Source organism: Streptomyces sp. NPDC020731 (assembly GCF_044334705.1).
GTDB lineage: Bacteria > Actinomycetota > Actinomycetes > Streptomycetales > Streptomycetaceae > Streptomyces.
Genome location: NZ_JBIRTN010000032.1, coordinates 1 through 47,206 on the forward strand (window position 1 = coordinate 1; position 47,206 = coordinate 47,206).

At 71.7% G+C, this 47,206-nt stretch carries 34 protein-coding genes and 6 pseudogenes; 28 read left to right on the plus strand and 12 right to left on the minus strand.

What is annotated here, in order from left to right:
- Both ACH4VX_RS33905 and ACH4VX_RS33910 read left to right on the plus strand, forming a co-directional pair.
- Nucleotides 1-978, plus strand: a 978-nt coding sequence (locus tag ACH4VX_RS33905; protein WP_398372981.1) for a sensor histidine kinase, incomplete at its 5' end; no start/stop codon positions are given.
- A complete protein-coding gene (locus tag ACH4VX_RS33910; protein WP_398372983.1) occupies nt 975-1,613 on the plus strand; it encodes a LuxR C-terminal-related transcriptional regulator in 639 nt (212 codons plus the stop codon). The genes ACH4VX_RS33905 and ACH4VX_RS33910, both read left to right, overlap by 4 nt.
- Nucleotides 1,614-1,774: 161 nt before the next feature.
- On the opposite strand, the pseudogene ACH4VX_RS33915 reads toward ACH4VX_RS33910, so the two are convergent.
- A pseudogene (locus ACH4VX_RS33915) lies at nt 1,775-1,903 on the minus strand (transposase); the annotation flags it as partial.
- A gap of 95 nt (nt 1,904-1,998) precedes the next feature.
- Entirely contained in the window at nt 1,999-2,967 is a 969-nt protein-coding gene (locus ACH4VX_RS33920; protein WP_398372985.1) for a LysR family transcriptional regulator, read from the minus strand.
- 103 nt (nt 2,968-3,070) lie between these two features.
- Between ACH4VX_RS33920 and ACH4VX_RS33925 the strand changes: the two genes are divergently transcribed.
- The 4 genes from ACH4VX_RS33925 to ACH4VX_RS33940 all read left to right on the plus strand — a co-directional run bounded on the left by ACH4VX_RS33925 (nt 3,071) and on the right by ACH4VX_RS33940 (nt 6,319).
- A complete protein-coding gene (locus ACH4VX_RS33925) occupies nt 3,071-4,009 on the plus strand; it encodes a serine hydrolase (RefSeq protein WP_398372987.1) in 939 nt (312 codons plus the stop codon).
- Nucleotides 4,010-4,092: 83 nt separating this feature from the next.
- Nucleotides 4,093-5,130 carry an MBL fold metallo-hydrolase gene (locus ACH4VX_RS33930; RefSeq protein WP_398372989.1) on the plus strand — a complete coding sequence of 346 codons (1,038 nt, stop codon included), beginning with the start codon at nt 4,093-4,095 and terminating at the stop codon, nt 5,128-5,130.
- 100 nt (nt 5,131-5,230) lie between these two features.
- Nucleotides 5,231-5,452, plus strand: a complete 222-nt coding sequence (locus ACH4VX_RS33935) for a hypothetical protein (protein ID WP_398372991.1) — start codon at nt 5,231-5,233, stop codon at nt 5,450-5,452.
- Between the two features lie 441 nt (nt 5,453-5,893).
- Nucleotides 5,894-6,319, plus strand: a complete 426-nt coding sequence (locus ACH4VX_RS33940) for a hypothetical protein (RefSeq protein ID WP_398372992.1) — start codon at nt 5,894-5,896, stop codon at nt 6,317-6,319.
- On the opposite strand, the pseudogene ACH4VX_RS33945 reads toward ACH4VX_RS33940, so the two are convergent.
- Nucleotides 6,242-6,430: pseudogene (locus ACH4VX_RS33945) on the minus strand (IS6 family transposase); the annotation flags it as partial. The gene ACH4VX_RS33940 and the pseudogene ACH4VX_RS33945 overlap by 78 nt on opposite strands.
- A 335-nt stretch (nt 6,431-6,765) precedes the next feature.
- On the opposite strand from ACH4VX_RS33945, the gene ACH4VX_RS33950 reads away from it, so the two are divergent.
- The 3 genes from ACH4VX_RS33950 to ACH4VX_RS33960 all read left to right on the plus strand — a co-directional run bounded on the left by ACH4VX_RS33950 (nt 6,766) and on the right by ACH4VX_RS33960 (nt 11,202).
- The gene (locus ACH4VX_RS33950; protein ID WP_398372993.1) at nt 6,766-9,522 is read left to right on the plus strand and encodes a hypothetical protein; all 2,757 of its coding nucleotides are present in this window, start codon (nt 6,766-6,768) and stop codon (nt 9,520-9,522) included.
- A gap of 422 nt (nt 9,523-9,944) precedes the next feature.
- A complete protein-coding gene (locus tag ACH4VX_RS33955; RefSeq protein ID WP_398372995.1) occupies nt 9,945-10,286 on the plus strand; it encodes an STAS domain-containing protein in 342 nt (113 codons plus the stop codon).
- Nucleotides 10,287-10,761: 475 nt separating this feature from the next.
- Nucleotides 10,762-11,202, plus strand: coding sequence for a VOC family protein (locus ACH4VX_RS33960; RefSeq protein ID WP_398372996.1), 441 nt, complete (start codon nt 10,762-10,764; stop codon nt 11,200-11,202).
- Between the two features lie 39 nt (nt 11,203-11,241).
- Here the strand turns inward: ACH4VX_RS33960 and ACH4VX_RS33965 are convergent.
- Nucleotides 11,242-11,337: pseudogene (locus tag ACH4VX_RS33965) on the minus strand (transposase); the annotation flags it as partial.
- 692 nt (nt 11,338-12,029) lie between these two features.
- On the minus strand, nt 12,030-12,443 hold the full coding sequence (locus ACH4VX_RS33970; protein WP_398372998.1) for a MerR family transcriptional regulator: 414 nt from the start codon (nt 12,441-12,443) through the stop codon (nt 12,030-12,032).
- 386 nt (nt 12,444-12,829) lie between these two features.
- On the opposite strand from ACH4VX_RS33970, the gene ACH4VX_RS33975 reads away from it, so the two are divergent.
- Entirely contained in the window at nt 12,830-14,332 is a 1,503-nt protein-coding gene (locus ACH4VX_RS33975; RefSeq protein WP_398373000.1) for a SulP family inorganic anion transporter, read from the plus strand.
- A gap of 101 nt (nt 14,333-14,433) precedes the next feature.
- On the opposite strand, the pseudogene ACH4VX_RS33980 reads toward ACH4VX_RS33975, so the two are convergent.
- A pseudogene (locus ACH4VX_RS33980) lies at nt 14,434-14,582 on the minus strand (thioredoxin-disulfide reductase); the annotation flags it as partial.
- Nucleotides 14,579-15,001, minus strand: coding sequence for an arsenate reductase ArsC (locus tag ACH4VX_RS33985; RefSeq protein WP_398373033.1), 423 nt, complete (start codon nt 14,999-15,001; stop codon nt 14,579-14,581). The pseudogene ACH4VX_RS33980 and the gene ACH4VX_RS33985, both read right to left, overlap by 4 nt.
- A gap of 95 nt (nt 15,002-15,096) precedes the next feature.
- On the opposite strand from ACH4VX_RS33985, the gene ACH4VX_RS33990 reads away from it, so the two are divergent.
- The 7 genes from ACH4VX_RS33990 (at nt 15,097) to ACH4VX_RS34020 (ending at nt 18,986) form a co-directional block, all read left to right on the plus strand.
- Nucleotides 15,097-15,405: an ArsR/SmtB family transcription factor gene (locus tag ACH4VX_RS33990; RefSeq protein ID WP_398373002.1), complete on the plus strand. Its 309-nt coding sequence runs from the start codon at nt 15,097-15,099 to the stop codon at nt 15,403-15,405.
- On the plus strand, nt 15,402-16,520 hold the full coding sequence (gene arsB / locus ACH4VX_RS33995; protein WP_398373004.1) for an ACR3 family arsenite efflux transporter: 1,119 nt from the start codon (nt 15,402-15,404) through the stop codon (nt 16,518-16,520). Before ACH4VX_RS33990 ends, arsB begins: the two co-directional genes overlap by 4 nt.
- Nucleotides 16,517-17,578, plus strand: a complete 1,062-nt coding sequence (locus ACH4VX_RS34000; RefSeq protein ID WP_398373005.1) for an ArsO family NAD(P)H-dependent flavin-containing monooxygenase — start codon at nt 16,517-16,519, stop codon at nt 17,576-17,578. The genes arsB and ACH4VX_RS34000 overlap by 4 nt, the downstream gene beginning before the upstream one ends.
- 121 nt (nt 17,579-17,699) lie before the next feature.
- On the plus strand, nt 17,700-18,038 hold the full coding sequence (locus ACH4VX_RS34005; protein WP_398373007.1) for a hypothetical protein: 339 nt from the start codon (nt 17,700-17,702) through the stop codon (nt 18,036-18,038).
- On the plus strand, nt 18,035-18,481 hold the full coding sequence (locus ACH4VX_RS34010) for a MerR family transcriptional regulator (RefSeq protein WP_398373008.1): 447 nt from the start codon (nt 18,035-18,037) through the stop codon (nt 18,479-18,481). Before ACH4VX_RS34005 ends, ACH4VX_RS34010 begins: the two co-directional genes overlap by 4 nt.
- Complete coding sequence (locus ACH4VX_RS34015) at nt 18,462-18,761, plus strand: hypothetical protein (RefSeq protein WP_398373010.1); 300 nt, start codon at nt 18,462-18,464, stop codon at nt 18,759-18,761. The genes ACH4VX_RS34010 and ACH4VX_RS34015 overlap by 20 nt, the downstream gene beginning before the upstream one ends.
- A 57-nt stretch (nt 18,762-18,818) precedes the next feature.
- The gene (locus ACH4VX_RS34020; protein ID WP_398373012.1) at nt 18,819-18,986 is read left to right on the plus strand and encodes a hypothetical protein; all 168 of its coding nucleotides are present in this window, start codon (nt 18,819-18,821) and stop codon (nt 18,984-18,986) included.
- A 5-nt stretch (nt 18,987-18,991) separates the two neighbouring features.
- On the opposite strand, the pseudogene ACH4VX_RS34025 reads toward ACH4VX_RS34020, so the two are convergent.
- The 3 genes and pseudogenes from ACH4VX_RS34025 to ACH4VX_RS34035 form a co-directional block, all read right to left on the minus strand.
- Nucleotides 18,992-19,518: pseudogene (locus tag ACH4VX_RS34025) on the minus strand (GNAT family N-acetyltransferase).
- Complete coding sequence (locus ACH4VX_RS34030) at nt 19,515-19,886, minus strand: ArsR/SmtB family transcription factor (protein WP_398373013.1); 372 nt, start codon at nt 19,884-19,886, stop codon at nt 19,515-19,517. Before ACH4VX_RS34030 ends, ACH4VX_RS34025 begins: the two are co-directional and overlap by 4 nt.
- Nucleotides 19,874-20,965, minus strand: a complete 1,092-nt coding sequence (locus tag ACH4VX_RS34035) for an NAD(P)-binding protein (protein WP_398373015.1) — start codon at nt 20,963-20,965, stop codon at nt 19,874-19,876. The genes ACH4VX_RS34030 and ACH4VX_RS34035 overlap by 13 nt, the downstream gene beginning before the upstream one ends.
- Nucleotides 20,966-21,074: 109 nt before the next feature.
- Here ACH4VX_RS34035 and ACH4VX_RS34040 point away from each other — a divergent pair, with 109 nt between their 5' ends.
- Both ACH4VX_RS34040 and ACH4VX_RS34045 read left to right on the plus strand, forming a co-directional pair.
- Entirely contained in the window at nt 21,075-22,478 is a 1,404-nt protein-coding gene (locus ACH4VX_RS34040; protein WP_398373017.1) for an NAD(P)-binding domain-containing protein, read from the plus strand.
- A 161-nt stretch (nt 22,479-22,639) separates the two neighbouring features.
- Nucleotides 22,640-23,767: an MFS transporter gene (locus ACH4VX_RS34045; protein WP_398373019.1), complete on the plus strand. Its 1,128-nt coding sequence runs from the start codon at nt 22,640-22,642 to the stop codon at nt 23,765-23,767.
- 892 nt (nt 23,768-24,659) lie between these two features.
- On the opposite strand, the gene ACH4VX_RS34050 is transcribed toward ACH4VX_RS34045, so the two are convergent.
- Nucleotides 24,660-25,601 (minus strand): DUF2071 domain-containing protein, encoded by a 942-nt coding sequence (locus ACH4VX_RS34050; protein WP_398373021.1) that lies wholly within the window; start codon nt 25,599-25,601, stop codon nt 24,660-24,662.
- A gap of 102 nt (nt 25,602-25,703) precedes the next feature.
- Here ACH4VX_RS34050 and ACH4VX_RS34055 point away from each other — a divergent pair, with 102 nt between their 5' ends.
- The gene (locus ACH4VX_RS34055) at nt 25,704-26,363 is read left to right on the plus strand and encodes a hypothetical protein (RefSeq protein ID WP_398373022.1); all 660 of its coding nucleotides are present in this window, start codon (nt 25,704-25,706) and stop codon (nt 26,361-26,363) included.
- Nucleotides 26,364-26,903: 540 nt separating this feature from the next.
- Here ACH4VX_RS34055 and ACH4VX_RS34060 read toward each other — a convergent pair.
- On the minus strand, nt 26,904-27,230 hold the full coding sequence (locus ACH4VX_RS34060; protein WP_398373024.1) for a hypothetical protein: 327 nt from the start codon (nt 27,228-27,230) through the stop codon (nt 26,904-26,906).
- 432 nt (nt 27,231-27,662) lie between these two features.
- Here ACH4VX_RS34060 and ACH4VX_RS34065 point away from each other — a divergent pair, with 432 nt between their 5' ends.
- The 8 genes and pseudogenes from ACH4VX_RS34065 to ACH4VX_RS34100 all read left to right on the plus strand — a co-directional run.
- The gene (locus tag ACH4VX_RS34065; RefSeq protein ID WP_398373025.1) at nt 27,663-29,606 is read left to right on the plus strand and encodes a RiPP maturation radical SAM C-methyltransferase; all 1,944 of its coding nucleotides are present in this window, start codon (nt 27,663-27,665) and stop codon (nt 29,604-29,606) included.
- On the plus strand, nt 29,603-30,547 hold the full coding sequence (locus ACH4VX_RS34070; protein ID WP_398373026.1) for a TauD/TfdA family dioxygenase: 945 nt from the start codon (nt 29,603-29,605) through the stop codon (nt 30,545-30,547). Before ACH4VX_RS34065 ends, ACH4VX_RS34070 begins: the two co-directional genes overlap by 4 nt.
- Nucleotides 30,548-30,755: 208 nt before the next feature.
- Nucleotides 30,756-32,081, plus strand: coding sequence for an MFS transporter (locus ACH4VX_RS34075; protein ID WP_398373027.1), 1,326 nt, complete (start codon nt 30,756-30,758; stop codon nt 32,079-32,081).
- The gene (locus ACH4VX_RS34080) at nt 32,059-32,301 is read left to right on the plus strand and encodes an MbtH family protein (protein ID WP_398373029.1); all 243 of its coding nucleotides are present in this window, start codon (nt 32,059-32,061) and stop codon (nt 32,299-32,301) included. Before ACH4VX_RS34075 ends, ACH4VX_RS34080 begins: the two co-directional genes overlap by 23 nt.
- Before the next feature lie 89 nt (nt 32,302-32,390).
- Nucleotides 32,391-35,870: an AMP-binding protein gene (locus tag ACH4VX_RS34085; protein WP_398373030.1), complete on the plus strand. Its 3,480-nt coding sequence runs from the start codon at nt 32,391-32,393 to the stop codon at nt 35,868-35,870.
- Between the two features lie 14 nt (nt 35,871-35,884).
- Nucleotides 35,885-42,832, plus strand: coding sequence for an amino acid adenylation domain-containing protein (locus ACH4VX_RS34090; protein ID WP_398373031.1), 6,948 nt, complete (start codon nt 35,885-35,887; stop codon nt 42,830-42,832).
- Nucleotides 42,829-46,767: an amino acid adenylation domain-containing protein gene (locus ACH4VX_RS34095; protein WP_398373032.1), complete on the plus strand. Its 3,939-nt coding sequence runs from the start codon at nt 42,829-42,831 to the stop codon at nt 46,765-46,767. Before ACH4VX_RS34090 ends, ACH4VX_RS34095 begins: the two co-directional genes overlap by 4 nt.
- A 142-nt stretch (nt 46,768-46,909) precedes the next feature.
- Nucleotides 46,910-47,070 (plus strand): annotated as a pseudogene (locus ACH4VX_RS34100) (IS5/IS1182 family transposase); the annotation flags it as partial.
- Nucleotides 47,071-47,206 lie beyond the last annotated feature (136 nt).

Genomic DNA, 47,206 nt, shown 5'->3' on the forward strand with positions numbered 1-47,206 from the left:
CGGGACGGCGGCGAGGACCTCGCCGCCGTCCCGCCCGCCTACACCGACGCCTACACCGACGCCTACACCGACGCCTACACCGACGCCTACACCGACGCCTACACCGACGCCTACGGCCGTCCGCTGTTCCCGCCGGCTCCCGGCGAAACCGGACGAAGCGTCACCCCGGTGGGCGACACGGAGGACGAGGGTTCCCACTGCGCGGTCCTCGTGCACGATTCCGCCCTCGACGACGAACCCGAACTGCTGGCCGCCGCCGGCGCCGCCGTACGCCTGTCTCTGCGCGCCATGCGGCTGCACGCGGAGATCCGGGCCCGGGAGGAGAGGACCGCCGAGGTCCGCTCCCGGCTGCTGCGGGCCGCCGACGACCAACAACGGGAACTGGAACGGAACCTGCACGATGGGGCACAGACCCGTCTCGTCCTGGCCCTGATGACTCTGCGCCGGGCGGGTTCCCTCCTCGTGCGGGGGGACGGGGGAAACAGGGGGGACGGCAGGGCCGGGGAGGAGGACGCGGCGCTGCGCCGGGCGGTCGCCGAGGCCGAAGAGACCCTGCGCCAGGCCCTGGAGGACCTCCGGGAACTCGCCCAGGGCATCCACCCGGCCCTGCTGACCCGTGAGGGCATCGGCCCCGCCGTCACCGCGGTCGCGGAACGGTCCCCGCTGCCTGCCGAGGTGACCGCCGAGCCCGGCCGGTACCCGCCGTTCATCGAGTCCGCCGCCTACTTCACCGCCTGCGAGGCACTGTCGAACACCGTCAAGCACGCCCATGCCGAACGGGTGCGGATCTCCGTACGGAGGGAGGGAGCACTGCTGGTCGTCGAGGTCACCGACGACGGCACCGGCGGCGCGGACCCCGCTGGAGGCACCGGACTGAGCCTGCTCGCCGACCGGCTGGCCGCGGCGGGAGGGGTGCTACGGGTCTCCGACGGCCCGGACGGCGGCACCCGGGTCCGGGCGGAGCTGCCGTGCGCGTGATCGTGGCAGAGGACTCCGTCCTCCTCAGAGAAGGGCTGGTGAGGCTGCTCACCGAGGCCGGCATCGAGGTCGTCGGTGAGACCGGCGACTGCGCGGGCCTGCTGCAGATGGTCGCAGACCGTGTCCCCGAGGTAGTCCTGCTGGACGTCCGCATGCCCCCGACCCACACCGACGAGGGCATCAGGGCGGCGGCCGGCCTCCGGGAGCGCTTCCCCGCCGTCGGGGCGCTCCTGCTCTCGCAGTACGTGGAGACCGGTGGCCCGCTGCGCACACTCGCTGCCTCCCCTCGCGGATTCGGTTACCTGTTGAAGGAACGCGTCGCCGATTTCGGTGAACTGCACGACGCCCTGGTGCGGGTGGCGGCGGGAGAGTCCGTCATCGACCCCCAGGTGGTCGCCCGGCTGCTCGGCCGCAAACGGTCCGGCAGCGCCGTCGACGAGCTCACCGACCGCGAGCGGGAGGTGCTCGCCGCCATGGCCGAGGGCCGCTCCAACGAGGCCATCACCCGGCGCCTGGCCATCAGTGGCAAAACGCTGGAGACCCACATCCGCAGCATCTTCACCAAACTCGGGCTGGAACTCGACATCCGGTACCACCGGCGGGTCCAGGCCGTGATCACCTACCTCCGGGCCTGACCACCCACCGGCGCCCTGGGACAGCGGTGCCGGAAGCCCCCGCTTCCTCGGTCACTGACCGGTCGCCGAGGCTGGTCTGCCGGACGAACGGTGCAACCAGGGTGGTGGGGTTACTGACGGGCGGCTGGGAGCCGGCTGTCGAAGGTGATGTCGAAGGCGTTCAGCGCGGTCTTCCAGTGCTCGGCCCCCTCGCCGCCGTCCCCGGCCCGCAGCCCGAGGATCTCCCGTCGACCCTCGGTGGCGACGGCCAGGGCCACGTGGATCGGCCGGTTGGCGACCGCTTCGGATCGGGGCGTCGTCCTGCCGGCGAGACCGTTTCGGCAATGCCCGAGCAGGGGTCCCTGCCGGATGCGGAGTACGAGGTGTGCGGCCGGCGTGCGGGTGTTCAGCCGTACACCACCGACCACGGACGCGGGGCGTCGTCGGGCGGGTGGGCAGTGCCCTCGCGTCGTGGGGTGGCGGTGTGGTGGCGGGCCAGGACTTCGGCGGCGAGTTCGGCGAAGCGGCGGGCGGCCGGGTGGGCTCCGCGGCCGGTGGGCCAGGCGCCGCTGATGCGCAGGGTGAGCGGGCGGCCCGCCAGGGGTGACCAGGCGACGCGGGGTTCTTTGCGGGCCGCCGGTCCCTGGCCGAAGGCGACACCGTGTCCTGCCGTCACGAGGGCGAGCAGGAACTCGGGGTTGGAGGCATGGCGGAGGCGGCCGGGGACGAAGCCTTCGGCGCGGCACACGTCGAGGATGCGGTCGTGCCAGCCGGGTGCGTGCGCGCGGGGGAAGAGCACCAGGTCGTGGCCGGAGAGGTCGCTGAGCGTCACTTCCGGCAATCGGGCCAGTGGTGAGGTGCGGGGAAGGACGACACCCAGGTCCAGTGAGACGTCGGGGCCGAGCCGTAGTTCGGTGGCGTCGACGGGGTGGTGCACGAGTCCGACGTCCAGGCCACCGGAGGCCAGCAGCCGCAGTTGCTCCACGGTGGTGACCTCTTGCAGGTCGACGGAGAGCTCCGGAGCGTGTTCCGCGCAGGCGGAGAGCAGCGCGGACAGTACGGCGGCCGTGGTGTCGGGCGGCACGCCCGCGCGCAGGGTGCCGAGGCCGCCGTCCGCGGCGCGACGGGCCAGGGTGCGCAACTTCTTCTCCCGGGCCAGGAGTTCGTGGGTCTCTTCCAGCAGCGCCGCTCCGGCGGCACTGAGCCGGACGCCGCGCTGCGAGCGGTCGAACAGTTCGGCTCCGAGTTCCTTCTCCAACCGGCGGATTGCCTGGCTGAGCGGCGGCTGGGCCATGCCCAGCCGCTCGGCAGCGCGGCTGAAGTGCAGCTCGTCGGCTACGGTGACGAAAAGACGCAGGTGGCGCAAGAGATCCACGATCAAGGATCATATGCGGAAGCCGCCGTGCGGGGGACGGCCCGGTCGATCGGCGGCCGGCCGGCCGGTGACGGGGAACGTCGATGTCCGAGGACGAGCAGTGATGAGCACGCGAACAGCGGCCGAAGACCGGATCCGGCAGATCTTCGCCGAGGCGGGCGCGAGGGGGCGGCTACACGCTGTTCCCGTCCGTGCGGGTACGCCGACCGCCGGGGAGACCGACGGCGAGCGGGGCGCCCGTGAAGTCGCCGTGGGCGCCGACGACGCCGTCGTCATCGCTTCGGTCTTCAAGATACTGCTGGTGCTGGAGTTCGCCCGGCAGGTCGTGGCCGGCCAGCTCGATCCGAGGGAGCGGGTGCGGGTGATCTCGGCCGACCGGCTCGGCGGCTGGGGCACCGCCGGCTGCCTGGACGATGTCGAGCTGTCGTTGCGCGATCTGGCCTACTTCGCGATGTCGGTCAGTGACAACTCGGCTGCCGATCTGCTGCTGGACCGTGTCGGCCTGGACACCGTGAGACTGCTCGCGAAGGAACTCGGCCTGGACCGGACGCGCATCGTGGGTGGTCCGCGGGACCTGCTGGAGTCGATGCTCGCGGAGGTCGGGGCACGGGACGAGAGGGAGTTCGCCGTGCGCTACCCGGCCCTGTCGGACGAGAGGAAGAGACGGCTGGCGGTGCTGGATCCCCGCCACACCACGGCCAGCACGCCCCAAGAGATCACACGGTTGCTCCGACTCGTCTGGACCGATGCCGCCGGGCCGCCGGAAGCCTGTGCGCTCGTGCGCGATCTGATGAGCAAGCAGGTCTTCCGTCACCGGCTGGTGTCGGGTTTCCCGGACGACGTCGCGGTCGCGGCCAAGACCGGCACGCTGCCCGGGCTGCACATGGAGGCGGGTGTCGTCCGTTACCCGGACGGCGAGTGCTACGCGATCGCCGTGTTCGCGCGTACGCACGATCTGACCGCCTCCCGTGCCACGGTGGACGCGGCGATCGGCCGGGCCGCCGGAATCGCGGCAGCTTTCCTCCGCGGCGACTGCCGCTGACCGGGGCACATATGCGTTCGCGTATCGGAAGTGCCGGACTCCGGTCTTGGACAGGGAACTTCGTCCCTTGATCTGCTGACGCCATGACCCAGGACGTACATGCCTCGAACAGACGAGACGTTTCCTCCGGCCGCGGATTCGACCGCCGTACGGTGCTGCGGGGCGCCGCACTCGGCGCGGCGTCCCCGCTGATCCCGGCCACGGCAGCCACGGCAGCCACGGCGTCCGCGACCACCGTCCGCGACCGTGGCGGTGACCGGGCCGCCCGTTCCGTGTCGTTCCGCTGGCTCGGCACCGCGGGTTGGCGCATCGACGTGGGCGGCCGCACCGTGCTCTTCGACCCCTACCTCACCCGTTTCCGCACCGGTCTGTTCGACGGCGGCCTCGACTCGCAGACCGAGCTGGAAACGGATCCCACCATCGTGGACGCGCACATCGGCCGTCCCGAACTGATACTGGTGAGTCACTCCCACTGGGACCACCTCGGTGACGTGCCGTACATCGCCAAAACCACCGGCGCCCGCGTCATCGGCACCGAGACCACGTACCACCTGCTCACCGCCCTCGGAGTCGACTCGAAAAAGATCTCCGTGGTGAAGGGCGGCGAAGTACTGGACCTCGGCACGATCACCGTCGAGGTCGTACCCAGCCTGCACAGCCGTAACAAGAACTGCTCGTACTTCGCCCCGGGCACGCTGAACGCCCCGCCCGCGACGGTCCCCAGCACCATCGCGGACCTGCCCGAGGGTGACACCCTGGCCTTCCAGATCACGGCCGGAGAGCGCGGCCCGTCGGCATTCCTCATGGGAGCCAGCGACTTCACCGAGCGGGCGGTGCGGGGCCTGCGCCCCGACCTCGCGATGGTCGCCGTGCCCACCGCCACTACCACCACCCATCACTACGTGTCCCGGTTGCTGAGCGCCCTGGACACCCCCGGTGTCGTCGTCCCCGTCCACTGGGACAACTTCGAGCTGCCGCTGAGCGGTTCCCCGGTCCGCGACCCGGCGATGGACCTCGACGCCTTCCTCGCCCAGGTCGCGAAGGCGTCTCCGGCCACCCGGATCGTCGTCCCGGACTACCGCACCGTGTACGACGGCGACATGCGGCCCGCAGGCCAGTAGGCGAGGCCCGCCGGGCCGGTTCGGAGCCGTCGGCCCGGCAGGGGCCGTTCTCGTACGAGCCGAGGCTGGTGGACCGGGTGGTGCGCTGGAGTTCGCCGACATGGCCGGACCGGCCGCGAACTCGTCGGGGACCACCGAGTACACCGGCACCGGGATGCCGCCCGCGCGGCTGTGCCGCGCCGGGATCACCAGATCCGACGGTTTCGCGGGCAGTATGCTCCTGGAGCAGGTCCACGGGCCGCGCGGGCCGACCGCATCCTTCCGCACCATCGGTGACCGGACGAGCCGTCTGGACCGGCCGGAACCTTGGCTGACCGGGTGAGGACCCGGCGAAGTGCGGGACACCACCCCCGCGGCGGCGCGGACTTTGAAACCGGCACTGGCGGCGCGAGCGGCAACGGCACCGCCAACGACCCGGTGATTGTCCGGTCACCCGGATCGGACGCGCCGCTCACCCTGTCGGTGTTCACCAACCGCAGCCACGACAACGCCACATACGACGACAAGGTGATCGCATCCACCGCCCCCGCGCCGGCCACGGCCCTCGGCAGACCCTGACCGGCCGTTGGTCCAGCACATGGTCGGTGCGACAGGGATGCACGCGAAAGTCGACCACGGGACAACGCCTGATGCGGTCGGTCAGGCCGTGAGAGCGGTGGGCGGTGCGGGCCGGTCGCATCGTGGCCCCGTCTGCGTACCGCCGGTGGCCCCCGACCCGCCCGTGTCGGGGGCCACCGGTCTGTTACAAGCAAGGAGGACCGCCATGCAGTACGTACGACACGCCAAAGGCGCTCTCACCGTCGCCGCCGCCACTGCGGCTTGCCACGCCCTCATGTCCGCCGGCTACGCGTGGGCCCGCGGCAGCGCAGCCGCGAGCGGGGACACGATGTTCTCCGGCGCTTTCGAGTTCCTCCTCACCACGGCCGCTTCCTGGGCTCTCATGCCCCTCCTGCTGTGGGCCGGCATGCGGGTGACGGGGGAGACCGGCAACGCCGTTCTCGTGCTCGTCGGTGGGCTGGTCTGGGCGGGGGTCTCCGGGTACTTCATCGACGACATCGACCGCGCGGGCGGGCACATGCCGATCCCCGTACTGGCCGCATACGTTCTTCTCGGCGCGGGGCTGGCCGAACTTGGCGGACCAGCGGCGGACGGTCCCACAGGAGACGATGACGCCGCGCTCAAGAAATAGTTCCTCGACCTTGCAAGAGGACAGCGGGAAGCGGAAGTACAGCCATACCGCGTACACGATCACCTCCACCGGGTACCGGTGGCCCTTGTACGACGGCGACGCGGACGACACGAACGAACCCATCCCCGGCACGATCAACTCCGAGATCATCCCAGGCCGGTCAGCGAACGCGTCAACGCCCTGCATCTGCTCTCCGAGGCCGAGCACCGGAGCGAGGAGGTGGGGAGTTCGACTCATGGAAAGCTCTTCCCCGTCCGGTGATCCGCTGGTCCCCGCGGTTGCACTGGCTTGATCGCATCGCTCGCCCGCTGTCGGCTTCTCCTCGACGGACAACCCACAGACACCCCTCCCGGTCCTAAGTGACGCGAGAGGCGCCCTGGACCGACGGGACGTCTGCGCACGGGGTTTTGAGGAGAGGACCATTGATTCGTGCCCGGCGAATATGTGTGACCGCCGTGGCGGTGCTGGCGGCCCTGGCGGGCTCGCCCGGACCGGCACAGGCTGAACAGCCCGACGGCTCGGAGCTGTTGAGGGCGACGGACGACAACCCACTTCCGCCGGGGTGGCGGATCGACGGAGAGCGCGGGGCGCGTGAGCTGGTCTGGCGCGCGTCGAGGGCCGTGCCCATGGGGGACGCACGCGTCGAGTTTCGCACCGGGGACCGGCTGCTCGGAGTACCGAAGCCGGCGAAGGACGGCCGGACCTTCCGGCTCGCCCTCGACAGAGCCGAATCCACCGGACTGACGAATTTGCGAGTCACCGCCGCAGGGCGCCGGTTGGACGCGGAGGCCGATGAGCCGCGCAAGTCCGGCACACAAGGGGTGCGGCTCCCCGCGCAGGCACCGGCGAACGGTGTCGATCCCGGGAAGCCCGGCTCGTACCGCACGGTCACCGGCGAGTACGACCTCGAGCCGGTGCACCTGCCCGGGTTCGACACCCCGGTCGAAATGCGCGCCCAGGTGGTGACACCGAAGGGCGCCACCGGCAGCCGGCCCCTCGTGCTGTTCCTGCACGGCCGCCACGAGACCTGCTACAAGCCGGGCAGCGAGGACGACGTGACCGGCGAGTGGCCCTGCGTGGACGGCTACAAGCCGATCCCCAGCGACAAGGGATATCTGCGCGATCAGCAACTCCTGGCCTCTCAGGGCCATGTGACGGTTTCGATTTCGGCGAACGGCATCAACGCCCAGGACTGGCAGGCCGAGGACGCCGGCGCGCAGGCGCGTTCCTCGCTGGTACGGCAGCACCTCGCCCGCTGGGCCGACTGGACCGCCCATCGCTCCTCCGCCCCGGCCGTCGTACGCGAGGCGGTGAAGGCCGACCTCTCCCATGTCCTGCTCGTCGGCCACTCGCGCGGTGGCGAGGGTGTCAACCGGGCCGCCATGGACAGCCTCTACCCGCCGCCGGCCGCCGAGGACGGTTACCGGGGCCCGGTGCGCTGGAAGGTGCGCTGGAAGGTGCGCGGGACTGTGCTCGTCGGACCGACGATCTTCGGCCGGAATCCGGTCACCGAGGTGCCGTCCGTGACGCTGTTGCCGGGCTGCGACGGAGACGTGTCGGATCTGCAGGGCGAGGACTTCGTCGACGGGACGCGCGGGATCGGCCGGGGCACGGCACTGCACAGCGCGGTCTACATGGTCGGCGCCAACCACAACTACTTCAACAGCGAGTGGACCCCGGGCGAGGCCGTCGCACCGGCCAGGGACGACTTCGGGACCGACCCGGAGCAGCCGGACCCGGTGTGCACGCCGGGTGCCGCGACCCGGCTGACCGCCGCCCAGCAGCACAAGGCGGGCGCTACGTACATCGCCGCCGCGGCCCGGCTCTTCCTCGCCGGGGACGACCGGGTGCGTCCGCTGCTCGACGGTTCCGGCAAGCGGGCCCCGTCCGCGGACCCGGCCCGGGTGCTGACCCACGCGGTCGGCGGCCGCCGCAGCGGTGGTTTCCTGCCGGACGGCGGGGCGAAGGTGACCGGCGCCCGGCTGTGTTCGGCGGTCGACCCGGACCCGGCCGTGGCCTGTCTGGACCCGGAAACCCTCGGATCGTCACCGCACTTCGCATCGTGGGAGACGGAACAGGAGACCGGCCGCAGCGCGGTGGACCTGAAGTGGTCCACGCCGGGCCCGGCCGCGCGTATCGCTCCGGCCAAGCCGCTCTCCCTGAAGGGTTCCCAGAAGCTCGCGCTCCGGGTCTTCGTACCGCCGAACACGACCGGCACGAAGTTCGACGTGTCCGTCACCGACTCCTCGAACCGCCGGGTGACGCTGGGCCGGGCGGAGGTGGCGGGGCTGCCCGGATCCGAGAACACCGCGTCCTACTGGGCTCAGGAACTGCGCGTCCCGCTGACGGCGGCGACCCGGTCCGGCCTCGATCTGCGGCACGTCAAGTCCCTTGAGCTGACGCCCCGTTCGCAGTCCGGGCGGGCCTGGCTGATGGACGCCTGGGGCTGGGCGCCCGGCACTCCCGCGGTCAAGGCGGCCGTGCTGCCCCGCGTCGACGTGGGCCGCACGATCGTCAAGGAAGGTGACTCGGGCACCCGCACCTACCGCGTCCCGGTCGAGATCTCCGGGCACGGCAGCGGACAGGTCCGTGTGTACGTTCTCGCCCCGGACAGCGGCCGGGCCGAGAACAGGCTGGTGACGGTGCGGCCCGGCAGCCACGCGATCGACGTGCCGGTCGAGGTGAAGGGCGACACGGTCTACGGCGACGACGTGGAGCACGACATCGCCGTCAAGGCCGTCCACAACGCCGTCGTCGGCAAGCACCGGGGCGGGGTGACCGTCGAGAACGACGATCCCGAGCCGGTGATCATCCTGTCGCCGGTCGCGGACCGGGTGGCCGAGGGAGAGACGCTGACCTGGCGGCTGTCCGTGGACGCGCCCACGGCGGTGGACATCTGGCAGCCGGTGCGGGTGCTTCCGGTCACCGAGGGCGCCGAGCTGTCCACCAAGGACGTGGACCCGCAATGGCTCGAGGACTGGTCCGGTGACGTGCCCGGCCCCGAGCGGCCGCTGTCCGACGCGAACCTGTGGGTGTGGCTGAACATCCCGCCCGGGAGCACCGGCGTGGACTTCGTCGTGCCGACCGTGCGGGACCAGGTGGCCGAGCCGACCGAGTCGATGCGCCTCGCACTGACCGACCGCAACGCCGAGCCGCTGCCCGGCAGGCCGGTGCTGAGGGGAACGGTGCTCGACAAGCCGTAAGCACGATGTACGAGGGATCATGAGCCCCCTCTTGTGCGGGGCCCGGTCTGTCCGGACCCCGCACTTCACAAGGTCACGCGGATCCCGGCCGTCCCGTCCAGCCCCCGGCGCAGCCTGCTGCCGAAGAGCGTGAGCCGCTGTGGGTCTGCGGCGCGCCGGTCGCTGACGCACCCAGCCGGCCGAGACCGGACGCCGGCGCGGGGGCGCCGTCCAGCGGGGGACGCCGGCGGGCGAAAGGGGACACGCGGGCCCCGCTGTGCGACGATGGGCGGACACGAGACCGACCGGCACCGCGCGTGCCGGTCCTTGGGTTCTGGCCTTGCCCCCTTCCAGGGCATCCAGCTCCTACCATCGTCGGCACGCCCCTCTCGGGAGCACTTCGCCTTTGGGCTCCTCACCCCCTAGGAGGGGGACCGCCCACCATGCACTTCACCATGCGGATCGACGGCACTGCCGCCCACATCACCGTGCACGGAGAGATCGACTACAACACCCTGCCCACGCTCCGTGCCGCCGCTGCCGGGCTGCCGCCGAAGGTGACCGAGCTGGTCTGGGATCTGCACGATGCCCGCTTCATGGACATCGCCGGCCTCCACCTGCTCTTCGAGCAGCCGTCACAGGAGGGCCCGACCCGCAAGACGACGGTGACCAACCTCGCGCCCCAGCCGCTGCGGCTGCTGGTCCTCGCCGCCGAAGTGATCCCCGCCCTCGAACTCGCCCACCTGCTCCCCGACACACCCCCGGCCACCCTGCTCGACGACTGAGAGGGGCACAGCGGGGCCCCGGTGCGTCCTATGCGAAGTGCTGGCGGGGCGGGCGCGGGAGTAATTCCGGGATTACGCTCACGCGGGCAGCGGACCCGGATCGGGTCAGGGCATCGCGACGTGGGCTCCTCCAGGAGCGCGGAGCGGGCCGGGCACGTGGGGCGGTACGGGGCGCGGTGAGGGCCGCGACGCCGATGCCCCGCCCGCGCGGCCTGCCGGCGGGGGAATTGCCGGGGAAGCATGGAAAAGTGGGGGACGGCACGCTGCGGTTGCTCGCCTTCATGGGAGCGGCCACCTGCGCCGCACTCACTTCCGGCGGTGGCGCCTGGCTCGCGGGTCCGCTGTAGCGGTGCTGAGGCGCGATCCGGATTTTTCGGAGTCCGGCAGTCCGAGGATGCCGAGAACGTGCCACCGGCTCCGTCCCAGGGACATCAGCGGCCACCACCGGCCGCGCGAGGAAGAAGGAGGAACCGGCATGGCGATCCAGCGGATGGACAACGTCGGCATCGTCGTCGAGGACATGGATGCCGCCATCGCGTTCTTCGTGGAACTCGGTATGGAGCTGGAGGGCAGGGCGGAGGTCGAGGGCCTCGTCGCCGACCAGTGCACCGGACTCGACGGCGTCCGCTGTGACATCGCGATGGTCCGGACCCCGGACGGTCACAGCCGGCTCGAGCTGGCGAAGTACCACAGCCCCGCGGCGATCGGCACCGGGCCGCGCAACCGGCCGCACAACATTCTGGGCACGCACCGTGTCATGTTCGCCGTCGACGACATCGAGGACACCGTCGCCCGCCTGCGCCCCCATGGCGCCGAACTCGTCGGCGAGATCGCCCGGTTCGAGGACAACCATCTGCTCTGCTACATCCGCGGCCCGGAGGGCATCATCGTCGGACTGGCCGAGCAACTGCACTGAGAAGGAGAAACCGGGCCATGCAGTCGAAATAGCGCCGTATCAGGCAGTGTTCGCCCTGTTCACGACCGCGCGGAGACGTTCGTCGGCGGCGTGCCTGTTCCGCCGGACGATGTAGCGGCGGATCATGCTTCCCTGTAGTGGACCGCATCGCACGGCGGCAATGGCTCTCCGGTCTGCCGCCTCGTCCCTCGAGCCACGCGGGCACCGGCAGCACCGCCGCCTCCTCCTCCTCTTCGTCGGCTTGGTGGCGAGCGCCATGCTCGGCTGGTCCCGGGCCGACCCGATTGTCACCCTCGTCATCGGCGCCCTCGCCGTCAAGGAGGCCGCGACGCCTGGCAGGGCAAGGGCTGTCGCGTGGTCCCCACCGTGGTGGTGCCGTCCACCGCTGCCGAAGTGAACACGTGCGGCTGCCGTACCCGATCCCACTGCTGCGTCTGAGCCCGGACAGCGACGGAGACACAAGGGCTGACCGCGGGGCGGGACACTGCGGCCGGCCTGTCGGCCTCACTCGCGCCCTGGTTCTCGAATTCAGGCAACCGGGCGTCAGCAAAGCCCTCGGCAGGTCCGCATGTTCGCCGTCGACGAGGAGAGCATCCTTCTCGGCACGCTCTCGAAGGACCGGTGGGTCCGAGGTGCGCCCGAACTCGCGCCGACGACACGTGAGGGTTCGCCAAGCCGGTGTCGGAAGTGCGCGATTACCACGGCATCACGGAGAGGACGCCCATGCGCTCTGTCGGCGCCGCCCGCACAAGCGAACCGTGAAGCCGCCCGGGTGAGGACTCGGGGGTCGGCCCGTTCGGAGGCCGGCCCACGTGGGAGGTGTGGGTTCAGGAATGTGCGGCAGGGGTGTTCTGCTCCAGGCGGGCGCCCAGGGTGGCCGCGAAGTCCTCTGCGCGGGCGAGCTGGACGCGCAGTTTCGCCACCTGCTCGGTGGCGGCCTGCTCGTAGACGCGGACGCGGCCCAGCAGGGTCTCGTGCTCGCCGCTGTCGACGGCCTCGCCGCTGTCGAGGCGGTCGGTGGCGTCGAGGAGGTCGCGCATCTGGTCGAGTGTGAAGCCGAGCGGTTTCATTCGGCGGATGACCATGAGCCGCTGCACGTCGGTCTCGGTGTAGAGGCGGAAGCCGCCCCGGGAGCGGGCGGATGGGGTGACCAGGCCGGTTTCCTCGTAGTGCCGGATGGTGCGCAGCGACAGCTCCGTCCGTGCGGCGACTTCGCCGATCTGCATGTGCTTGTCGTCCACGTCCGTCTCCTGGCCTTTCCCGTCGTGGCGGTCCGCGTCCGTGAGACCCCGCCAACCTCTACTCTAACGTTAGGGTAGAGTAGAGGGCGGCCCGGCTGCCCCCGCTGCTGCCGTTCCGGGGCCGATGGCGCCCCCGGCGAAGACCCCGATTTTTTGCAGGAGAGAGCGTGCGCGAGCCCATGACGCCGATCGCCGCCGCCTGCCCGCCGTGACTCTTCGCCCCCGGACGTGAGCCGGCCGCGCACTGGGCCCCGGCTTGCGTCCTCCTTTCGACCTCCGGCCCGGTACGGGCCGTCCGCGGGGTGCCGGCCCGGCCCCTGCGAGCCCTTCCGCACGCCCCCGCCTTGCCGGTGGGGTGTGCCTGAGTACGACAGGTACGCATCTCCTTGTCATCTTCCGCAGTGACTCCCGCCGCGCGCCTGCGCGGCCTGCGCCCCGACTGGCTGGACGACCCGAAGGTCTGGCGCACCGAGGTCCTGGCCGGCCTGGTCGTCGCCCTCGCCCTGATCCCCGAGGCGATCTCGTTCTCGATCATCGCCGGTGTCGACCCCGCGGTCGGCCTGTTCGCCTCCTTCACCATGGCCGTGACCGTCTCGATCGTCGGCGGCCGCCGGGCGATGATCTCCGCGGCCACCGGCGCCGTCGCCCTGGTGATCGCACCGCTCAACCGTGAGTACGGTTTCGGTTACCTGGTCGCCGCGGTCATCCTCGCCGGTGTCATCCAGGTCGCGCTCGGTGCGCTCGGGGTGGCGAGGCTGATGCGGTTCGTGCCGCGTTCGGTGATGGTCGGTTTCGTCAATGCCCTGGCCGTCCTGATCTTCATGGCTCAGGTGCCGGAGATGCACGACGTCCCCTGGGCCGTGTACCCGTTGATCATCGGCGGGCTGGCGCTCATGGTGTTCTTTCCGAAGATCACCAAGGTGATTCCGGCGCCGCTGGTCTCGATCGTCGTCCTCACCGTCATCACGGTCGCGGCCGGGATCGCCGTGCCGACCGTCGGCGACAAGGGAGAACTCCCCTCGTCGCTTCCCGTGCCGGGCCTGCCCGACGTGCCGTTCACGATGGACACGCTGACCACCGTCGCCCCGTACGCCCTCGCGATGGCGCTGGTCGGACTCATGGAATCGCTGATGACCGCGAAACTGGTCGACGACATCACCGACACCCACTCCAACAAGACCCGTGAGTCGATCGGGCAGGGCGTCGCGAACGTCGTCACCGGCTTCTTCGGCGGCATGGGCGGCTGCGCGATGATCGGCCAGACCATGATCAACGTGAAGGTGTCCGGGGCCCGCACCCGCCTGTCCACCTTCCTCGCCGGCTCGTTCCTGATGGTGCTGTGCATCGTCTTCGGCCCGGTCGTCTCCGACATCCCCATGGCCGCCCTGGTCGCCGTCATGGTCATGGTGTCCTTCGCCACGTTCGACTGGCACTCCATCGCACCCAAGACCCTCAAGCGGATGCCCACGGGAGAGATCGCCGTCATGGTGATCACCGTGATCTGCGTGGTTGCCACCGACAACCTCGCCATCGGCGTCGTCGTCGGCTCCGTCACCGCGATGGTCATCTTCGCCAAGCGCGTCGCCCACCTCGCCCATGTCACCGCCGTCACCGACCCCGACGGCACCACCGTGGTCTACTCCGTGACCGGCGAGCTGTTCTTCGCCTCCTCCAACGACCTCGTCGGCCGGTTCGACTACGCCGGCGACCCCGACAAGGTCATCATCGACCTCTCCGCCGCCCACATCTGGGACGCCTCTTCCGTCGCGGCCCTCGACGCCATCGAGACAAAGTACAAGCAGCGAGGCAAGACCATCGAGATCATCGGCCTGAACGACCCCAGCGCCGACCTCCACTCCAAGCTCACCGGCGAACTCACCAGCCACTGACCCCAAGCCCCACCGCACACCGAGGACCCCGGCCGGCAGGCGGGGTCCTCCGCCGTTCCACGAGCCGCTGGTGTGTGCGCTGACCGGAGCTCGGACAGCTTCTCCACCTCGGTGGTGGTCGTGAGAGAGCCGCCGACGAAGACGGAGCTGCCGAACAGCGGGGGCCCAGCCGGGCGCGGGCGGTGTGGAGGGTGGCGGCGTATCCGGCGGGGCCGGAGCCGATGATGACGACCTTGCGTATCTCGCTCACTCCGTCGCCTCGGGCTTCGTGGGGGCGATCTCGGTGATCAGGCCCTCGACGAGGGCCCTGATCTCGTCGCGGATCGGGCGTACGGCCTCGACGCCCCGGCCGGCCGGGTCCTCGAGCTTCCAGTCCAGGTAGCGCTTGCCGGGGAAGACGGGGCAGGTGTCGCCGCAGCCCATGGTGATGCAGACGTCCGACTCGCGGACCGCGTCGATGGTCAGGATCTTCGGCGTCTCCTGGGAGATGTCGATGCCGACCTCGGCCATGGCTTCGACGGCGGCCGGGTTGACCTGATCACCGGGGTCGGATCCGGCGGAGCGGACCTCGACGCGGTCTTCGGCCAGGTGGGTCAGCCAGGCGGCGGCCATCTGGGAGCGGCCGGCGTTGTGGACGCAGACGAACAGGACGGACGGCTTGTCGGCCATGATGATCGTTCTCTCTCGTCGCATGGCGGAACCCGGCCGCCAATGACTTCAGCCCCCGCTGATATCAGCGAGCGGTGATGTGACAGTATCAGTGCATGCTGACTTCAGTCGATCCTGATGTGATCCGGGTGCTGGGCGATCCGCTCCGCCTTCGGATCGTGACCCTGCTGGCGCGCGAGACGCTGTGCACGACGCACCTGGCCGAGGAGACCGGAGCCAAGCAGACCAACCTGTCCAACCACATGAAGGTGCTGCGTGCGGCCGGGATCGTGGAGACCGAGCCGTGCGGCCGGTTCACCTACTACAAGCTCAAGCCCGAGGTCCTGGCCGGGCTGTCCGAGGGGTTCGCCGAGCTGGCCGCTTCCGCCCGCACCGCCGCTGAGAACAAGAGGGCCTGCCCGTGACCTCCACCGAGCCCACCACCGCCCCCGCGCAAGGAGTCGGCCCGGCCGGTGACGACTCGATCGTCAACAAGCTCTCCACCCTCGACCGCTACCTGGCGGTGTGGATCCTGCTGGCCATGGCCGTCGGGCTGGGCCTGGGCCGCCTCATCCCCGGGATGAACGACGCACTCGCCAGGATCGAGGTCGGCGGGATCTCCCTGCCGATCGCGCTCGGCCTGCTGGTCATGATGTATCCGGTGCTGGCCAAGGTCCGCTACGACAAGCTCGACCGCGTGACCGGCGACAAGAAGCTGCTGGTCTCCTCGCTGGTCATCAACTGGATCGTCGGGCCGGCGGTGATGTTCGCCCTGGCCTGGGTCTTCCTGCCGGAGCTGCCCGACTACCGCACCGGTCTGATCATCGTCGGGCTGGCCCGGTGCATCGCCATGGTCATCATCTGGAACGACCTCGCCTGCGGCGACCGCGAGGCCGCCGCCGTACTCGTCGCGCTGAACTCGGTGTTCCAGGTTCTCGCGTTCGGCCTGCTCGGGTGGTTCTACCTCGACCTGCTGCCGCGCTGGATGCACCTCGGCGACGGCCAGGGCCTGGACGTGTCCGTGTGGCACATCGCCCTGAACGTCATCGTCTTCCTCGGCATCCCGCTGCTGGCCGGGTTCCTGACCCGCCGCATCGGCGAACAGAAGCTGGGCCGCGCCGACTACGAGCAGAAGTTCCTGCCGAAGATCGGCCCGTGGGCGCTGTACGGGCTGCTGTTCACGATCGTCGTCCTCTTCGCCCTCCAGGGAAGGACGATCACCTCGCAGCCGCTGGACGTCGTGCGGATCGCGCTGCCGCTGCTGGTCTACTTCACCGTGATGTTCTTCGGCACCTTCCTGCTCGGCAAGGGCCTCGGCCTGGCCTACGACCGCACCGCGACCCTCGCCTTCACCGCGGCGGGCAACAACTTCGAGCTGGCCATCGCGGTCGCCATTGCCACCTTCGGTGTCACCTCCGGCCAGGCGCTGTCCGGCGTCGTCGGACCGCTCATCGAAGTGCCGGTGCTGATCGGCCTGGTCCACGTCGCGCTCGCCTGGCGAAGGAAGTTCGCCGCCGACGCGGTGACGACGGCCCCGTGACGCGGCGCGTGGACGTGGTGGTGGTCGGCGGCGGGCAAGCTGGGCTCGCCGCCGGCTACCACCTGCGCCGCCGGTACCTGGACTTCGTGATCCTGGACGCCGATGCGGCGCCGGGCGGGTCCTGGCAGCACATGTGGGACTCGCTGCACCTGTTCTCCCCGGCCGAGCACTCCTCCCTGCCCGGACGGCTCATGCCCGTCCAGGCGGGCGAGAGCTACCCGGACGCCGGGCACGTGGTGGACTACCTCACCGACTACGAGAAGCGCTACGACCTGCCCGTCCAGCACGGCACCCGCGTGGACGCCGTACGCCGGGACGGCGACCGGCTCCTGGTCGAAGCGGACTCCGGCACCTGGCGGGCCCGCGCGGTCATCAGCGCCACCGGCAGTTGGTCGCGGCCCTTCCTCCCGGCCGCCGCCGGTCGCGGCGTCTTCGCCGGTCGACAGCTCCACACCGTGGGCTACCGCCGCTCGGCCGACTTCGCCCGGCAGCGCGTCATCGTGGTCGGCGGCGGGAACTCCGGCGCCCAGATCGCTGCCGACCTCGCCCTGTACGACCACGTGGAGGTGACCTGGGTGACCCGGCGCCCACCCCGTTTCCTCCCGGACGACATCGACGGCCGCGCCCTGTTCGACGTCGCCACCGCCCGCCGCCGCGCCCTCGAAGAAGGCCGCCCCGACACCGGCGGGGTGGCCTCGCTCGGCGACATCGTCGCCGTACCGCCTGTCCGCGCCGCCCGCGACGCCGGCCTCCTGAACGCGAAGCCGATGTTCTCCCGGCTCACCGCCGACGGCGTCCAGTGGGCCGACGGCAGCCGCAGCGGCGCGGACGCGATCGTCTGGTGCACCGGCTTCCGCCCGGCTCTGGCTCACCTCGCCCCGCTGAACCTGCGCGGCCCGCGTGGACATGTTCCCACCGACGGCACGCGCGCCCTCGACGAGCCGCGGCTGCGCCTGCTCGGCTACGGCGACTGGACCGGCCCCGCCTCGGCCACCCTCATCGGCGTCGGCCGCCCGGCCCGTGAGGCCGTCGGTCAGATCCACGCCCTGCCGGCCTGAGGCCCACGGGCCGCGCCTGAGCGGGCCCGCGCCCGTCGAGACTTGCATCCGGTACCCACGTACAGGTTTACCGTCGGAGACGTCCCCGGAGTACCGGGGTGCGACGACGGGAGCGAGAGCCATGGCCGGACCGGAGTGGGTGCCGCAGTCGTGCACGCTGCCCACCGCGGAGCGCCCGCTGCGGGTCGCGGAGTGGGACACGCTGTTCGCCGAGCGGTTGCGGCGGGTCACGCGGACCAGTCCGCAGCTCGTGCGGCTGGAGCTGGCTGATGGTCCCGAAGTGGAAGACCGGGTGCAGGACCTCGCCGAGCGGGAGAGCGGCTGTTGCTCGTTCTTCGCTTTCACGGTCACTGCGCACAGCGGCACCGTGACGCTGGACGCGGCGGTGGGCCCGGCGCACGAGCAGGTTCTCGAAGCTCTGGCGGCGCGGGCCGAAGCGACACGCGGGGACGTGTCGTGAGCGTGGGACTGCGCAGCGGGCAGGTGGCCGAGGCCGCCGGGGTGAACATTCAGACCCTGCGCTACTACGAGCGGCGTGGCCTCCTGGCGGAGCCCGGCCGGAGCACGGGCGGCCACCGGCTGTACGACGAGGATGCCGTGACGGCGCTGAGGGTGATCAAGGCCGCTCAGCGGCTGGGGTTCACGCTGGACGAGGTCGCCGAGCTGTTGGAGACCGGCCGGCACCGTCACGGCCGCCCAGTGCCGGGGCTACAGGAACGCGCGGCCGCCAAGCTCGCCGAGGTCGACGCGAAGATCGCCGACCTCACCACTGTCCGGGGCGCACTGGTCGCTGCAGTGGAGGCCGGCTGCGACGACCTGACCGTCTGCGCCGCAAGCGCCTGCTGTCCCATCCCCTTCACCGACCTCGCCGAGGAGAACCGTCATGCCGGTCCCTGCTGCTGACCCCCGCCCCCGCCGGGTTTCGAAGGCCCTCGCGTCCCTGGCGGGGCTGGCATGCGTCGCCTGCTGCGCGCTGCCCGCGCTGATTGCCGCGGGAGTCGTCGGCGCGGGAGCCGCCAACGCCGTGGACCGGCTTCCCGCCCTGGCCACCCTCGCGGCGGGCACCTGGTGGATCAGCCGGCGCCGCCGCTCCTGCTCCTGCACCACGGGCGCCAGCAGCCAGGGATGCGGCTGCGTCAAGGCGTCCGGTCCCGCCGCGGCCAGGTCGGGGTCGGGCACATAAGGCCGATGCGCTCGAGCCGGCCGGACCGGACGGGAGTGAAGCGTGAGGAAGGCGGCAGTGACCCAGCAGCGTGACCAGGGGCTGGTGGCGGCGATGGAGCGGCACCGGGGCGCCGTCCACCTGGGGGCGATGGCCGTCGTCGTGGTGACCCAGACCCTGGTCGAAGTCGTCGGGATGGTCATCCACGTCCGCGCCGTCCCCCGCCTCGTACCGGCCACCCGCTGACCGGTTCAGCCCACCGCCGGGCTGCGGCGCTCCAGCAGCACGACGTCACGCCGGCGGCCGTGGTGGCGACCGACGCGTTCACGGGCGCCGATGACGCGGAACCCGGCCTGCTCGTGCGGGGCCGGGCCGGCGGTGTTCTCCGGGAAGATCCCGGACCGAACGGTCCAGATCCCAGCCGCCTCGGCCGACTCGATGAGCGCCTTCAGCAGTGCGTCGGCGACGCCGCGGCCCGGGCACCGGGGTGGACGTGGACGGAGTGCTCGACCACACCCGCGTACGCGCACCGGCCGGCGACGGCGCTCGTCGCAACCCAGCCCAGCACCGCCCCGCTCCCGTCGAGCGCGACGAAGCGGTGGCCGGGCAGCTTCGCGGCATCGCACGCCTCCCAGGCCGGTGCGTCTGTCTCGAAGGGGGCGTTCCCCTCGTCGATCCCCACCTGATAGATCGCCAGGACCCGCTCCGCGTGCTCCGCGGTCAACGAGGTCACCACGGCGCTGCTGCTCGCCGTCTTCCCTCCTGTGCCCTTCGTCAGGCCGCGGCCGGCAGGGTCAGCAGCTTGCCCATCGCCGCCAGAACGGACGGCTCGACGCGGTAGTACACCCAGGTGCCGCGCCGCTCGGAGCTGAGCAGCCCGGCCTCTTTGAGCTTCTTCAGGTGGTGGGACACCGTGGGCTGGGAGACCCCGACGTCGGAGATGTCGCACACGCACGCCTCCCCGCCCTCGTGCGAGGCGACGGCAGAGAACAGCCGCAGACGGACCGGGTCGCCCAGCGCCTTGAACATCCGCGCAGCCGTTTCGGCCTCCTGAGCGGTCATCGGGCGCTCGGTCAGCGGCGGGCAGCACGGCGCCGCACCCTGACCGTCGGCTTCGAGGAGCGGCAGCACCTTCACATTCGACATGCGTCTATGTTGACACACGTCGAACCAATGCGGCGAGGGCCGTCACCGGCGTGCGAGACGGGCGGCCAAGCGGCGGGCGACACGATCCGCGTCCCGGCCTGCGCCGCGCAGCGAGTTCGCCGACAGGCTGCGCTGCCACTCCAGCCCGACGAACGCCGGCCCCGGCACCTCGGTGGCGACACCTTCCCGGCGCCGGGGGTTTCCGGCGGGGTCCGAGGATCCGTTGAGAGGGGCGAGGCAGGGCAGGTCGGGGCGGTGGCCGGCGCGATCGCGTCGACCCCCTCGCGCCCCCCGTCGACCCAGGTCGCCTTCGCCTCCTCGACTCCGGTGAACACCGGCCGCCGGTGGGGCGCACCGTGGTCGAGCTTGGCGCGGTGGCGGCCGTCGTCGATGACGAACCGGGTCGGAGGCTTGCGCAGCGGCCCGCCGAGCGGGGCGATGTCCAGACCGGTCCGCTGCAGCCGGAAGCGCAGGTCCCGCCCGGCGATCTTCTGCCGGGCGGACTTCACCGGCGCGCGGCCGGCCAGTGTGACCCAGGCGGTCTTCGCGAGTTCGGCGGCAATCCGCACCGCGGAGTTCCCCGCGCCCACCACCACGACCCGCTGCCCGGTGAACAGCTGCGGATCGCGGTAGCCGGCAGCGTGCAGCAGTGTGCCGGTGAACGTCTCCAGGCCCGGAAGGAGGGGCGGTGGGGCCGCCCGAAGGTGTCGGACGCCGCGATCACGGCCTGCGCCGCGAGCCGGGCACCGTCCGCCGGCTCCACCGCGCCGGACGGTGGCCACCCGGGAGCCGGCGCGGATCTCGGCGTCCAGGTGCGCGGCGCTGGCGGTCAGACAGGCGACGGCCTCGTCCCGGTGCGGATGGCGGTCCCGGTCGGCGCCGGGGAACGCCACACCGGGCAGTGAGCTGCAGCGGGCTGGAGAGAGGAGCGTGAGGCTGTCGTAGTGGCGCGGCCACGACCCGGACGTCCGGCAGGAGGCCTCCAGAACCACCGGCCGCAGCCCGCGACGCAGCAGGGCGTGGGCGGTGGTGAGTCCGGACCGGCCGCCGCCGATCACGGCGACGTCGACGTGCTCCATCAGCAGACCCCCTGGTTTCGATGAATGTCTATGTTGACGCTCATCGATACAGGTGTCATGCTGGGTCGCGCAAGCCATCGACAGATGTCGAAACACGTAAGGAGTCGCCGTGAACGCGCCCGCCACCACCGAGCTGCCCGTCGTCGTGATCGGGGCCGGCCCCGCCGGCCTGGCCGCCGCCGTCCACCTGCTCGACCGGGGCGTCGAACCCCTGGTCCTGGAAGCCGGCCGGAGGGCCGGCGCCGCGGTGCGCGAGTGGTCGCACGTGCGCCTGTTCTCCACCTGGGGCGAGGTCGTCGACCCGGCCGCCGAGAAGCTCCTCGCCCCCACCGGTTGGACACGGCCCGATCCGGCCGCCTACCCCTCCGGTGGCGACTGGGCCGAGCAGTACCTTCAACCGCTGGCCGACGTCCTCGGCGAGCGCGTCCACTACGGCGCGTGCGTCACTGGTGTCTCCCGGGCCGGCCGGGACCGGATCGTGGACGCCGACCGCGAGCAGCAGCCGTTCGTCGTGCACATCGCCCACGCCGACGGCCGCGAGGAGCGTGCCTTCGCCCGCGCGGTCATCGACGCCTCCGGTACCTGGACCACGCCCGGCCCGGCCGGCGGTAGCGGACTGTCCGCCCTCGGCGAGAAGGCCGCGGCCGACCGGATCACCTACCGCGTCCCGGACCTGAAGGACCTGGGCGTGCGCGCCCGGTACACCGGCAAGCGCACCGCCGTGATCGGCTCCGGCGCCTCCGCCTTCACCGCGCTCGCCCATCTCGCCGACCTCGCCAAGTCCGCCGACGGCGCGGAGACGAAGGGCGTGTGGATCCTGCGCCGGGGCATCTCGGGCTCGACCTTCGGCGGCGGCGAAGCCGACCAGCTCCCGGCGCGCGGCGCCCTGGGTCTGGCGGCGAAGGCCGCCGTCGACGCCGGTCACGCGGACGCGGTCACCGGCTTCCGTACCGAGGCGATCGAGCGCGACGGCGACGGCCGCCTGATCCTGGTCGGCGAGGACGGGCGCCGCCTACAGGCGGTCGACGAGGTGATCGTGCTGACCGGCTTCCGCCCGGACCTGTCCTTCCTGGGCGAGCTGCGCCTGGGCCTTGACGAGCGTCTCCAGGCTCCGGTCGCCCTTGCGCCGCTGATCGACCCCAACCAGCACTCGTGCGGCACCGTCTACCCGCACGGCCACCGCGAGCTCTCCCACCCGGAGCAGGGCGTGTATCTGGTCGGGATGAAGTCCTACGGCCGCGCCCCGACCTTCCTCGCGATGACTGGCTACGAGCAGGTCCGCTCCGTCGCCGCCGCCATCGCCGGCGACCTCGACTCCGCCGACCGCGTCGAACTCACCCTGCCCGAGACCGGAGTCTGTGGCGGCGCCGGCCTGTTCGACGCCCCCGACACCCAGGCGGCCGACGGCGGCGGCTGCTGCGCACCCGCGCCGCAGCTCGTCCGGCTCGGTGCCCCCGCCACGGTCGGCGCCGCTGACGAAGAGGCCCCGGCGGGCGGCTGCTGCGGCTCGTGACCAACCTGGGCACCCCCACGCGCGGGGGCCCGCCCCGCACCGGGGGCCCGGGGCCGGCCCCCCCCCCCCCGCCCCCCCCCGCGGGGGGGGGCGCCGGGGGGGGGGGGGGGGCCGCCCCCCCCCCCCCCGCCGCCCTGCCCGCCCTGTGTGCCACGCAGATCGTGAGCTGGGGCATCGTCTACTACGCCTTTCCCGTGCTCAACCCGCAGATCACCGCCGCGACCGGCTGGTCGGCCGGAGCGACCACCGCGGCGTTCTCACTCGGCCTCGTCGTCTCCGCCCTCGCCGGGATCCGCGTCGGGCGCATCCTCGACCGTCGCGGCCCACGCGCTGTGATGACCGTCGGCTCCGTGCTCGGCGTGGTCAGCATGCTGATCGTGGCCCGCGCCCCGAACGTCCCCTTCTTCATCGCAGGTTGGATGCTGGCCGGGCTCGCGATGGCGGCCACCTTCTACCAGCCCGCATTCGCCGCGCTCACCCGCTGGTGGGCCCCCGACCACGTGCGGGCCCTGACGGTCGTCACCCTCGCCGGCGGGCTCGCCTCCACCGTCTTCGCACCCCTGACCGCGGCCCTCGCCGCCCATCTGTCCTGGCGCCACACCTACCTTGTGCTCGCCGGCGTCCTCGCCGTCGTCACCGTCCCCGCTCACGCCCTGGCACTGCGCGCTCCCTGGCCCGACGCCCCAACGAGCGCTGAGCACGCGGCCGCAGACGCTGCCGGAATCGGGCGCAGCCGACCGTTCCTCCTGCTCGCCGCAGCCTTCACCCTGTCGGGCTTCGCGATGTACGCCGTCGTCGTCGCCCTCGTCCCGCTCCTCCTGGAACGCGGGTACACCACCAGCCAGGCCGCCTGGGCCCTCGGCATCGGCGGCGCCGGGCAGACCCTCGGCCGCGCCCTGTACGCCACCCTCGCCCACCGCACCACCGCCACGGCCCGCACAACGATCCTGATCGCGCTCGGCGGACTGACCACCACCGCCTTCGCCGCCGCCCCCGGCCCCTACGGCCTGCTCATCTCCGTGTCGGTCATGGCCGGCATGGTCCGCGGCAACCTCACCCTGCTGCAGGCCACCGCCGTCACCGACCGCTGGGGCACCACCCACTACGGCCGCCTCTCCGGACTCCTCGCGGCGCCGGCAACCATGGCGGCAGCCCTCGCGCCGTTCGCCGGCGCCGCCCTGGCCGTGCCCCTCGGAGGCTACGGACCGCTCTTCTTCCTCCTGGCCGCCGTCTCTGTGACCGCCGCGTTCACTGCCTCGTGGTCAGCTACCGGCGCCGTACGCTGCTGATCCCCACGGCTCTGACAGCAGCCGCATTCTCAACAGGCCCAAACGAAGCCATTGGGGTGTGACCGAGCGCAGTGCCTGGCCGGCCCGGCGTCCGACCCCGTGGCAAGGGCAGATCCCTGGAACGGACTCGGCCGGTCACCCCGGATTCACCGGACCAGGGCACCATCTCGAGCGGCGCCGGCGGGGCGGCTGCGGCATGCCCCGTACCGCCCGGAGGAGGGTTGCTGCCACAGACGTAATACCAGCACCTCGCGCACGCTCCAGGAGACGGGCCGGCCCCCTGGCTCCGCGGTTCCTGCACTCTCTCTGACCGCGCACCGGCTGCGCAGCCAGGTTGTGCGAGTGCGCAGCCGGTATGCGATCGGGCTGGGGGTGACTACGTGTTTGTGCATTCGGTCGTGGGCGGCTGTGTATCGCTGCTGGGGCCGGTGCTCAGGGCGCGGCGTGCTGCCGGTTGTGTGGGCCTGGAGTCGACCGGGGCGGTGGTGGGGGTGGGTGGGATGCGTTCGGCGGCGAGGAGTGCGCGGGGTGCGGGCGGCAGCTGGGGCGGGAGGTCTGTACGGCTGGGGCCGGTACCCAGCAAGCGGCGATGAGTCATCGGGTGATTGTCTCCCCTCACGCCGTACCGGGCGTGAGGGGTTCCGGTTTGCGAGACCCGGCTGCGGCAATGTGCAGCTGCGCAATGGTCCGCGCGCCGCTGCCGGCCAGGGCGAGCGCGGTGCCGGCGAACGGCAGGAGGCGTGGTGGCCGGGAAGGGCGCCCTGTCGTCACACCGGACCGCTGCCGGCGTGACGCAGGCCGGACCGGGCGAGGCCGGCGGGGCCACGAGGACGGTGGGCAGCCGCGGGTGGACGCGGTCGGTGGACAGATCGATGAGTGCTGTCACCTGGTGTCAGATCGGATCGCGCTCTTCTGTCTCAAAGCGAAACTTCACGTGCGGTACCAGGAAAGCGAAAGGTTCGGCATCGCCGACAAGGGCACTGGCCGCGATGGAGACAACTGGCCCGGTGAGCGCCCTACAGGCTTCGAGAGGGATGCCCAGGGAAATCTCCTGCCGGGTCACCCGCCCGTGCCACGGCTGTACCGACAGCGCACGGTCCTGAGGGACGCAGTAGGCCAGCATCTGCTCGTAGTCGGAAAATGCGCGGCGCCACGGTCCGTCCGCCGGCCACTCAGGCAGCGGGTGGAGATGGGCCTCAGCGTCCGGTGCGGTGCCGCGCCCCGGATCCAGAAGCAGGTCGATCCGGCTGCCCTCCGGAGCAACCAGGGATGCCCGTTCGAGAACGTGCATGGGCAGCGCCTCGGCAGTCATACGGGCGCCAAGGGCGTGGAACGTGTGGTCGATAGCGGTGCTCAGGAAGTAGACACCCCTGGCACCTGTGCGCCGGTGGTGTACGTACACACGCCAGTTGCTCTGCAGCGGCGAGGGCAGCAGTCGCCGCCACCGGCCGAGCAGCGTCGGCCCCAGGTGCCCGTGGCGGTAGGTCAGGAAAGTCAACATCGCCTGGTCACCGGCCTCGCCCATGCGCTGCAGCTCCAGGCCCGGAGGAATCAGTGGCGCGATGCGGTGAGCCCCCACCACGTAGTTGACATAGACGACGTCGGTGATGTCGCTGACGAAACCCACCGGTGGAATGCGCTCGCCCAGAGCCCGCAGCAGCCTGCTGTTGGCCACCCAGTTCAGCGGCGCAGCGAGCCGGCCTCGTGGGTGGATCCATGGCGCGTACCGTCCATACCTGGTCTGCTGACGAGTACGACGCAGCACGCGCTCGACGGCCCAAGTCGCTGAGCCGGCCGACAGGACCAGACCGAGTACGGCGAGGAATGCGAGCATGAAGAAAGTATGACCATCGCAGTGAGCCCGTTCACTGGTACCCCGACAGCGCACCCTGCACGAAGACGGTCCGCGTAAGATCATCGCCCGAGGGGTGGTGGCATGATCATGAGGAACTACCGGTGGTGCGTGGCGACCGCGGCGGCACTGCTACTGACCGGCTGCGGCGGTGGCGGTGGCACGGAGAACGGCAGCGGGAACGGCAAGGCGGTGGCGCTCACGAGGGAACAGGTCCGGGAGGCGCTGCCGGACGGCGAGGCCATGACGGGCTGGAAGGAGTCCGCTCGGCCCACGGCCGTCGAGATGGACAAGCTCTACCGTTCGCAGGCCTGCCCCATCAAGGACAACGCGGGCTGCGAGAACTCCCGCTTCTACGGCGCCTCGACCTTCCGACACGACGACAGCGCCGCCAACGTCACCTTTCTGATCATCGCCTACGACAACGAACAGGCCGCCCGTGAGGCGTACGACGTGCTCTGGGACGGCTACTACGGCAAGAGGGCGGGACAGAGGGCGAAGACGTTCAGCCTCGGCCCGATCGGTGACGAGCGCGACGCCCGGTTCGGTTCCTCCGGCTTCCGCGGCGAGCCCGGCGCCGTGACCCAGACCCGGGTCGGCGCGACGCTGCTGTGGACCGAGGCGGCTTCCGCAGGCAAGGGCGGCATCGACGAGGACGGTGTCCGGGACCTGACCGCGGTGCTCGCGGAGCGGGCCCGACAGGCTCAGAACGGGGACGCGCCTTCCGCCGCGCTCGGCGGCTGACCGGGCAGCCACGCCGGGACCCGCGCCGCTGCCGGGGAGCAGAGGAGTTACGCCGCCGTTGTCGCCCCCGGCCGGGCCGCGACGTTCATGGCCGCCGACGCCGCCCTCACCCACCTGCCCGCGCCGACCGCATCCATCCTGTCCGGGGCACCCGCCCGGTGGGTGACCTCTCCCGCCGCGAACTCGCCACCATGCGTACCCGGATGCGGCGCGATGGGTGCCGGCGGACGGGACTGCGTCACCAGGTACGACGGCGATGTCGAGACGGCCTTGGGGATTCTGCAGGCCAGGGTGTTTCAGGAGGAGTACGGCGGCGATGCCCGCTACCCAGGTCCGGAGGACCTGTATGCGGACGAGGAGTTCATGGGCGCAGAAGGCACCCGTACGATCCTCGACATCGGCAGGGTTGTTGCCACGGAGGCTCCGCCGACGCGGTCCGGTATCGCCGACTACGGCACCCTGCGCCCTCTGGCACTCAGCCGCGCGGTGCACCGGCTACTACGTCGTCCTCCACTCCGACACAGGGGGCCGCGCCCCTCGTTAAAGCACGGTCCAGTCGCCGGGGGACTGCCCGGGCCGCGCCAGCCAGTACAGGAAGGCTCCCGTGCCCTCCTCGAACGCCCACGGCAGGACCCTCGTCCCCGCCTCCCGCAGGCCGGCGGGCTTGTCTTCGAACTCCCACAGGTCGGTCAGGATCTCGTCCCGTTCCGTCGTCTGCGCGTGCAGGTCACAGTCGTCGTAGGCGGAGTCGGGGACGAGCAGCCGGATCGTCTCGTCGAAGATGCCGTCGCCGTATGCCTCGACGAGCTGCTTGTAGCCGGCGGGCAGATTCGTACCTGGGGCGTTCTCGGCTTGCGCCCAGTCCACAGGGGGTGGCGGCTCGGCGGACAGAGGCGGACGAGCGCATCGAGGGCGGTCATGAAACGGACGCTACCGGCACACCGGCCGGTACCCGTGGGAGGGTCGGCAGGCCAGGCGAAGCTCCGTAGCGGAACCCGGCCGGTACCCGCGTGCCGGGGTGGAGACCTCGGCACGCTGAGAGCTGTGTCCGTCGGATGCTCGACGAGCGCGCACTTGGCCGGATCGTCCCCCCGCCCACGGCCCTGTCGTCCCGCGTGAGGACCGGCTGCCACGCCTGCGAAATCTTCGGCGAACACACGTCGGACCACGGCGAACGCACCTGCGCAGCAGCAGGGAAAGATCCCGAGTCAATCCGGATCCCATCCCGCACCCGTCGGAATTCCCGTTGGCCTGAACATCCCTGCCGACTCAATCCATGGCGCACTAGACTCAGAACGAATGATTACGGGGAGGCTGCAGTTGTTGCATGTCGCTTTAGTAAACATGCCATTTGCCGACTGGAATCGTCCGTCATTCGCCCTGGGACAGTTGTCGACTCTCGTTCACCGGGAGTTCGACGACCGGGCGCGAGCGTATGTGTGCTATCCCAACCAGGACATGGCCGAGTTTTTTGGGACACGTCTGTACGAGGCCCTCTCCGTGAGTCACGATCATGTGGACACAGGGATCGGGGACTGGCTGTTCCGGCACATCGCCTTTCCCGGCGAGGCCGACACTGCAACCGAGTACTTCCAGCGCTACTACCGGGGTGCCCGGTGGGCCGACTTCCGTGAGCAGATCCTGTCGGCGCGGGACGGGCTGCGGGAGTTCTGTGAGGAACTGATCGACCGCTACCGGCTTGACGAGGCCGACATCGTGGGGTTCAGTTCGATGTTCGCCCAGCATGTGCCGAGTATCGCCCTGGCGCGGCTGATCAAGGAGCGCAGCCCGCGGACGCTCGTCGTGCTGGGCGGGGCGAACTGCGAGGCGCCCATGGGCTCGGTGGTCGCCGAGCATGTGCCGGCCGTCGACTTTGTTTTCTCCGGGCCCGCGCTGAACACCTTCGGCGAGTTCCTGCAGTGCGTCCTCGACGATGACCCGAAGCGCGCCGATGCTGTTCCGGGAATCCTTTCCGAGCGGAACTGCCGAGACCCGCGCTTCCGCAAGGCCATCGGTGCGGAACGCGATATCGATGACTTCTTCCTGCCCGACTACGACAGTTTCTTCGAGGCGCTGGAGAGCCATCCGGAACTGCGGCGCACGGGGACCAGTAAACCCATGCTGTTCTTCGAGACGTCCCGCGGCTGTTGGTGGGGACAGCGTTCGCACTGCACCTTCTGCGGGCTGAACGGCGAAAGCATGGCCTTTCGGGCCATGGCTCCGGACCTGGCCGTCCAGCAGTTCGAGTGGTTATTTGGCTTCGCGCCCACCTATACCTCGCTCTTCTGCACGGACAATGTCATGCCGCGTAATTACTCGCGCGAGGTCTTCCCCCGGCTCACCCCGCCGCCGGGGGCCGAGATCTTCTACGAGGTCAAGCTTCCACTGAGCCGTCAGGACCTGCGCGCCATGACGGACGCGGGCGTCACCGTCGTCCAGCCCGGCATCGAGGCGCTGTCCTCCTCGACGCTCAGACTGATGGGCAAGGGCACGACCGCGTTCCAGAACCTGCAGTTCCTCAAGAACTGCGAGGAGTTCGGGATCAAGCCCGAGTGGAACCTGCTGATCGGCTTCCCCGGCGAGGACCCGGTGGTCTACCGCAAGTACGTCGAGGAACTGCGCGACTTCGTCCACCTGGTGCCGCCGCACGGCGTATACATGGTGCGCTTCGACCGCTTCAGCCCCTACTTCAAGCGGAGCGACGAGTACGGGCTCGTCCTGAAGCCGGTGGACTACTACTCCCTCACGTATCCCTTCGACGAGCCGGCGCTGGCCGATCTCGCGTACTTCTTCGCCGACCAGAACCTGGCGCCGTACATGCTCGACGCGGTCGAGTGGCACGACGAGTTGAGCGGGCTGGTCACCCAGTGGCGTGCAGCCTGGTACGGGGAGGACGGAGCGGCCCGTCGGGAGCTGCGGCTGGTCGCCGACGACGACGGCCGGCTCACGGTCCGTGACTCCCGTGCCGGGGCTCTCCGGACGCACCCGACCGACGCGGTGACCGGCCGGCTGCTGCGTCGGCTGTCCTCGCCGGTCAAGCCCGAGCAGCTGGCCCGGGACTGGCCGGAGGGACCGGACGACCTGCGGCAACGTCTGGACACGCTCACCGAACAGCGGTTCCTCTTCGCGGAGAACGGCCGGGTGATGAGCCTGGTGCTGACCGGAGCGGACGACGAGACCGAGGAGCCCGCCACCGCCGGTGCCCGGCGGATGCTGCCGCTGTTGTCGGAGGCACCGCGATGACGGTCGGGACCACCCCGATGCTCCCGCTGGTCGTCGAGGGGCACGGCGAGTCGGCCGTCGAACGGCTGCGTGCCCGGCGGGAGGAACTCCGGGCCGCGCTGCGCGAACGCGGTGCGCTGCTGCTGCGCGGCTTCGACGTCGGGGGCGCCGACGGCTTCGCGGACATCGTCCGCGAGCTCTCCGGCGAGCCACTGCCGTACACCGAGCGTTCCTCCCCCCGGAGCGTGATCAAGGGGAACGTCTACACGTCCACCGACTACCCGCCCGGTGAAGAGATCTTCCTGCACAACGAGAACTCCTACCAGGCGAGTTGGCCGCTGACCCTGTACTTCCACTGTGTGCACCCGCCGCTGACCCGGGGCGCCACGCCGCTGGCCGACACCCGGCGGGTACTGGCCGCCGTCGACGACGAGGTGCGCCGGGAGTTCGCCCGGCGCGGCTGGATGGTCGTACGCAACTACGGCGACCTGGTCGGCCTGCCGTGGCAGAAGGCGTTCGCCACCGAGGACCGCGCGGAAGTCGAGCGGTACTGTCGGCAGCGGGACATCGGGACACAGTGGCTGCCCGGCGGCGGGCTGCGCACCCGGGCGGTACGGGAGGCCGTGCACCAGCATCCGGTGACCGGCGAACCGGTGTGGTTCAACCACGCGACGGTCTTCCACGTCACCACGCTGCCGGAGTCGGTCCGGCTCGGGCTGCTGGAGATGCTGGGCGAGGAGAACCTCCCCAGCCAGACCTACTACGGCGACGGCGGACCGATCCCGGACACCGTCATGGATCATCTCCGGGCCTGCTACCGGGTCGCGGTGACCCGCTTCGACTACCGTGCGGATGACGTCCTGGTGGTCGACAACATGCTGGTCTCGCACGGCCGCGAGCCGTTCACGGGGCCCCGCCGGATCGCGGTCGCCATGGCGGAGCCGTACATACCCGACCGCTAGGAGATGTCGTTTGGATCTTGCCGAGCCGGGCGGGGTCCGGCACGCACCTCCGCGGCGTTGCCGTCGGTCCTCGACGCTCCGCGTCGACTCCCTCCTCCGCCTCGCGGCCGCACGCACCGGACCCCGCCCGGCTCGGCTGTGAGGCGCCGTCGCCCGAAGCCGGCCTGCTCCGAACGACACCCCTCAGCCCCAGGACGGAAGACCTCGCATGATCGCGCGTTCGCTCTGGTCCAACCGGGACTTCTCCGTCTTCTGGGCGGTCCAGGCGCTGTCCGAGGTCGGCAACGCCTTCTCCCTGGTGGCGCTTCCGCTGCTGGTGCTGCACGCCACCGGGTCGGCGGCGCAGATGGGGTTGCTCACGGCCGTAGCCGGCGCCACCTCGCTGCTCACCGGTCTGGTCGGTGGCGCCTGGGCCGACCGCTTCGACCGGCGGCGCCTGCTGATGCTGTGCGATGCCGCCCGACTGGTGCTGTACGGCGCGATCCCGGTCTGCTGGGCCCTGAACCCGCAGATCTGGCTGCTGTACGTGGTCATGGCGTTTGCCTCGGTCTTCGAGATGCTGTTCAGGATTACCTATGTCACCGCCGTGGCGAACCTCGTCGACGCGGAGCAGATCGTCGCGGCGAACGGCCGGCTGGAAGCGACGAACGCGATCGCGTACATCGCCGGCCCGGCCCTGGCCGGTGTGGTGGCCGGGTTCTTCGGGCCGACGGCCGCCATCACCATCAATGCGGGCAGCTTCGGGATCTCCCTGGTGGGCCTGGCGTTCATCAGGCTCAGGCCCACGGCGTGGCCGTCGGCCGACGAGGCCGAGAGCAAGGCGGCCCGGGCACAGGACCCGCGCTCCGGCTTCCGGATCGGCGCCGCGTTCCTGTGGCGCACGCCGGTGCTGCGGTCGCTCACCGTGCTGCTGACCGTCACCACCTTCCTCAGCCTGGGCATGACCGATGTGTTCATCTACCATCTGCGGCACGGTCTGGAGCAGGACGAACGCACGGTGGGTTACGTGCTCGCGCTGGCCGGGCTCGGCACCTGTGTGGCCGCCGCCGCGACCGCCAGGCTGCGCCGTTCCTGGGGGTTCGGCCCCTGCTGGCTCGGCGCGATGAGTCTGTGCTCGGTGTCGGTGCTGGTGCTGGTGCTGGGCGGCACGGGTCAGGTGGCCGTGGCGGCCGTGACGATCTGTCTGTACTCCTTCGGCATGGCACTGGCGGGCGTCTGCTCGATGTCCCTGCGGCAGCAGGTCACGCCGGACCATCTGCTCGGCCGGGTCACCTCCGCGTTCTGGACGATCCACGGCAGCCTCGCGCCCCTCGGCGCGGCCCTGCTCACCGCCTTGGTCGGCCGGCTGGGGGCACGAGGACCGCTGACCGCGGTGGCCGTCGTCTTCCTGGCCGTGGTCGTGGCCGCCGCCTTCACTCCCATCCGACAGCGCCACCCGGAGCGGACCGCCGTACAGCTCCCGCAGACGCAACCCACCGATGCGTCGCTATCACGAGAGGAGAGTCATGGGGATGACGCCGAAGCCCGACGATGACGACCGGCTGTACAAGGTCGTGGTCAACCACGAGGAGCAGTACTCCATCTGGCCCGCCGACCGGGACAACCCGGCCGGGTGGTCGGACGCGGGCAGGACCGGCCCGAAGTCCGACTGCCTCGCTCATATCGAGGACGTGTGGACCGACATGCGTCCGCTGAGCCTGCGCCGTCGCCTGCGGGCGGGTGAACAGGACGTACCGGACGGACGGAACGGATAGGGCAGGCCGGTGGCGGAGGGCGCCGACCGGACGGGCCGACTCCCGGTCCGTCACCACACCCGCCGTACCGCGAACCAGGGGAGGCCATCGTGCACGACGACCTGGAAACACGACCGACGACCCGCTCGGCGGGGGCGCCCCGGCTGCCGCTCTCCCACGGCCAGGAAAGACTCTGGTACCTGGAGCAGATCGCCGCCGCTGCGCCGGTCCACCACGTGTCCGCCGCCACCCTCGTCGAGGGTCCGCTGGACGCCGGCCGATTGGCGTCCGCTCTGCGGGGCTGTGTCTCCAGCCACGAGCTGCTCCGCAGTACCTTCGACGATCGCGGGGACGGGCCGCGCCGTACCGTCCGTGCGACGGCCGAGGTGCCGCTGCGGCGACTGGACCTCGAGAAAAGAGGATCCACGCCGGGGACGGACACCCGGGAGGGATCCGTGCCCGAGGCGGAGCTGCGCGGTGTGCTGGCCGAGGAGAGCGTCCGGCCCTTCGCGCTCGACGGTGGGCCCGCGCTGCGCGCCACCCTGGTGCGCACCGGCGAGGAGCGGCACGTGCTGCTGCTCACGGCACACCGCATCGTCGCCGACCGGACCTCGCTCACCGTGCTGGAGCACGAACTGGCCTGCCATTACGCAGCATCGAGCGAGGGCCCGGCGCAGCTGCCGCCCCTGAACGCGGAACGGCCGGCCCCGGAGCGGAAAACCCTGGACGAGGGGCTGCCGTACTGGAAGGGGCGGTTGGCGGATCTCCCGCCACTCGGCCTGCCGCTCGACCGGACCCGGCCGAGGACACCGACCCACCGGGCGACGGGCCGCGGACTGCTCCTCGACGCCCGGCACACCGAGGCCCTGCGGCGGCTGGCCCGCGAGGAAGACGTACCGGCGTGGACGGTACCGGCGGTCGCCTTCACGGTGCTGCTGGCGCGCTGGACGGGTCGGCACGACGTGGTGTTCGGCACCCCCGTGGACCGTCGTCCGCCGGCGTCCGCGCGGACAGCATTCGGGCCGTACGAGGATCTGCTCCTGCTGCGGGCCGATCTGACAGGCCGTCCCTCCTTACGGGAAGCGGTCCGTCGCGTCGCACGCACCCGGGACGAGGCGGAGCGGTACGCCGGTGTCCCCTTCGGACGGCTCGTCCAACTCTTCGGTCAGGAAGGGGACTCGAATCGCCACCCGCTCTGTCAGGCGGTCTTCGCCGTGACGGGGGCGCGGCGTACAGGCTTCACCGCAGCGGGGCTCACCACGTCCGCGCTCATACTGGACGACGCGACCGTCCCCTACGACGTGCAGTGCACGGTGACCGATGACGAGGGGCGGGGCGACCTCGGGGCCGAGCTGCGCCTCGCGTCCGACCTGTGGCTGCCGGAGTCGGCCGACCGCATGGCGACCGCCTTCCGCACACTGCTCACCGCCCTCGCCGAGACCCCCGACCGGCGGATCGGGGAGATTCCGGTGCTGTCGCCCGAGGACCGGGTTCGGGTCGACGCCTGGAACGCCACCGACCGTCCCCTGCCCGAACCGGCCACCGTGGACGGCCTGTTCCTCGCGTGGGCGGACCGCACCCCGCAAGCCCTCGCCCTCACCGACCGCACCGGAACCTGGACGTACGCGCGGCTGCGGGGGCGGGCCGACCGAGTCCGACGGACCCTGATCGCGGCCGGCATCAGCCCGGACTCCGTCGTCGCCCTGCACATGCGCCGCTCCGCCGACCTGGTCACGGGCATGCTCGGCGTGCTCCTGGCCGGCTGCGCCCCTCTCGTCCTCGACCCCGGCCACCCCGAGGAACGACTGCGGTTCATGGCCGACGACGCCGAGATCTCGGCCGTCCTCAGCCGCGCCGAACCCCCCGCCTGGCTGTACGGCCTGGGCGTACCCGTACTGCGACTCACCGACGTGGAACACGACAGCGCCGGTCCGGCCGCCCCGCACCGGCAGGGGCCTGCGCCGGCCGACCGGGAACCCGACACGTCTGCCGCACCTGGGCCCCCACCCCCCCGGGCCGTCGCCACCGGCCCGGAGCGGCAGGGGCCCCCGGCAGCCGGCCCGACACACGACTGGCCTGTGGCCGCCGGTCCGGAGCACGTCAGGCATTGCCCCGTCGGCCCGCTTCCGCGGTCCCGCTCCCACCCCGTCGGGCTGGCCGCGGTGGTGCACACCTCCGGGTCGACCGGGCGGCCCAAGGCCGTCGGGATACCCCATCGGGCCGTCGTGCGGCTGATCACCGCGACCGACTACGTGTCCATCGGCCCCGGCGACGTCCTGCTGCACCTCGGCGACCCGGCCTTCGACATCACCGCCTTCGAGGTGTGGGGGGCGCTGTGCAACGGCGCCCAGGTGGAAGTGCTGCCCGGCGACGAGCCCCTCGGGCCCGACGAGGTGCTGGCCGCGCTGCGCGAGCTGCGGCCGACGATCGTCGCCCTCACCGGCACCCTCTTCAACCGGGTGGCCGACATCGACCCGAGGGCTTTTGGCGGACTGCGCCATCTCTTCGTCGTCGGAGAGGTGATGGACCCCCGTCGCACGCGCGCGGTGCTGCGCGGCGGCGCGCCGCCCGAGCACCTGCACAACGGGTACGGTCCGAGCGAGAACGCGACGTTCTCCACGACCCACCTGGTGGACCGGCTGTCCGAGGACACCCCGAGAGTGCCCATCGGCTCCGCCCTCACCAACACCACGCTGCACGTGCTGGACCAGGAGCTGGGCCCCGTGCCGATCGGGGTGACCGGCGAGTTGTACGTCGGTGGGCTGGGGGTCGCCCGGGGTTATCTGGGCCGCCCGGGCCACACCGCGGAGCGCTTCCTGCCGGATCCGTTCGCCTCGGGGCCGGGCGCGCTGATGTACCGCACCGGCGACCTGGTGCGAAGGCTCCCGGACGGGGCGCTGGACTTCCTCGGCCGGGCCGACCAGCAGGTGAAGATCCGTGGCTACCGCGTCGAGCCGGGGGAGGTCGAGGCGGCGCTGCTGGCCGGCGACTACGTGCGCGAATGCGTCGTGCGGGCGGTCGACGTCGCCGGGGACCGGCGGCTCGTCGCCTACGTCGTCCCCGGGCCGGGGCGCCGGCCGTCCCCACCGGAGGTGCTGGGCGGGCTGCGGGACCGGCTGCCGTCACACATGGTGCCCGGCCATGTCGTCCTGCTCGACGAACTGCCCACGACACCCAGCGGGAAGATCGACGGACGGGCGCTGCCCGGCATCGCCGAGGACGCGGCCGGCCCACCGGACGCTGACACCGTGCCGCCGAGGACGGCGACGGAGCGCGCCCTGTGGGGGATTTGGGCGGATGCCCTGCGCGTGCGGTCCTTCGGGGTGCACGACAACTTCTTCCTCGTCGGTGGTCACTCGCTGCTGGCCTCGGTGGTGCGCGCCTCGGTCCGCGAACGGCTCGGAGTGCGCCTGCCGTTGCGCACCCTGTTCGACGTGCCGACCCTGGCCGGCCTCGCCGCCGAGGTCGAGCAGGCCGCCGACGAGGCGGCGGTCGTACCGGCGTCCGCGCGGGCGGACGACTCGGTACAACTCGACGGCCTGGTGGCCGAACTGGAGCGGCTCGCCGAGTCCCGGCGCGCCGAGGGATGAGCGGAGGGAGCCGCATGGCGCGCACCACGAAGACGGCCGACACGATCGACGCGGATCTGCGGGGCAGGATCGAACGTCTCCCCGCCGGGCAGCGGGCCCTGCTACGACAGCGCCTGTGGGAGAAGGGCGCCCCGACCGGGCTGCCCGTCCTGGACGACGACGGGGAGGCCCCCGCGTCCTTCACCCAGCGCCGGATGGCGTTCCTGTCCGGGCTGGATCCCGACAGCCCGGCCTACCACAGCCCCGTCGTGCACCGCCTCGCCGGACCGCTGGACGACACTGCCCTCGAAGCCGCCCTCAACGACCTGCTGCGCCACCATGCCGTCCTGCGCACCGTCCTTCCGGTCCGGGACGGCCGTACCGTGCAGCGGGTCCTGCCACACCGGCATCGTGCGCTGCCCGTCGTTGACCTGTCCGGGCTGCCCGGGCACGACCGGCAGGCGGAGGCCGAGCGACTCGCGCGGGCGGACGCCGGGGAGCGGTTCGACCTGGCCGAGGGACCGCTGATGCGGTTCCGGCTGCTCCGCCTCGCCGCCGACGACGCCATCCTGGTACTCACCTTCCACCACGCGGTCGTCGACGGCTGGTCGCTGGGCGTCCTCCTGAGCGATCTGGGCACCGCGTACGGGGCGCGCCTGGACGGACAGGCGCCCGAACTGCGCGCCCACACGGTGCAGTACGCCGAGTACGCCCGCTGGCAGCACGAGTGGGCCGAAGGCGCCGAGGCCGCCGACCAGTTGGACTACTGGGAGCATCGACTGGCCGGTGCCCCGGACCCGATGCCGCTGCCCGCCGACCGTCCCCGCCCCGAGCGCCCCGAGGGACGCGCCGAGTCCACGATGTTCACCGTTCCCACGCCCCTCACCGACGAGTTGCGGAAGGTCTCCGCGCGCACCGGCAGCACTCTGTTCATGGTGCTGCTCGCGGCGTTCCAGATCGTGCTCGCCCGGTACGGCGGCCACGACGACGTGGTGGTCGGCACCCCCGTCGCGAACCGGCGCTACCGCAGCTTCCATGATCTGGTCGGCTTCTTCGCCAACTCGGTCCCGTTACGCTCGCGTGTCCCCTCGGAGGCGTCCTTCGAGGACTTCCTCACCGAGGTCCGCACAACGTGCCTGGAGGCGTATGAGAACCAGGACGTGCCCCTCGACCTGGTCGCCCGACGGCTGCACCCGGAGCGCAGCCCAGGCCGGAACCCGATCTACCAGGTCAACTTCACCCTGCACAACACGCCGCCACGTCCGGTTCGTACCCTGCCGGGCGGGATCGGTCTCACTCCACTGGACCACCTGGACCACGACGCCGCCCGCTTCGACCTCGACCTGAACGTCTGGGAGACCGACGCCGGGCTGGAGGGCCGGCTCATCCACGCCACGGACCTGTTCGACACGGCGACCGGTGAGCGGCTCGCCCGATCGCTGGGTGTCCTGCTCGACGCCGTGGCCGCCGCCCCGGACACACGGGTCGGTGAACTGCCGCTGCTGACGGCCGTGGAGAGCGAGCAGGTCCTGCGCGAGGGTCACGGCGCACCTGCCGACCGCCCCGAGGACGCACGCGTGGACCGGCTCTTCGCCGAGCGGGCGCGCACCGCCCCCGACGCGGTGGCCGTGTCGGCGCCAGGCCGCGCCGACCTGACCTTCCGGGACCTCGACCGCCGCGCCAACGGCCTCGCCCACCGGCTGCGTGGCCTTGGCGCCGGTCCCGGCCGCGTAGTCGCGGTGCTGCTGCCCCGCACGCCCGAAGCGCTGGTCGCGCTGCTCGCCGTGCTGAAGAGCGGCGCCGCGTACGTGGCGCTCGACCCGGCCTATCCGAAGGCCCGGTGCGATCACATGCTGCACGACAGCGGGGCCGTGCTGCTGGTCACGGACGCACGACCGGGGGGCCCGGCGGTCCCGTCCGTCCCGACCGTCGTGGTGGACCCGGACCGGGTGGCCGAGGAGGCGACCGGGCTCCCGCCGGAGGGGGACGGCGGGCCCGACGACCTGATGTACTTGATGTACACCTCCGGCTCGACCGGCGGGCCCAAGGGCGCCATGCTCTCCCACCGCCAGGTCGCCAACTACCTGTTGTGGGCGGTGGAGACGTACCTGCCGCCCGGGGCGGACGGCGCCGTCCCCGTGCACTCCTCACTCTCCTTCGACCTGACCGTGACGAGCCTCTTCGCCCCGCTGCTGGCCGGCCGGCGCCTGCTGCTCGCCGACGACTCCGGCACACCCGGTGAGGCCCTGCGCGCCTCGGCCGAGGCGGACACCGGCCTCGCCTTCGTCAAGCTCACCCCCTCGCACCTGAAGATGCTGGAGGGCTCCGCGGCCCCCGCGCGTACCGGGGCGTGGACCCGCACCCTGGTCGTCGGCGGCGAGGAACTGCACGAGGAGCGGCTCGCGGTCTGGCGCACGGGTGCCGGAGCGCCCCGGATCGTCAACGAGTACGGTCCGACGGAGACCGCCGTGGCCTGCGCCGCGTACGACAGCGCGCATCCGGTCGGTGGCTTCGGCCGGGTGCCGATCGGCAGGCCCGTGCACCACGTGCGGCTGTATGTGCTCGACGAGGCGATGAACCCGGTGCCACCGGGCGCGCCCGGAGAGCTGCACGTCGGCGGGGCGGGCGTCTGTCACGGCTACTGGAACCGCTCAGGCCTGACGGCGGAGCGGTTCGTCCCCGACCCCTTCGGCAAAGAGCCGGGCGGACGTCTGTACCGGACCGGTGACCGGGTGCGCCGGACGGCCGGCGGAGACCTCGAGTACCTGGGCCGCCTCGACGACCAGGTGAAAATCCGCGGTCACCGGGTCGAGCCGCAGGAGGTGGCCGCCGCGCTGGCCCGGGATCCGGCGGTCCGGGAGGCCGCCGTGATCGCGCACGGCCCCACCCCCGGGCCCCGGCAGCTGGTCGCCTTCGTCAGCCCCGACGTCGGCGCACTGCCGGACGCGGCGTCCGAGACGGACTGGGTGAGCCGCTGGCGGACGCTGTACGAGGACACCTACGGCTGCGCCGAGCGACCCGCCGACCCGTCGTTCGACCTGGCCGGCTGGAACAGCAGCTACACCGGCGAGCCGATCGAGGCCGACGCAATGCGCGAGTGGCTCGACGCGACGGTCGACCGCATACGCGCGCTGCGGCCGAGCCGGGCCCTGGAGATCGGCTGCGGCACCGGCCTGATCCTCGCTCGGGTCGCCCCCGACTGCGACTTCTACCAGGGCGTCGACCTGTCCGAGGAGGTCATCGAACGGCTGCGGCGTGAGATCGGCACCACCGTCGCCCCCGAGCGGATCGGTCTGCGGGCCGACCCCGCCCATCTCGCGGTCCGCCCGGGCGAGACGTACGACACCGTGATCCTGAACTCCGTGGTCCAGTACTTCCCGTCCGCGGACTACCTGTTGGCGGTCCTGGAGCGGGCGATCGACGCGCTGCCCGCCGGCGGTCAGGTGTTCCTCGGCGACCTGCGCAACCTCGCCCTCCTGGACGCCTTCCACGCCTCCGTCGCCGCCCACCGGGCGAAGCCGGGCACGCCCGACGCCGTCCTGCGCGCCGATACCACCTGGCGCGTGGAGACCGAGAACGAACTCTGCCTCGACCCCCGGTTCTTCTGCGGACTGACCGCACGGTGGCCACGGGTCGGCTCGGTAAGGGTCCTGCCGAAGCGGGGGAGGACCGACAACGAACTGACCCGGTACCGCTACGACGTCGTCCTCACCGTCACCGGCGAGCGCACGGCGGACGACGGCCCCGGGGCCGGGTCGGCAGGGTCACCGCCGGAGAGGGACTGGCAGGCGGAGGGCCTGGACGCCGACGGCGTGGACGCACTGCTCGGCGCCGAACGCCCCGATCGGCTCGTGCTGCGCGGCATCCCCAACGCCCGGCTGGCGGGGGACCTGCGGTTGCTGGCCCGGCTCTCCGGCGCGGCGCCGGACGCCGTACCGCGGGGCGTCGACCTGGAGGAGCTGTGCCGCCTGGCCGGTCGCCACGGGTACGAAGCCGAACCGAGCTGGGCCGAGGGACGGCCCGACGGCTCCTACGACCTGCTGCTGCACCCCCGGGGAACGCCGCCGACGGCGCTGCCGTCGGTCGTCACCGCCACGGAGCCGCACCGGCTCGCCACCGCACCGCTGTGGCGGCCCGCGGCTCTCGCCGCACTGCCCGGGATCGAGTCCCGGCTCGCCGAACGCCTGCCCGGCCCTCTTCTCCCCGCCCGCTACGTCGTGCTGCGCCGGATCCCGCTCAACGCCAACGGTAAGGTCGACCGTGCCGCGCTCACGGACCTGCCGCTGACAACCGAGGACGACGCCGGGGACTCCGGGGTGCGGCCGGAGGCCGAACTCACGTCCACGCAACGGCGGATGGCCGCCATCTGGAGCGAACTGCTCGGCCGCGACGATATCCGTGCCGAGGACGACTTCTTCGACCTCGGCGGGCACTCCCTGCTCACCTTCCGCCTCGTGTTCCGGCTGCGGGAGGAGTTCGAGGTGGAGGTGCCGATCCGCGGGCCGTTCGACGCCTCGACACTCGGCGCGCTGGCCGCCCTCGTCGACGGCCTGGCCGCCGAGAAGAACCGGCCCGTGCTGCCCGCACTGGCCCCCGCAGAACGGGACGGGACCCTACCGGCCTCCTTCGCCCAGGAACGCCTGTGGTTCCTCCACCAGATGGACCCGGGCACCGCCCGGTACAACTTCCCGGTCCTCGTCCGGCTGACGGGCGAACTCGACGTCGGCCTGCTGCGCCGGGCGGTGGCGGAGATCGTACGGCGGCACGAGGTACTCAGGACCGTGATCACCGTCCGTGACGGGCAGCCGTTCCAGACCGTACTGCCCGCCGAACCGCCCGCGCTCCCGCTCACCGACCTGACCTCCTACCTGCCGGAGCGACGGGAACCGGAGGCGCGGCGGCTGGCCAGGGAGCAGTACGCCGAGCCCTTCGACCTGGCCACCGGGCCCGTACTGCGGGCCGGGCTGCTCCGGCTGGACGCAGCGGACCACGTTCTGCTGCTGACGGCCCATCATGTGACGGTGGACGGCTGGTCGGCCGCCGTCCTGCTGGACGAGCTGGCCGAGCTGTACACAGCGGGCCGCGAACACCGAGCGCCCCGCCTGCCCGAACTGCCGGTGCAGTACGCGGACTACGCGGTCTGGCAGCGCCGGCTCGCCGAGGCCGGTCACTTCGACCGTCTGGTGGAGCACTGGACGGCACGCCTGGGCGGCATCCTCGACCTGCCGGGGTTGCCCTTGGACCGGCCGCGCCCGGCACACCCCGAAAACCGGGGCGAAAGCCTGCGTTTCCGCATCCCGGCCCCGGCCGCGGACGGGATGCGCGCGCTGTGCCGGGAGGAGGACAGCACCCTGTTCATGGCGCTGCTCGCCGCCCTGTACGCGGTGGTGAACCGGCGGACCGGGGAGACCGATCTCGTGGTGGGCTCGGACGTCGCCGGCCGCTCCGACAGCCGGACCGAACCGCTGATCGGCTTCTTCGTCAACCAGATCGTGCTGCGCGCCGACCTCACGGGCGCCCCGACCTGGCGCGAACTGCTGGGCCGCACCAAGGACGTGGCGCTGGACGCCTACGCGCACCAGGACCTGCCGTTCGAGGAGGTCGTTAAGGCCCTCGGCCCGCCCCGCACCCGCAACCAGAGCCCGCTGTTCCAGATCAAGCTGGTACTCAACAGCAACCGGCGGGCCGCCGACGCCATGGCCGGCCTGCGGCTGAGCCCGTTCACAGTGGACCTCATCGACACCAGCCGATTCGACGTCACCCTCGTCCTGGAAGAGGACGACGACGGGGTCGCCGGGTTCCTCAACTACGACCCCGACCTCTTCGACGCGTCGACCATGGAGGAACTGCGCGAGCAGTACGTCGCGCTGGTCGCGGACATGGCCGCCCGACCGGACGCCTCGATCGCCGAAGCACCCCTGCCCACGACGGCTCCCACGGCCCGTTCCACGCCGGGCCGGGCCGGGCGGCGCGGCCCCGGGGCCCTGCGCGGGATCAAGCCCACCAAGATCGCCGTGACCTCGGACGACGTGGTCGTACGGGAGCCGCTGCGGGACGGGGCCGACCTGCCGCTCGTACTGCGCCCGGCCAGCCTCGACGTCGACCTGGTGGCCTGGGCCCGCTCGCACCGCACCCGGCTCGACACCGATCTGGAACGGCACGGCGCCCTGCTGTTCCGGGGATTCGCCGTCACCGACCCGGACGCCCTGGAACGCTTCGCCTCCGTGTTCGTCGACGACCTCTTCGGCGAGAACGGCGAGCACCCGCGCGCCGCACTCGGCGGCAACGTCTACACGCCGGTGTTCTTCCCACCGGAGGAGAAGCTGCTCTGGCACAACGAGAACTCCTTCAACGACGAGGGCCCGACCCGCATCTGGTTCTGCTGCGCCCGCCCGGCCGACTCCGGCGGCGAGACACCCCTGGTCGACAGCCGCGCCGTCCACCGAAGGCTGGACCCGGCGGTGCGCGAGGAGTTCACCGCCAAGGGGGTCATGTACGTCCGCAACTACGGCACCGGGCTCGGCCTCGACTGGCGGGACGTCTTCCGGACCGGGGACCGGGACGAGGCCGAGGCCCGCTGCGCCCGGCAGGGACTGAGCTACGAGTGGCACGGCGACCGCCTGCGCACCACGGCCGTACGGCCCGCAGTGCTGCGCCATCCGCGCACCGGCGAGTGGTCCTGGTTCAACCAGGCACAGCACTGGCACACCGCCTGCCTCTCCGCAGAGGTACGGGAGTCCCTGCTGTCCACCATGACCCCGGCGGAACTCCCGCGCAGCTGCCGCTTCGGAGACGGCACAGAGATACCCGACGAGGTGATGCACGAGATCCTGCGGACCTACCAGGAGCTGGAGGTCTCCTTCCCCTGGGAGCGCGGTGACGTGATGCTACTGGACAACATCCTCACCGCCCATGCCCGTAACCCCTTCCGTGGCGAGCGTGAACTCCTCGTCGCCATGGGCGACATGGTGAGGTATCAGTGACGGCGGAGGCGGAGCAGGTGCGACAGGTGGAGGGGTTCCGGCTGTCGTTCCGGCAGCGGCGACTGTGGGAGCTCGCCGAACGCGGCGTGCCGTTCTGGGCGCAGGTGCTCGTCACCGTCGACGGCGAGCTGGACACGGACCGGCTCACGGCCGCGCTGCACGACACGGTGGCCCGGCACGAGATCCTCCGCTCGGTCCACCGGCGGGTGCCGGGTGCCCGCACCGCGCTGCTCGTCGTCCACGACGCAGACCGTACGGGCCCGCGCTGGTCCCACGAGGAGCTGGGCCACCTGGACGAGACGGCGCGCCTTTGCAGGATCGACGAGGAGGTCCGCGCCCGGCGGAAGCTGCCGCACGGCGGGCCGGACGATCCGGTGCTGCGGGCCACCCTCTTCGCCCTCGGCCCCCGCCGGCACATGTTGCTGCTCACCACCACCGCCCTGGCCGCAGACGGCCACACGCTGCGGTTGCTCGTCGACGAGCTGGCCGAGCGGTACGCGGGCACACCGCCCACCGACGAGGTGCTGCAGTACAGCCAGTTCGCCGAGTGGCAGCACCAGGAGTTCGGTGAGGAACCACCGCACCCGGCACCGGGCGGCCCCGCCCCACGGCTGTCCCTGCCGCTGCGCCGGCCTCCCGGCCCCGGTCGGCCGGAGCGCCGTACCGTCACCGCGCCCCTGCCGGACGCCGTCACGACGGCCGTCCACGACTACGCGCGGCGGCGGCGCGTGCGGCCGGGGGCTGTGCTGCTCGCCTGCTGGCAGACGCTGCTGGCCAGGATCGGCGGACAGCACCGCGTCACCGTCGACGCGCTGCTCAGCGGCCGGGAGTTCGAGGAGACCGCCACCGTCCTCGGCCACTTCGCCCAGTGGGCGGAGATCACCGCGCGGACCGGCCCCGGTCTGGTCCTTGACGCCCTCGCCGCCCGCGCGGAACGCGCCCTGTCCGACGCCGAGGAGGCCCAGCAGGACGCCCCGTCCTCGGGGGCCGCGGAGCAGGCGGGGCGCGACATCGGCTTCGTCTGCGCGGACGCCCCCGCACCACGGTGCGCCGCCGGGATCACCTTCGCCGTGGCCTGGGACGACGTCGAAACCGAGTCGCACGCCCTACGGCTGACCTGCGCCCTGAGAGCAACGGAGGGCCGCACGACCTGGCATTACGACGGCCGACAGTTCGACGACGCCTATGTCCGGGTGCTCGCCGGCCAGTACGCCGTACTGCTCGCCGAGCTGCTGACCGCGCCCGCCACCCCCGTGGGCGAGGCGAGTCTGCCTCCCGCGGCCGGCGCCGCCCGGCTGCGGGCCCGGCTCCCGGAGCCGGCGGACGGCCGGTGTCTGCACGGCCTCGTCGAGCGGCAGGTCCAACGATCCCCGGACGCCCTCGCCGTCGTGGCCGGAACCGATCGGCTGACCTTCCGGGAACTCGACACGCAGGCGGACCGGTGGAGCGGCGTACTGCGCGCCCAGGGCGTCCGCGTCGAAACCCCGGTGGCAGTGCGGGCGGCCCCCTCGGCCGCGCTGGTCGTGGCCCTGCTGGCCGTGCTCAAAGCCGGAGGGACGTACGTGCCGCTCGATCCGCTGCTCCCGCTCCTCCGGACCCGGGAACTGCTGGAGCGGGCCGGATGCCGCACGCTGCTCACCGACCGTCCGGACGAGGCGGCGGCCGAGGGCGTCACCTGCCTCGACCTGCGCGACCTGCCACCCGCCGGCATGGACGCGGAAGCTGAACCCGGACCGCCGTACGAGGCAGGCCCGGACCACCTCGCGTACATCATGTTCACCTCCGGCTCCTCCGGAACACCGAAGGGGGTGATGCTGCCCCACCGGGCTGTGTGCGACTACCTGCTGTGGAGCTCTCGAACGTACGTCGCTTCAGGCGCTGTTCGCGACGACGGCAAGGACGGTGACCAGGGCGACTGCGCGGGTGGCCGGGATGGCGGGGGCGGAGCGATGGCGCACTCCTCGATCGGCTTCGACCTCACCGTGACGAGTCTGTTCCTGCCGCTGGTCACCGGTCGTCCCGTCCTCCTCGACCCCGCCTGGCGGGACGCCCTCGCTCTCTCCGCGGATCTGGCCGATCGGACCGGCCTGGACCTGCTCAAACTGACCCCGTCACACCTGAAGGTGGTCAACCATGCCGTGGAGCCACGGAACTTCACCGGCACCACCGGCTCCCTCGTCCTCGGCGGTGAGGCTCTGGACAGGAGTGCGGTCGACACCTGGACGGCACACGCCCCGGGGACGAGGATCTTCAACGAGTACGGGCCGACCGAGACCGCCGTCGGCGTGTGCGTGCACGAGGTGGGCGCCCACGACGGCCCCGGCCCCGTCCCCATCGGCCGGCCCATGGACCACGCCGAGGTCCTCGTCCTGGACGAGGACCTCACCCCCGTGCCGGTGGGCGTGCCGGGTGAGATCTACATAGGCGGCACAAGCCTCGCCCGCGGATATCTGGGCGCCCCGGCCGCCACCGCCGAACGGTTCGTACCGCACCCCTTCTCACCGGAGCCCGGCCGCCGCCTCTACCGCTCGGGCGACCTCGCCTGCGTCGGCCCGGACGGCCTGATCCGGTACCTGGGGCGGGGGGACGACCAGATCAAGGTCAACGGGGTACGGGTGGAGCCCGGGGAGATCCGGTCCGCGCTGCTGCGCCACCCCGGTGTGCGGGACGCCGCCGTCGTCCTGGTCGCGGACGAGGAATGCGGCGACCACCTGGCCGCCTGTATCGTCGCCGACGACGTCCACATCACGACGACGCAGGACCTGCGCGACCATCTGGCCGAGCGGCTGCCGGCCCAACTGGTGCCGACCGCATATGCCAGGACCGAGGCGATACCCCTCACATCGAACGGCAAGGTGGACCAGGCCGCGGTGCGATCCCTCGTCCAGGCCGGCGGCACCGGGTCCCCGGTCTCGTCGGCGGGCGGGGCCGGCACACCGCCGGCCGACCCGATGGAGGCCGCCGTGGTCCGGGTCTTCGAGGAGCTGCTCGGCGTCGCCCCCGTCGGCGCGGACGACGACTTCTTCACCCTCGGCGGCCACTCCCTGCTGGCCGTACGGCTGATCGCGCGGCTCAACGGGGAGTTCCACACCGAACTCCCGGTCCCCGTGCTCTTCTTGGAACCGGAGGCGGGGCCGGTGCCGGATCATGAGGTGGGGCGGCCCGGAAGGACGGCCACACCGAAGCACCTGGCCCGGCTGCTCAAGGCGCGCAACGCAGCCTTGCATGCCCTTCCGGACGACATCGTGGCACTGAGGCCCCGGGGTGAGGGCACCCCGCTGTTCTGCGTCCACCCGGCAGGCGGCGAGGCCACCGGCTTTCGCCATCTCGCCGCCTGCCCCGAGCTGCGCGGCCCGCTGTACGCCCTCCAGACATCGGCGGACGGTGCCGACCACGAGGACCGGAGCGTCGAGGCGCTGGCCGCCCGCTATCTGGCGGCCGTACGCGCGGTGGCACCGACCGGCCCGTATCTGCTGCTGGGCTGGTCCATGGGCGGGTTGGTGGCCTTCGAAATGGCCCGGCTGCTCGAACTGCAGGGTGAACGCGCCGAGATGGTCTTCCTCGTCGAGAGCTACCTCTCCGCACAACTCCCGGAATTCGACGAGGACGACGAGCGGGAGAAACCGGGTCCCCCAGCGGCGAAGGAGGACATGAGCGCCGCCGAGTCGCTTCGGCTGGACCTCCGACGGCGCACCAACCTCGCCCATCTGCGGGCCGCCCGGGCCTACCGCCCGTCGCGGTACGTCGGCCCGGTCGCACTCGTCCAGGCCGACAAACAGGACGCGGACTTCCGGCGCACCGCGATCCGCTCCTGGTCCTGCGTCTGTGCCCCCGCCCGGCTGACCCACCACGTCCTGGAAGGAGACCACCTGACCCTGTTCGAGCCACCGTACGTCACCGAACTCGCCCGCCTGATCGACCGGACGACGCGGTAGTCCACCGGACGCGGGAGCGTGGTTCGCGTCGGCGCCGTGACCATCGGCTCCCGGTCCACGGACGCCGCACCGAAGTGGAGGTGAGAACGACCGGTCAGCGGCTTGAAGTCGCTGCGGCCCGCAGCTCGTCCCAATCCAGGGCGACGCCACCCAGCTGCTGCCCCTGCTCGACCAGACCCCGGCAGCCGCCGGGCCGGTCGGCCGGCCCCGACGCCGCCCGGACATGCTCTTCGCCGACCGCGGCACGACCAGTACCGCCGGCTCCTTCGCGAGCGAGGCATACGCCCAGTGATCGCCGAACGCGCCACGGGGGTCTGTACGGTGATCGGTGTAACTCCCGAGCAGGAAGCGGAAGTTGATGACCGACGTGAGTGTCACCGAGACCGAGGGTCGGGCAGAGGAGCCGGCGGCGGGTGTGGATGACGAGCTGGTCGCCCAA

Coding starts and splice junctions, on each gene's coding strand:
- ACH4VX_RS34080 (WP_398373029.1), top strand. CDS start 32,059: ATGACGCCGAAGCCCGACGATGACGACCGGCTGTACAAGGTCGTGGTC.
- ACH4VX_RS34005 (WP_398373007.1), top strand. CDS start 17,700: ATGGCCGGACCGGAGTGGGTGCCGCAGTCGTGCACGCTGCCCACCGCG.
- ACH4VX_RS33935 (WP_398372991.1), top strand. CDS start 5,231: ATGGCCGGACCGGCCGCGAACTCGTCGGGGACCACCGAGTACACCGGC.
- ACH4VX_RS33925 (WP_398372987.1), top strand. CDS start 3,071: ATGAGCACGCGAACAGCGGCCGAAGACCGGATCCGGCAGATCTTCGCC.
- ACH4VX_RS33940 (WP_398372992.1), top strand. CDS start 5,894: ATGCAGTACGTACGACACGCCAAAGGCGCTCTCACCGTCGCCGCCGCC.
- ACH4VX_RS33960 (WP_398372996.1), top strand. CDS start 10,762: ATGGCGATCCAGCGGATGGACAACGTCGGCATCGTCGTCGAGGACATG.
- ACH4VX_RS34055 (WP_398373022.1), top strand. CDS start 25,704: ATGATCATGAGGAACTACCGGTGGTGCGTGGCGACCGCGGCGGCACTG.
- ACH4VX_RS34030 (WP_398373013.1), bottom strand. CDS start 19,886: ATGTCGAATGTGAAGGTGCTGCCGCTCCTCGAAGCCGACGGTCAGGGT.
- ACH4VX_RS34075 (WP_398373027.1), top strand. CDS start 30,756: ATGATCGCGCGTTCGCTCTGGTCCAACCGGGACTTCTCCGTCTTCTGG.
- ACH4VX_RS33985 (WP_398373033.1), bottom strand. CDS start 15,001: ATGGCCGACAAGCCGTCCGTCCTGTTCGTCTGCGTCCACAACGCCGGC.
- ACH4VX_RS34065 (WP_398373025.1), top strand. CDS start 27,663: ATGATTACGGGGAGGCTGCAGTTGTTGCATGTCGCTTTAGTAAACATG.
- ACH4VX_RS33955 (WP_398372995.1), top strand. CDS start 9,945: ATGCACTTCACCATGCGGATCGACGGCACTGCCGCCCACATCACCGTG.
- ACH4VX_RS34035 (WP_398373015.1), bottom strand. CDS start 20,965: ATGGAGCACGTCGACGTCGCCGTGATCGGCGGCGGCCGGTCCGGACTC.
- ACH4VX_RS34015 (WP_398373010.1), top strand. CDS start 18,462: ATGCCGGTCCCTGCTGCTGACCCCCGCCCCCGCCGGGTTTCGAAGGCC.
- ACH4VX_RS33930 (WP_398372989.1), top strand. CDS start 4,093: ATGACCCAGGACGTACATGCCTCGAACAGACGAGACGTTTCCTCCGGC.
- ACH4VX_RS34070 (WP_398373026.1), top strand. CDS start 29,603: ATGACGGTCGGGACCACCCCGATGCTCCCGCTGGTCGTCGAGGGGCAC.
- ACH4VX_RS34050 (WP_398373021.1), bottom strand. CDS start 25,601: ATGCTCGCATTCCTCGCCGTACTCGGTCTGGTCCTGTCGGCCGGCTCA.
- ACH4VX_RS34090 (WP_398373031.1), top strand. CDS start 35,885: ATGGCGCGCACCACGAAGACGGCCGACACGATCGACGCGGATCTGCGG.
- ACH4VX_RS33990 (WP_398373002.1), top strand. CDS start 15,097: ATGCTGACTTCAGTCGATCCTGATGTGATCCGGGTGCTGGGCGATCCG.